Here is a 56,585-nt window from a genome sequence, read left to right as displayed (position 1 = left end):
CTGGGGAGCTGGCGGAGTGGTGTGTGTTCGGACGTCGATCACTCCCTCGATAAATCGATGACTTGTTCGAATGTGGGTCGCTGACCGGGGCTGATGAGGTTAGAGTAATCGAACGAGCGTACGATGGACGTATCGGGTGTATGGCCGAAAAGGGGTGGAGTGATGGAGGTGCGGCATGGAGGGTTTCGCCCACGTGCACGTCGCGTCCGGTTACTCCCTGCGCTACGGCGCCTCCCATCCCGAGCAGCTCGCCCGGCGGGCGGCCGAGCGAGGCATGTCCGCGCTCGCGCTCACCGACCGGGACACGGTCACCGGCGCCGTGCGGTTCGCACGGGCATGCGCGAAGGAAGGGGTCCGGCCCCTCTTCGGCGTCGACCTGGCGGTGGAAGCTCTTGCGCCTCCGCCGCCCGCCCAGCGGCGCCGCACCCCGGTGCGTGGCGGTGCGCATGTAGTCGAGCCGCCGCTGCGATTCGTGCTGCTCGCGCAGAACCGGGCGGGATGGGCGCGGCTGTGCCGCATCACCTCGGCCGCCCATGTCGGCGCCCTGTCCGGCACGCCGCCGGTGGTGCCGTGGGAGGCGCTGCGCGAGTACGGCGGCCCGGGGTTGACCGTGCTGCTCGGGCCGCTCTCGGAGCCGGTGCGGGCGCTGTCGGTGGGCCGGGAGGACGTCGCGGTGAAGCTGCTGGCGCCGTGGCAGGAGATATTTGGCAGGGGAATCAGGCTGGAAGTTGCTGTGCATAAACGTTTCAGCATCGGGCCTGGATCGCTTCGGCTGGCTGCCCGGACCCTGGCGCTGGCCGATCGCACCCGAACCACCGCCGTGCTCTCCAACGCTGTCCGCTACGCCGATCCCGAACAACATCGACTCGCTGATGTCCTGGACGCCGCGAGGCTGCTGCGACCGATCGACTGGCGTCGCCTGGACAGCGGGCAGCGCTGGCTCAAGGACGAGCGGGGGATGGCGGCCGTCGCACGGATGGTCGCCGAGTGCGCCGGAGCGGATGTTCGGCGGGCACGGCGCCTGATGGCGGACACCGCCGCCACGGCGGCCGCATGCACAGTCGATCCCGCGGCCGACCTCGGGCTCGGCGCCCGGCACTTCCCGGAACCGGCGCTCTTCGGCGCCGGCCCCGGAGCGAGCGGGGCCGCACAGTTGCTGCGCCGGCAGTGCGAGGAGGGGCTGGCCCGGCGCGGCCTGGACCGTGACAGGGCGGCGCTCGACCGGCTGGACGAAGAGCTCAAGGTGATCTCCGAGCTGAACTACGACTCGTACTTCCTCGCCGTCGGCCAGGTCGTCGCCGACATCCGGGCCAAGGGCATCCGGGTCGCCGCCCGCGGCTCCGGCGCCGGATCGATGGTCTGCCACGCGCTGGGCATCGCCACCGCCAACCCGCTCGACCACCGCCTGCTGTTCGAACGCTTCCTCAGCGTGCGCCGGGCCTCGCTGCCCGACATCGACATCGACGTGGAGTCCGCCCGACGGCTGGAGTGCTACGACACGATCTTCGAACGGTTCGGCAAGGAGCGGGTGGCGGTCACCGCGATGCCCGAGACCTACCGGGCGCGCCGGGCCCTGAGGGACACCGGTCTTGCGCTGGGGATCGCGCCGGCGGAGGTCGACCGGATCGCCAAGAGCTTCCCGCATCTGAGGGCCGCCGACATCACCGGCGCGCTCGCCGAACTGCCCGAGCTACGGCAACTGGCGGGCGAGGCGGGCCGGTACGGGCCGCTGTGGGAGCTCGCTGAGGGCCTCGACTCCCTGGTCCACGGCATGGCCATGCATCCCTGCGGCGTGGTCATCAGCGACGCCACCCTCCTGGACCGGCTGCCGGTGCAGCCCACCCCGCAGGGCGACTACCCCATGGCCATGGCGGCGAAAGAGGAGATCGAGGCGCTGGGCAACATCAAACTCGACGTCCTGGGCGTGCGGATGCAGTCCGCGATGGCACACGCCGTCACCGAGATCGAACGCACCACCGGCAACCACTTCGACCTCGACAACCCTGAGCAGGTGCCGCTCGACGACGTTTTCGCGTTCAAGCTCATCCAGGAGAGCCGGACCCTGGGTTTGTTTCAACTCGAGTCGCCTGGCCAGCAAGATCTTTTGTCCCGACTGCAGCCACGCGATCCGCAGGACGTCATCGCCGACATCAGTCTCTTCCGGCCGGGTCCGGTCGCGGGCGGCATGCCCGAGCGGTACATCGCCGCCCGCCACGGCGGCAGACCGACGTACGCCCACCCGGATCTGGAGCCGGTCCTCGCTGACACCTACGGCGTGACCATCTGGCACGAGCAGATCATCGAGACCCTGTCGGTGATGACCGGCTGCGACCGAGCTTTCGCGGAGATCACCCGGCGAGCGCTTGGCGAGAAGGATCAACTGCCCAGGATCAAGGCCTGGTTCCACAAGTCGGCAGGCGCGCGTGGCTACAGCGTGGCCGTGCGGGACGAGGTCTGGAAGACCGTCGAGGCTTTCGGCGCGTACGGCTTCTGCCGCGCGCACGCGGTCGCTTTCGCCGTACCGGCGCTGCAGAGTGCCTGGCTCAAGGCGCACTACCCGGCGTTCCTGCTGGCGGGGCTTCTCGAACACGATCCCGGGATGTGGCCCAAGCGGGTCCTCGTCTCCGACGCCCGCCGGGGCGGCGTGCAGGTGCTGCCCGTCGACGTCAACAACTCCCGGGTGCGGCACACCGTGGAGAAGGCCGACGGGGAGCAGTGGGGTGTGCGGCTGGCGTTGTCCGCGGTGCACGGCATCAGTGAGGACGAGTGCGCGCGGATCGAGGAGAGCCAGCCGTACGGATCGCTGTCGGACTTCTGGCAGCGGGCCCGTCCCAGCAGGCCGGTCGCCGAGCGTCTGGCGGAGATCGGCGCCCTGAACTGCCTGCACGACGGCCGGCTCACCCGGCGTGATCTGCTGCTCCAGATCGCGGAGTTGCACCGGCAGTCCCGGACCGGGTCAGCGCACGAGGGGCAACTGCCCATCGTCGCGGGCGCGATCGGCGGGGCGGAGCCGAGCGGGCTGCCGGAGATGACCGGGCGAGAGGCGCTGAGCGCCGAGCTGAGCACCCTTGGCATCGATGTCTCCAAGCATCTGATGGAGCACCATCACCGGCTGCTGCGCGAGATCGGCGCCACCGATGCGGCGCATCTGGCCGGGATGCGGGCCGGTCAGCAGGTACTCGTCGCGGGTGTGCGGGCATCGACCCAGACGCCGCCGATCGCGAGCGGCAAGCGGATCATCTTCGTCACGCTGGAGGACGGGTCCGGCCTGGTAGACCTGGCCTTCTTCGAGGACTCCCACCCGGCCTGCGCGCACACCGTCTTCCACAGCGGGCTGCTGCTGGTGCGCGGCACGGTCCAGGTGCGCGGCACCCGCCGTACCGTCGTCGGCTCCATGGCCTGGGACCTGGACGAGATCGCCGCCGCCCGCCGGGACAACGGCCCCGAGGCCGCGCTCGCCCTCCTCGGCGAGAGCCGTCCGCATCCGACTCCCGCCCAGCCGCAGCGCACCCTGGTCGACGGCACCGCGGGCGCACGGCTGCATCCGTACGCCGACCTCCAGCCGGCCGGCACCCGTTCCGCTGACCTGAAGAAGTTCGGCCACCGAAGCCCGGGGAGCGCGGGATGAGCGGGATGAGTACACGTCAGCGGCACATCGCCCACCTCCATCTGCACGCGGGGCTGACCGAGGATCAGTACGGCGAAATAGTCGAACTGATGTCTGGTGTCACTCCTCACGTCCAAGCTGTCCCGCCCAACGCCGTCCAGCTGGACCTGACTTCGGCGCTCAGATACTTCGACCTTCCCGCCTACGACGTCGTGCAACTGGCGAAGCTCAGGCTGAAGGCCCTCTACGGCATCGACAGCAGCGCAGGGCTCGCGGGCAATCGCATGCTGGCGGCCATGGCGGCCGACGCGTCCGCGCCGGGCGAGACCACCTGGGTCCCCGCCAATCGTGTGGCCGACTGGCTGTACCCGCGGCCCGTCACCGCGCTGCCCGGAGTCGGGCGCACCATGACGGAAACGCTGCACAGATACGGCCTGCACACCATCGGCCAGATCACCGACCTGCCTTCGGTCGCCTTGCAGCGGCTCCTCGGCGCCGGCCAGGCACGGATGCTGACCGAACGCGCCCGCGGCCACGACCCCCGCCCGGTCACCCCTTCGGAGCCGGCAGCGCATCTGATCGCCGACCGCGTGCTGGAGCGGGACTGCCTCGACCCCGCACAGCACCACCGCGCAGTTCTGGGACTTGCCGACCAGATCGGCCAACGCCTGCGAGGCGAAAGCCAGATTGCGAGCCGACTCACCCTCACGGTGCGGTACGCCGACCGCAGCTCCACCACACGTACCCGCACCCTGCCGGAACCCACCAATCACTCGCCCGCCCTCGCCACGACTGTGCTGAGCCTGCTGGCAGGTCTCGGATTGCAGCGAGCGAGAGTACGCGCCTTCGTGATCCGCGCAGACGACCTGCTGCCAACGGGCAGGGCCTATCGCCAGCTCTCCTTGGACCCCGGCGATGCCCGCGCCCGCGCGGCTGAAGCCGCCGCAGACCGCGCCCGTCGGCGCTTCGGACCGGAGGCTGTACGTCCAGCCGCTCTGGCGAACTGACCGCTTGCACCTCCGTCCGGGCTGGCCCTTCGGTCAGATTGGGCCGTTCGAGGTTCCGAGAGGCGGCCGCATATGACCTGTCAGACAGTGGATCGCGTCGACACCTCAGGGATTGGACGCTCATGGACCGCGTTCCACCCATCGCCAACCACACGGTCTGGTGGGCGACCTGCAGACCGCCGCCCTGGTGTCCTACGAGGGCGTGGTGAACTGGTTCTGCTCGCCGCGGTTCGACTCGCCGAGTGTCTTCGCCTCGCTGCTCGATCACGACCGCGGCGGGTATTTCCGGCTTGCACTGGACCTTGAAGGAGCCGACGGCCCACTCGCCGGCGCTGACCAGGGCGGCGTACGACATGTACGAGGCTCTCGGTCTCCAGCGCCCCCGCGTCCGCGCCCTCGCCCTGCGCGCCGAGGGCCTCGACCCCGCCGAGCGGGCCTCCTGCCGGCTCACCTTCGACCCGCTCGACGAGAAGGCCCGCCGCATCGAGGAGGTCGCGGACCGCGCGCGGGCGAAGTTCGGGCCGTATGCGGTGATGCCGGGGTCGCTGGCCGCTTGACTCCCCTGGTGCGGGCGTCAGTTGGCCCAGGGCGGCGTGATGCGTGTGCCGTCGGCCAGCTCCGCCGTCAGGCCGATGGAGGTGGTGACCCAGGTGACGGCGGTCCGCCCGGCCGGGTTCTCGACGGTCAGGGTCGCGCCCGGGTTGATGATCAGGGTGTCGCCCGCCGTGATCCGGTCCGTGCGATCGTCGAGCGTGACCAGCAACTCGCCGTCGAGCAGATGGAGGATCTCCTCCCGGTTGACGGTGTGCGCCGGCGCCTTGGTCCCGGCCGGGATCTCGCCGCGCCAGGCGCACAGCTCTTTGCTGCCGGTGCCGGGGGTGGCGTACGAGACGAAACGGGCGCCGTGGATTTCGTGGGCGACGGCTTCGGCCGCGCGGATCACGGGCATGGGTGCCTCCTTGGAGTAGATGGTCAATCAGCTTGACCATACGGTTATGGTCAAGCTGGTTGACCAATACGTCAAGGGTGTTTCAATGCCTGCGTGCAGAACTCCGAAGCCATGGCCCTGTCCGCCGCCCTGCTCGCTGTCGCCGGTGAGCTCACGCAACGCATCAATGACGGCGTGGTCGCCCGCGGGTTCGAAGGGCTGCGGCCCGCGCACGGATTCGCGTTCGCGCGGCTCGCTCCGGACGGTGCGACGGCCACCGACCTCGCCGCCCATCTCGGCGTGACCAAGCAGGCGGCGAGTCAGCTGGTCGACGAGATCGTGCGCAAGGGGTACGCAGAACGCCGGCCGCATCCCGGTGACGCGCGCGCCCGGCTGGTCGTGCTGACCGAGCGGGGGTGGGCCTGCACCCGTGCGGCCGAGGAGGCGGCCGCGGATGCCGTCCGGGCGTGGGTCGGCGTGCTCGGTGAGGGTGAAGTGCAGGCACTGCTCCGGCAGTTGGTGCGCATCGCGCCCCATGGCCCCATCAGGCCCACTTGGTGAGGGTTCACCAGTGGATGTAACCGGCCACCAGTTATCACTGGAAGTTTTTACTGACGCGTAACTTCACACGTCTGCTACTCGCCCGTAACTTGACGGGTGAACAGCATCCTCGTGATCCGGATCACAGGGCGTAATGCCGTCGCAACTCCCTTGAGCCGCAAGGAGATCACACGATGCTGCCCTGGAAACGAGTGCTCAGACCGCTGGCCGCGCTGCTGCTGACCGCCGCAGTCGCCGTCGTCCCCGCCACCACGGCCCAGGCGGCCGAAGCGGCGGCGACCACGCGCAGTGGCTGGAACGACTACTCCTGCAAGCCCTCCGCCGCCCATCCCCGCCCCGTCGTCCTCGTGCACGGCACCTTCGCGAACTCCGTGGACAACTGGCTGGGCCTCGCGCCCTACCTGAAGCACCGCGGCTACTGCGTCTTCTCCCTCGACTACGGCCAGCTGCCCGGCGTGCCGTTCTTCCACGCCCTCGGACCGATCGACAAGTCGGCGGAGCAACTGTCCGCCTATGTCGACAAGGTGCTCGCCGCCACCGGTGCCGCCGAGGCCGACCTCGTCGGCCACTCACAGGGCGGCATGATGCCCCGCTACTACGTCAAGTTCCTCGGCGGTGCCACCAAGGTGAACGCCCTCGTCGGCATCGCGCCCAACAACCATGGCACCACCCTCGGAGGGCTCGCCAACCTGCTGCCGTACTTCCCCGGCGCGGAGGACCTGCTCAGCACCGCCACTCCCGCCCTGGCCCAGCAGATGGCCGGATCCGCCTTCATGGCCAAGCTCAACGAGGGCGGTGACACCGTCCCTGGCGTCCGCTACACGGTCATCGCCACCAAGTACGACGAGGTGGTCACGCCGTACCGGACCCAGTTCCTGAACGGCCCCGACGTGAAGAACGTCCTGATCCAGGACCGGTGCGCGGTCGACCTGTCCGAGCATGCGCTCCTCGGGCTGACCGACCGGATCGCCTTCCACGAGGTGGTCAACGCGCTCGACCCGGCCCGCGCCACGCCCACCACCTGTGCGTCCGTGATCGGCTGAGCACGCCGCCGGGGCCTGACCGGCCTGAGCCGCCGGTCAGGCCCCGGAGTTGTGGGGCGGTGGCGCCGCGGGTCAGCGGCCGTGGCGAGCGCCGGCCGCGCGGCGGCGCACCGACGCGAACAGGACCGCGGAGCCGAGCGCGAGGGTCGCCGCACCGCCCATCGCGAGATACGCCGTGCTGCTGTCCCCGCCGGTCTCGGCGAGGTTCTCGGTGGCACCGGCGGCCTTCGGCCGGTTGGCCGGCGCGGACTGCTGGTCCGCGGCCGCCGCGGCCGGCTCCGCCGACGTACTGGCGTCCTGGTCACCGTGGCCGTTGTGCTCGATCGTCGACTTGTCGGCACCGTCCTCGATCTGCTCCTCGGAGGGCGCGGAGGCGCTCGGGGCGGGCGCGGCCTCGCCGGTGCTGTCGCTGCCGCCGCCCGAGGTGTCGGTGCTGCCGCCACCGTCGCCACTGCCCGAACCGCCTCCGCTCGCGCCGCCGAAGGCGACGTCCGAGCAGGAGTAGAACGCCTCCGGGCTGTCCGAGCGCTGCCAGACCGCGTAGAGCAACTGCTTGCCGGAGCGCTGCGGGAGGGTGCCGGAGAAGGTGTAGAAGCCGCCCGAGGCCGCCGGGTCGGTGGACGTCGCCACCGGGTTCGCCAGGTCCAGGTCGTCCCAGGCCAACGGCTTCGACGGGTCGTACCCCTGCTTCGTGATGTAGACCTTGAAGGTGCCCTTGTGCGGTGCGGTCACGCGGTACTTGAACGTGTACGACCCGCTGCTCACGCTCGTCGTCGGCCAGTCGGCGCGGGCCAGGTCGAGGCCCTTGAACGCCTCGCTGTTCGCGCTGCACAGCTTGCCGTCCGGGATCAGCTCCTGGTGCCGGCCGTCCGCGTTGCCGATGCGTATGCCGTTCCAGTCGTAGAGGGCCTGCGTACCGCCCGCCGCGACCGCCGCCTTGCACGCGTCGGACTTCGGGCTCTCCGGGCCCTCCGCGTAACACTGCGAGACCCGGCTGACCGGGTCGCCCATCGAGCCGTGCGCCGACGCGGGCGCGGTGGCGAGGGCGGTGAGGGCGAGCGGGGTCAGGCCCAGGGCGGCGACGGTTGCGGCCTTGCGGCGTGCGGGCATGGGGGATCTCCTCGGAACCGGAACTGATGAGTGCCGGATCAAAGAAACCGTGAAAACGCCTGTCGCAGGGGGTTCGAGGCGATCTTTAGGGTCGCCTTAAGGGAGTGCTCAGGCGGAGATCAGGTAGGTACGGTTCCTGGCATGACCGATGAGCAGATCCGGCCCGCCGTCGCCGCCGACGTGCCGGCCGTCAAAGCCGTCACCGATGCCGCCTACCACCACTACATCGAGCGGATCGGCAGGGTCCCGCAGCCCATGGAGAGGGACCACGCGGCGAACGTGGCCGAGGGGAAGGTGTACGTCACGGAGGAACCCGGCACGGGGCGCGTCGTCGGGCTCGTCGTGGTCGAGGCGTACGAGGACCACCTGTACCTCGACAACATCGCCGTCCACCCCGACGCCCAAGGGCAGGGCGTGGGGCGACGGCTGCTGCACTTCGTGGACGCACACGCGCGTGCGCTGGGTCTGCCCGAGGTCAGGCTCTACACGAACGCGCTGATGTGGGAGAACCAGAAGATCTACCCGAAGTACGGCTACGAGGTCATCGAGCGTCGCGTGGACGGGCCGTACGACCGCGTCCACTACCGCAAGCGGCTCGACTGACGTGTCTCATGGGGCCGAAGGGGCGTTTCAGCCGTCCGGCCACCAGGTGCGTGCGATGTCCTTGCGGACCTCGGGTCGTCCCGAGGGGCGCTCGTCGGCCTCCTCACGGATCCGGCGGGCGTCCGTCGTCCTCTTCAGGGGCTTCTGCACGGTCACACGGCGCATGGCTGCCTCCTTCAGGGGCCACCGAGTTCCTCGTTCATGTGGAGGTAGACCCTTGCGGGGAGAGTTCCTCATCGCCGCTGGTCCTGTCAGTGGCCGCTGTCACGATTCGACTGTCAGTGGCGGGTGTCACTCTTGGCCGCATGACCGACATGACGAACGGTGAACAGGCCGTCACAGGGCAGGCCGTGGACTGGGACGCGGCCGCCGCCTCCTTCGACGACGAGCCGGACCACGGCCTGCGCGACCCCGAGGTGCGCCGGGCCTGGGCTTCCCGGCTGCGCTCCTGGTTGCCCGAGCGCGCGTCCGACGTCCTCGACCTCGGCTGCGGCACCGGCAGCCTGTCGCTCCTCGCCGCCGAACAGGGACACCGGGTCACGGGAGTGGACCGGTCCCCGGCGATGGTGGACCTCGCCCGCGCCAAGCTGGCCGGGCGTGACGCGGTGTTCCTCGCCGGTGACGCGGCGGCGCCGCCGGTGGGGGAGGAGCGGTTCGACGTCGTGCTCGTACGGCACCTCCTGTCGGCGCTGCCCGACCCGGGCCGGGTCCTGCGGCACTGGCGCGGGCTGCTGCGCCCCGGAGGACGTTTCGTGCTGGTCGAGGGCGTGTGGGGGACGGTCACCCCCGCCGGCATACCGGCGGACCGGCTCACCGGGCTGCTCGCCCCGCTCGTCGGGCAGGTGCGCGTGGAGCGCCTGTCGGACGACGAGCTGCTGTGGGGGAAGGCCGTGGACGACGAGCGGTACGCCGTGGTGGCGACGGCCTAAGCCAGCAGGGACTCCAGACCGCCCTCGACGGTGGCGAACGCCTCCAGCTCGTCCAGGGCCGCCACGGCCGCCGCTGCCGCCTCGGGATCCGTCTCCGCCAGACCGCTCTCGGCGAACTCGTCCTCGTCCAGGCGGCGTACGTCCGTGCCGTCCGCGGAGCGCCACAGGTCCAGGTCGAGGTCCTCGACGACCAGCTCGGTGCCGGACAGGGTGGCCGGGCGGGTGACGTCGCAGTACCAGCCCTTGAGGGCACCCGAAGCGTCCCGGACCTCCTTCACGGCGTACCAGCGGTCGCGCCAGTAGTACTCCGTGAAGACGTCGCCCGGCTCGAAGCGGACGAAGCCGAAGTCGCGGACCCCGTCACCGGACCAGGGGGCCCGGACGGCGATCCGGGTGCCGTCGTCGGCGACCAGCTCGGCCGCGTAACGGATCTTCGTACGGCCGCCCTTGACGAGGACCACGTCCAGCGGGCGTCCCTGCTCAGCCGAGTTCGCGGACATGACGCACCTCCGTCGCGCAGACCTCGTAGCCGAACCACTTGTTGATCGCGAGCATCGGGCCGTTGCCGGCGTCGTTGCCCGTGAACGCCTCCGTGTACCCGGCGGCGCGGGCGCGATGCAGCGAGTCGTTCTTGGCCAGCTTGGCCAGGCCGCGGCCGCGGAAGGCGCGGGCGCTGCCGGTCATGGCGGTGCCGTAGCGGGTGGCGCCGTCCGTGCGGGCGGCGCTGAAGGCGGCGGGGCGGCCGTCGACGAGGACCACCGAGGTCAGCTCGTGGCTGTTCAGCGGGTGCCGCCAGGTCTCCTCCAGCCAGGCCTCGTAGTCCGTGAACTCGGCGTCGACGTCACCGGGTTCGTCCAGCGTCGCCTCCGCGTCCAGTTCGAACAGCGGGCGGGGATCGTCCGCGAAGTCGGCGGCCGTGCGCAGTTCGACACCGGGCGGGAGCGCCTGCAGCGGCGGCAGCGTGCCGTTCGCCAGGTCGAGGCGAAGGAAGTGCGCGGAGCGGCTCGCGCGATAGCCGTGCCGTTCCGCGAAGGCGCGGTTGTCCGGCTCGTCGAGCACCCAGGCGTACAGGGTGGTCGCGCCCACGGCGGCCAGGTGTTCCTCGGCGGTGCGGAGCAGGAGCGCGCCGGCGCCGCGGCGGGTGCGCTCCGGGTGCACGTACACGTTGACGAAGCCCTGCCCGGGCTCCGGGCTGTCGTGGGCGATGCCGACCTGGGCCGTACCGATGATCTCGCCGTTCTCCTCGGCGAGGAGAGGCCGGGCATGCGCGTCGGGGTGGGCACGGGTGGCGCCATGGACGACGGCCTCCGGCGTGACCACGAGATACGGGAGAGCGCGGTGCCAGACACCGACGAATCCCTCGACATCGGCTCGGACTTCAGGACGCAGATCGCGGACGGAGACGGTCATGGGGCCGCACGCTACGCGGGCGATGTGCCGGGGTGCCTCTCATTTTCCGGCGGGTACGGGACAATCGGCTTGTGACATTGAAGATCCACATCGACGACAGTGCCGCACCGTACGAGCAGGTGCGGGCGCAGATCTCGGAGCAGGCGCGCGCGGGGGTGCTGCCGGTGGGGTACCGGCTGCCGACCGTGCGGGGGCTGGCGGAGTCGTTGGGCCTGGCGGCCAACACGGTCGCCAAGGCGTACCGCGCGCTGGAGAGCGACGGGGTGATCGAGACGCGCGGGCGCAACGGCACGTTCGTGGCCGCGGCGGGCTCCGCGGCGGAACGGGAGCTTGCGTCGGCCGCCCAGACGTACGTCGAGCGTGCTCGTCGGCTGGGTCTGGCGGAGGCGGATGCGCTGGCCGCGGTGCGGGATGCCCTGCGGGCGGCCTACGGAGGCTGAGCGCTCTGCCGGACGTGCCGAGTCGGGTGGGGTGGTCGGCCGCGGCGCCGTCGTGACCGGTCGCGCCCACACGGCGGAGCCGCACATCGAACATCGCCCCGCGCCCCTTCCGGGGCACCTCCGCACCGGAGTGAACCACGCCTGACCGGCTTGTTCAGCTGTTCAGCGACGTGCCGCGAACTCCGGCGTACGCGTCACCGTCAGCCCCGCCCGCGTCGCCGCCCGACCGAAGACCACCGCGTCCGCCACCGCCGCCCCGCCGGGGTCGTTGTTGAAGTAGGCGTACATGTCCTCGGCGTCGGACCAGGTGGTCGCGATGCGGTCGACCCAGGTCTCCAGGGAGCGCCGGCCGTAGCGGGGCCAAGGATGGGCGCGGCCCTCGTGGAAACGGACGTAGCCCCAGTCGGCGGTGCGCCACAGGGGCGTCACCGGGCGGGCCCGGACATCGGCCCAGCACAGGGCGGCACCGCGGGACTCCAGCACCTTGCGGGTGCCGGCCACCCACCAGGACGCGTGGCGGGGCTCGACCGCGATCCGCGTCCCGGACGGGAAGCAGGCCAGGCAGGCGTCGAGGAGGCCGGGGTCGGCGCGCAGGGTCGGCGGGAGTTGGAGGAGGACCGGTCCCAGGCGGTCACCCAGGCCCGCCGCATGGGACATCAGACGGTGGACCGGCTCCTCGGGATCCTTGAGACGCTTGATGTGGGTGAGGTAGCGACTCGCCTTCACCGCGACCACGAAGTCCCCCGGCACCCGGTCACGCCAGACCTCGAAGTTCTCCCGTGTGGGCAGCCGGTAGAAGGCGTTGTTGATCTCCACCGTGGCGAAGTGCCGCGTGTACTCCTCCAGCCACAGCCGCATGGGCACATCGGCGGGGTAGAGGTCACCCCGCCAGTCCCGGTACTGCCACCCCGACGTCCCGAGGAACAGGGTCATACGACCATGAAAGCACCGGAGGGCTAGAGGTACAGCCCCGCGTCCGCCCCGTCCCGCGGGTCCGGCAGCGACGTCGGGGATGTGCCCCGCTTCAGCGCGTACAGCTCCGCCAGTGTGGCGCCCTCGCGGCCGACGCCCTCCTCCGTGCCGAGCCAGGTGGTCGCCTCACCGCGCGTCAGCGGACCCACCTCGATGCGGGCCAGACAGCGGCCGGGGCGGACGACGGCAGGGTGGAGGCGCTCCAGGTCCTCGTTGGTGGTGACGCCGACCAGGACGTTGCGGCCCTGGCCGAGCAGGCCGTCGGTCAGGTTCAGCAGCCGCGACAGCGCCTGGCCCGCCGTGTGCTTCGCCTCGCCGCGGATCAGCTCGTCGCAGTCCTCCAGGAGCAGCAGCCGCCAGCGGCCCTTGCCCGTCGAGTCCTCCTCGCCGATCGCGATGTCCATCAGATAGCCGACGTCACTGAAGAGCCGCTCCGGGTCCAGGACACAGTCCACCTGGCACCAGTCGCGCCAGGAGCGGGCCAGCGTCCGCAGTGCCGACGTCTTGCCCGTGCCCGGCGGGCCGTGCAGCAGGAGCAGCCGGCCCGCGATGTCCTCCGGTGTCGTCTTCATCAGGCGGTCCATCGCGTCCGCCACCGGCTCGGTGTAGTTGGCCCGCACCTCGTCCCACGTGCCCGCGGAGATCTGCCGGGTGGTGCGGTGCGGGCCGCGCCTGGGGGAGACGTACCAAAAGCCCATGGTGACGTTCTCCGGCTGCGGTTCGGGCTCGTCCGCCGCTCCGTCCGTCGCCTCGCCCAGGACGCGCTCCGCCAGTTCCTCGCTGGTCGCCGTCACCGTGACGTCCGCGCCCCGGTTCCAGCGCGAGATCAGCACGGTCCAGCCGTCGCCCTCCGCCAGCGTCGCGCTGCGGTCGTCGTCGCGGGCGGTGCGCAGCACCCGGGCGCCCGGCGGCAGGAGCGTCACCCCGGACCGTACGCGGTCGATGTTCGCCGCGTGCGAGTACGGCTGCTCGCCCGTCGCGAAGCGGCCGAGGAACAGCGCGTCGACGACGTCGGACGGCGAGTCGCTGTCGTCGACGTTGAGCCGGATCGGCAGAGCGTCGTGTGGGTTCGCAGACATGCGGCCATGATCCGTCACGCGGGGGGCCCGTGCACCCGGTTTCCGTGCCACACCCCGCCAACGGACGATGCCTGCCACCCGCCCCGACGTGTGCAGGCGCCCCGGTGCATCCCGTCCGCGCTGTTACAGGACCGTGCACTGCCGAAACCTGCCCGCGCGGCTGCCGCCGCCGTTACCGTTGTCCTTGATGGGACGTCATGGGTGGAATTCGGGGGCAGGGCGGTGGCGGCTCACCGCGCTGCTCGGGGTGAGCGCGGCGGCTCTGGCACTGGTGGTGACCCTCCTCAACACACTGCCGGGCAACGGTGTGAACACCGACGGCACCTCACGCGACGGCGACAAGGTGCACGGCAATCCGACGGCCACGCCGGACGCCGGGAATCCGGAGGTGGGCTGGGGGTTCACGCACACCCAGTACAGCGCCGACGAGGGCGACTCCGCCGCCGTCAAGCGCGTCGAGGGACGGCTCGCGGACGCCGGGGGACTGCCGCAGATCCAGCACATCATGGGCTGGGGCTCCGACAACCCCGAGCCGGTCGAGGGGCGTTACGACTTCGAGGCGATGGACCGCCGTGTCGACTTCATCCGCGCCTCCGGCAGCACCCCCGTCGTCACCCTGTGCTGCGCCCCCGACTGGATGAAGGGTGGCAAGGCCGGCGTCGACAACACGAACTGGAGCCAGGCCGCCCTGGAGACGCCGCCCGAGCCCGAGCACTTCGAGGACTTCGCCGCGCTCGCCGTGACCGTCGCCAAGCGCTATCCGGACGTGCGGCACTTCATCGTGTGGAACGAGTTCAAGGGCTTCTGGAACGACGCCGAGGCCCGCTGGGACTACGAGGGCTACACCCGGCTCTACAACCTGGTCTTCAAGGCGCTGAAGAAGGTCAACCCCGACATCATGGTCGGCGGGCCGTACCTCGTGATGGACAGCGTCGACCCGCGTGCGCAGGAGGCCTCGAAGGAGCTGAAGGGCTCCTGGGGTGCCATGGACCAGCGCACGATCGACGCCTTCCAGTACTGGAACCGGCACAGGACCGGCGCCGACTTCGTCGTCGTGGACGGCTCCAGCTACACCCGGGACGACGAGCTGCTGCCCGACGAGTTCACGGCCACCGACAAGTTCACGGCCGTCAGCCAGTGGGTGCGGCGGCAGACCGGCGATCTGCCGCTGTGGTGGGCCGAGTACTACGTCGAGCCCGCCGACGGCAACGACGACCGCAAGGGCTGGTCCGAGGCCCGCCGGGTCGCCGTACAGGCCACCGGGATGATCGCGCTGGCCAAGGGCGGCGCCTCCTCCGCCTTCTACTGGAACCCGCAGGAGGAGCGGGGCACCGAATGCGCCGGCTGCCTGTGGACGCCGACCGACACCGAGGGCGGCGGCGAGAAGCTGGCCATGTACGACCTGGTCGCCCGCTTCGCCAAGGAGTTCCGGCCGGGCACCGAGTACCGGAAGGTGTCCGTGGACAAGCCCGACGTGCGGGTCCTGGCCACGGACAAGGCGGTCCTCGTCGTGAACACCCTCGACCGGCAGACCAGCGCGAAGATCGACGGCGAGAAGGTCGAGCTGCAGGCGTACGAGGTCAAGTGGCTCAAGCGCTGAGCCACTTGACCGTCACCGTCCTCACTTGATCGTCAGGAAGCGCTGCACCAGCGAGGCCAGCAGCACCGCCAGCAGGGGCAGCGAGAACCAGAAGCTGCTCTGCAGCCACCGCAGTTGCCGCACGCTGGGCGCCATCGCCACCCGGACGAGCTCGCGGGCCATCAGCAGCACGATCAGCGCGAGCGCCGCGAGCCCCCCGACCACCGACCACGGCGTCCAGGTCACCTGCGGCCCGATCGGACCGGGATCGGCCTTCGGGATCTCGCCGGCCGGCTGCTTGCGCAGCGCGTACATCGTCACGTCGGCGTTGGCGAAGACCTTCTTCAGCTCCTGACGCTTGTCCAGGTTCTGGATCAGCCGCGGCTCCCAGGTCGCCGAATAGCCCACGTCCATCCGCAGATAGGTGACCTGACCCCGGTTGATCATCAGATACGAGTTCGGGCCCGCGTCCTTGAGCGCCTTGACCAGCCCCGACACCAGCACCGGGTCGGTCGGCGCCAGCGTCGGCAGGTACTCCACCTTCTCCATGTCCCGCGAGCCCCACGGCATGGACGGTGTCACCACGTTGACCGGGTCGTTGCTCAGCCACAGCAGCCGCGCCGTCGGATCGTCATGGGCGTACACGTACTCCATGGCGGCGACCTCGCCGGGCCGGATCCGCTCGAACGGCTCGTTGCCCCAGCGGGCCACCAGGAAGCCGCCCATGAGCACCAGGCCCGCCATGAGCGCGGCCAGCGGCGCGAGGCTCACCCGGTCCTTGTCGCGCTCCTTCGTGGTGATGCCGGTGCGCGGGAACAGGGCGAGTCCGGCCAGCAGGGCCGCGCCGGGCAGGGCGAACATGAAGACGCGCAGCGCCATCTCACCGCCGTACGACTGCATGCCGAAGCCCAGGAACGGCACGAAGGTCAGGACGAGCAGCGAGCGCTCCCGGTAGTGGTGGAAGCGCCGCCGCCACCAGCCCCAGCAGGCGAAGGCCATCACACCGCCGGCCAGCAGCACGCGCGTGTAGAGGACGAGCTTGTGCGTCGAACTGCCGCCCTCGATGCGGCCCGACACCGACGACGACACATTGGAGCCGACGCCGCCGACCCCGCCGAAGAGCTCGTCGAAGTGGCCGGACCAGTACGGCTCGGCCATGAAGCCGATCCAGACCGTCACCATGACGCCGAACAGGATCGGCAGGCCGCGCAGTTCGGACTTGCCGATCAGGACGAGTGCCGTCAGCACGCCCAGCATCACGAACGGCGTGAGCTGGTGGGCCGGGACGCTCGCCGCGAACAGGCCGATCAGGACCATCAGCAGCACGGCCCGCCGGCGCCGGTCCGTCGGCTCCACCTCGACCTCGCCGGGCCGCCGCTTCGTCCAGATCACGCGTGGCGCGCGGAACCAGACCAGCAGGATCGCCGCGAAGACCAGATACAGCAGATACGTGAAGCCCTGCGGCGAGAAGTAGTCCTGGCCCACCCAACCGCTGAGCACGAAGATCCAGACACCGGTCCACTTGGCACGCCAGCTCGCCCGCATCGAGCGCACGAGCAGGAACATCGGGACCAGGTACAGCAGTTGCACCGCCAGCGGCCACCAGCGGATGACCTCGCTGAGATCGCTCACCCCGCAGGCCTTCGCGGCGAACGCGGCCACCGCGAAGAAGCCCGGCCAACTCCAGCGCGCGTCCAGGTCGGGCACCGCCGACCCGGTGCGGTCGATGTAGTCGAGGAAGCCGAGGTGCTGCCAGGCCGTCGCGAACCGCGGCTCGGTCTCGATCAGGGCGGGCAGGGCGTGCAGCGACACGACCGTCGCGAGCAGCGTGATCAGCAGCAGCGCCCGATGCTCGCGGCCCAGCCACAGCAGCGAGGCGAACACCACCGTCAGCAGCGCGGCCCCGACCAGGGTGGGGAGCGGCAGCACGGAGATCAGCCCGAGCCCGCCCATCGCGTCCAGGTCGGTCTCGCCGAGCCGCAGCGCGGGCACCCAGTACAGCAGCAGCGCGGCGATCAGCAGACAGCCGAGGACGACCCCGAGGCGGGTGGGCAGCAGCCGTTCACGCCAGGTGAGTGCGGGCACGGGCGCCGCGGGCTGTCGTACGGCCTCTTCGTGCATGGGCGGCTCTTCCCGTACGGCAGCCTCCTCGCGCTCCTGAGGCGCGGCCTCGTCGAACGGGGCGTCCACGTCCACCTCGGCCGGCCCCAGCGACGCCTCCGAGCCGGGCTCCCGCTCCTCGACCGGCAGTCCCACTTCCGGTGTGCGTGCCCAGGCCGGGCGGTGGTCCGGGCGTACCGGCGGGGTGCCCGTGGGCGGTGTACCGGGACCGGGGCGGACATCGGGCCGGCGTTCCAGGTGGTCGAGGTCGACGTGGATGCCGAGGGCGAGCGTGTCGGTGTCGAGCGCCCAGGCGGGCCCCCGCTTGCGCGCCCCCTCGGCCACCTCGCGCGCCCCCAGGTCGGCGAGATCACCGTCGGGGGCCGCACCCGCGGGAACCTCGGCCGAGGTCGCCCGCACCGTCTTGAACAGCTTGGGTGCGGCGATCGCGACGATCACCGCCAGGGCCACGATCTCGGCGACGCCGGCGCCGGTCAGGCCCATGCGGGGGAGCAGCAGCAGCGTCAGACCGAGCACCAGGGCGCACAGCAGGCCCTGCAGCCAGGCCAGTCCGGCGGTGCGGCTCTGCGCGCGCAGGACCGCGAAGTACGTCTCCATCACGACCCGCAGCAGCGCACCCGCCGCGAACCAGCGCAGCAGCGGCGTGGCCGCGTCCGCGTAGCCCTGGCCGAAGACGCCCAGGATCCAGGGCGCCCCGAAGAACAGGATCGCGGCGACCGGCACCATGATCCGCGCCATGCGCTTCAACGCGGCCCGGGTGTTGGCGGCCAGCCGCCCCGGGTCGTGCGAGCTCTCGACCGTGAGGGAGGCGCCCATGTTGATGGCGAGCAGATTGACCGTGCCGCCGATGGTGGCCGTGATGTAGAAGTACGCGTTGTCCTCGGCGGAGACCTGCGCGGCCACGATCACGGGGATCAGATAGACCACGGCGAGGGAGAACAGGGAGCCGGTGTAGTCGCCGGCCAGGAACTTCCCGATCTCCTTCAGGGACGGGGGACTGGTGTGTTCCTCGGTGGCCTTCACATGGCGTGGCACCAGGCGCCGGAACACCAGCCAGCCCAGCGGCAGTACGGACACCGCGATCGCCGCGACCCACGACACGAAGACACCGGCGGTCGGGATCGCCACCGCGAAGGCCACCAGCAGACCCAGCTTCACCGCGGAGAACACGGTGTTGCCGACCGGCACCCACACCGCGCTGCGCAGCCCGGTCAGCACGCCGTCCTGCAGCGTGAGCAGATTCCAGGCGATGACGGCCAAGACGAAGAACAGCCCGTTGACCGGCCCGCTCAGGAACCGGTACGACGGCCCCCACAGGTCCAGCGTCAGCAGGAAGACCCCCGCGGCCAGGGCCACGACCACGCAACTGCCCGCGTACGTCCGGAAGATCAGGCGAACGCTCGTACGTCCCGCGACCGGAATGAAGCGGGCCAGCGCGCCCGTCAGGGTCACCGCGGTCAGACCCGCGAGGAACTTCATCGCGGCGATCGCGGCGGACCCCTGGCCGACCGCGGACTCGGAGTAGTAGCGGGCGGCGGCCAGCCAGAAGCCGAGCCCCAGCACCGCGGAGACACCGGTGTTGATCATCAGGGCGTAGGCGTTGCGGAACAGCTGACTGCCCCCGGAGGACCCGCCCATGCCGGGCAGGCGAAGGCGGCGCCCCGACTGCTCGGGCGCCGGCGCGTCGGTCGATGCGGGCTCGGTCGTGGTCGTCGTGTCAGACACGGGAACGGATGGCCTTCCGGCGGACCTGTCGGGCTCTGCGGACGACGGCGTACCCCTTGGTGAGGGCACGGTCCCTGGCGAAGGTACGGGCGATCGCACGGCCCTCGACCATCCGCCCGAACTCCTCGATTCCGGTGGTGCGGCGCACGGTCAGACGGGTGAGCGCGTACGGCCCCTGCCGGCGCCGCGCGAGGCCGTTGTTGACGGCGAGCGCCTGGGCGTACCCAGTCTCGCGCACCGCCTCGCGCACCCGGCGGCTGGAGTAGCCGTACGGGTAGGCGAACGAGGCCGGGACGCTGCCCAGCCGGTCCGAGATGATCTCCTTGCACAGGATCAGCTCGGAGCGCAGCCTGTCGTCCGGGAGCTGGTCGAGCTGGGGGTGCGTGTGGCTGTGGCCGCCGATCTCGACGTCCGCCTCGGCGAGTTCGCGTACCTGGTCCCAGTCGAGCATGGTGTCCAGGCCGCCGCCCATGTCGTGCGGGCCCTTCAGCCAGCCCGTGGAGACGAACACCGTGGCCGCGAAGCCGTGCTTGGCGAGCACGGGCAGGGCGTGCCGGTGCACGCCCTCGTAGCCGTCGTCGAAGGTGATCAGCACCGGCCGCTCGGGCAAGGGCTTGCCCGAGCGCCAGCGTGCGGCGAGATCGGCGGTCCTGACGGGTGTGAGGCCCAGATCGCCGATCAGCGCCATCTGCTCCGCGAACGCCTCCGGCGCCACCGACAGATCGCGGGTGGCGTCGTTCGGCGAGGTGGAGACGGCGTGGTACATCAGGATCGGCACACGCGTGTCGGTCATCTGCTGCCCCCCTCGACGCCGGCTGCCCCCTTGCTGCCGGCTCCCGCTTCGGTCCCCGCCACCGAGTACGTAACGCCGCCCCGGCGGACCCGGACACTCCCCACCACGTACCCACCGGCGGCCGTGAGCACCCCGGCGACGATCGCGCCGGCGCGCCCCGCACCGCCCGGCCGGGCGAGCAGGGCGTCCCGCAGTCCGCGCGCGACCCCGGCCGGCAGGACCCGGGTGGCGTACCGGCGCTCCGACTCAAGTCCCTTGTCGGCGCCGACACTTCGGGCCACCAGCGCCTTCGACAGACCCTCGGCGTAGGTACGGGTACGGAAGTACCGGAAGTGCTCGCGCACTGCGGGCACCCGGTGGTGGATCACCGCGCGGTCGTCGATCAGCAGGACCGCCTCGGGCCGGGCCCGGGTGAGCCGGATGCACAGCTCCGTCTCCTCGCAGCCCAGCGGCAGCCGGTCGCCGTCGCGTCCGATGCCGCTGGCGAAGCCGCCCGCGAAGTCGAACGCCGTACGCCGGAAGGAGGCGTTGCCGCCGAGGACGTTGCGCACCTTCACGCGCCCGCGCGGCAGGCCCCGGTAGGTGCAGCCGACCACCCAGTCGAACTCGTCCGGGAACCAGGCCGGCCGACGCCCCGACGCCCAGATCGGCTCGGTGCGCCCGCCGACGGCCATGACGTGCGGGTCGGCGTACCCGGCCGCGAAGTGCTTCAGCCAGTCCCGCTCGGCCACCGCGTCGTCGTCGAGGAACGCGATGACCTCGCCGTACGAGGCGGCGATGCCGGTGTTGCGGCCCGCGGACAGGCCGCGGGGGCCCGCGTTGGCGAACACCCGCACATCGGTCGCTTCCTTGTACTCCTTGGTCAGCCGGTCCAGGAGCGCCTCGTTGTGGTCGACGACCAGCAGCGTCTCCAGGGCCGGATACGACTGCGCCCGCACCGAGGAGACCGCCGCGAGGATGTCCTCCCAGCGGTCCTCGGTGTACACGCAGATCACGACGGAGATGTCGGGACCGCTCAAGACGCCTCTCCCCGGACCGAGTGAACCGGGTGAGCCGGCTGGACCGACGGCACCGAGCCGAGCGTCGGGGAGTGCGCCGCGGCGGTGCGGCGGCGCAGCGCACGCCGGTTGGAGCGCTCCTTGAGGATCACCTTGAGCACCCGCAGCCCGTCCCGCACGGCCCGCAGATTGCTCGTGCCGTGGATGCGGAGGTACTCGTGGCTCGGTATCTCCTGCACCTTCAGGCCCGCCTTGACGACCCGGATGTTCATCAGGGTCTCCACCTCGAAGCCGGTGCAGTCGAGGTCGATCTTGTCGAGGCAGTGCCGCCAGAACGCGTTGTATCCGTAGCAGAGATCGGTGTAGCGGGCGCCGAACTTGCGGTTGACGACCGTGCACAGCGCCCAGTTGCCGAGCTTGCGGATCGGCGTCATGTCGTCCGTGCCGCCGCCGTTGGCGAAGCGGGACCCCTTGGCGAAGTCCGCGCCCGAGACCAGGGCGGAGACGTAACTGACGATCTCCTGGCCGTCGGCCGAGCCGTCCGCGTCGACCATCACGATGATGTCGCCGGTGGCCGCCTCGAACCCGGTGATCAGGGCATCCCCCTTGCCCTTGCCGCGCTGTCGCACGACCTTGACGTCAGGCCACAGCTCGCGGGCCACTTCGACGGTGTTGTCGGTGGAGTTGCCGTCGACCAGGACCACTTCGTGTATCCAGTCCGGCAGTGTCTTGAAGACGTACGGAAGGTTCTCCGCCTCGTTCATGGCCGGGATCACCACGCTGACCGGTGGAGCGATGGCCAGGTGTGTGGAGATCGGCCGGTACTTGCCGACTGTGGACGGACCTTGGTCCGTGACCGCCGGGCGCAGAAAAGAGCTCATGAGTCTGGTCCCTCTCGTCCGGTGGACCGCCCGCCCCTGGGCGGCCCGGCATTGTGTCCGGTTCGAAAGGGGGGTTCCTCACCTACGGCACGACCAGATCGATCTCCGTGCACGCATGGTGAGCTGGCATTTCTGGCCGACCACCGATAATCGGCAGCCGGTCGCACGGCACGACTCGGTCACCAGTGCGGACACCTTCACCGAGCACCCCCCTACCGCGCCTCGCGCCGGAACCCGTCGCGGTCTTGAGCCCTCCCCTAGCCGCTTGATGACAGTCCGATGCGAGTGAGATGTACGACGGTATTGATGATTGAGACTGTATGGCAAGAGCTGGAACGAGCTCTCACGTTTTCGTACTTTTGACCGTAACCGGCCGAGTTGCCTTGACCGTCACCGGCGTCCCGAGCGGATCCTCCCCATGCTCTTCAGCAGCCGGTCGGCCGGTTCGAACAGCTCCGGCCGGGTCTGCACGGTGTTGCGCAGCGCCCGGACCGGGGCACGGCGTGCCCGGTGTCCGAACGCGACCGGGTGACGCCGGGTCACCCACCCCTCCGACACCATCAGCTCGCGTGTCTTCAGGGAGTCCTTGTACTCCTTCTGGCCCCGGCCGAGGTCGAGATACGCGATGCCGTCGGCGGCGGCCTCCTCGGCCATGCGCAGATGCAGGACCAGCCCCGGGGAGTACTTCGAGAACGCCGGGTCGTACGCCGGGAACCAGCAGGCCAGCACCCGCTCGGTGCGCAGTCCGAAGTGCGCAGCGATCGGCTTGCCGCCCGCGTACAGCACCGACAGGATCCCCGCGAACGGCTCGGAACGGGTGTGGAACAGCTGCTCCACCAGCCCGGTGATCCACTCGTGCGCGAACCGGTCGCTGCGCCCGGTCCTGCGGTACTGCGCGGACTTCCAGGCCATCAGCGTGCGCAGGGCCGCCGGATCGCGCTCGTCGTGCACATAGCGCACGCCGTCGTGATCCCGGCCGAGCTTGCGCTCCTTGGCGAGCGTCGACTTCGTGAACTTCGGTGACCGCTCACGCAGTTGACTCATATACGCCTCGTACCCCTGGTCGATGTCCATGACCGGGGACGGGAAGGTGCCGGACGCCACCTCCTCGAACGCCGCCTGGCCCTCCACCAGGTGGTCGAACTCCCATACGGCGAGCCCGCAGGCCTTCAGCAGCTCCCGCGCGTCCCAGGTGAACCCGGGCCGGTGCACCACCCCCTGCGCGTCCGAGACGCCGAGCCCGATGGCACGGCCGACTCCGGCCGCGGTCCGCTGGAACGGGAAGAACGCCGCCGGGTCGCCGCCCTCCCGTACGACCGCGATCCGCACCCCGCGCCGGCAGCGGCCGACCGCGAGGGCGAACTCGGGCGACAGGAAGGGGTTGGCCAGCTCCGGCGAACCCTGAAGATGGGCCTTGGACTGCATCGATGTCCACGCCGCCCGGTCGGCGGAGCTGAGCTCGCCGGGGCGGTACACGCTGATGTCCACGTCAGTCAGTCCGCCTTCGCGTCGTACGGCCGCGCAGCCGCCGCACCAGTACCAGCAGGAGAATGAGGGCGCTGATCGCGGTCACGGCCACGATCCCGCCGCGGACCGACCACCGGTGCACGGCCAGCATGCCCTGGGCCACCAGCATGTTGACGACGACCGCGCCCGCGACCGCGGCCACGGTCCTGCCGAAGGGTTCCAGTCCGCGCAGCGCCGCGGCGATCGCCACGGCCGGTGCCGCGAGCAGGAAGAACAGCGTGAACGGGCCGCGCAGCGGTGACTGCGAGCCGACGAGCGCGAGAACCGCGCCGAATCCCCCCACAGCCGTCGCGGCGCCCGCGAGCAGCGGTTTCAGGTCCCTCCCCGGTCCTGACCGCTCCCGCTCGGCGTCCTGAGACGCACCTGTCTTGCTACGTAAGGTCTGCATTGGCGACTTTGCCCCCCGAAGCGCCGGATGCCGGGCTTCAATGTCGCTCAGCTCCGTGGGGGCCGTCAAGACGTTCCCCGGAGACGGCGGGCGTCTCCGGGGAACGGTTGGTTCTGGTCGTACGGGTGTGCTGTTACGGGACGAGCTTCAGCAGCCGGTTGGGCGAGCCGGTGCCGGGGCCGGTGACCACGTTGGTGGTTGCGCCGCCCGTGAGGGCCGAGGCGACCGTGGCAGGGGTGGCCGAGGTGTGGTTCGCCAGGTAGACCGCCGCGGCGCCCGCGACGTGCGGGGTCGCCATCGACGTACCGGAGATGGTGTTCGTCGCGGTGTCGCTGGTGTACCAGCCGGCCGTGATGGAGGAGCCGGGGGCGAAGATGTCCAGCACCGAGCCGTAGTTGGAGTAGCTCGCCCGGGCGTCCGAGCTGGTGGTGGCGCCGACGGTGATCGCCTCGGTCACGCGGGCCGGGGAGTACGAGGAGGCGTTGGCGTTGCTGTTGCCGGCCGCGACGGCGTAGGTCACTCCGCTGGCGATGGAGTTGCGCACGGCCGTGTCCAGCGTGGCGGAGGCTCCGCCGCCGAGCGACAGGTTGGCGACCGAGGGACCGGAGTGGTTGTTGGTCACCCAGTCGATGCCCGCGATGACGCCCGCGGTGGTGCCGGAACCCGCGTTGTCGAGCACGCGCACCGCCACGATCTTCGCCTTCTTGGCGACGCCGTAGGTCGAGCCCGCGATGGTGGTGGCCACATGGGTGCCGTGGCCGTTGCCGTCGGAGGCGGTGGTGTCGCCGTCGACGGCGTCGTAGCCGTAGCTGGCACGGCCGCTGATCTGCTGGTGGGTGATGCGCACGCCGGTGTCGATGACGTACGCCGTCACGCCGCTGCCCGCGCTGTCCGGGTAGGTGTAGGTGCCGGAGAGCGGAAGCGCGGACTGGTCGATGCGGTCCAGGCCCCAGGGGGCGCTGGTCTGCGTGGTGTCGGCCAGCCGGACGCGCTGGTTCTGCTCGACGGACGCCACGGCCGGGTCGGCGGCGAGTTGTCTGGCCTCGGTTGCGGAGAGGGCGGCGGTGTAGCCGTTCAGTGCCTTGGTGAACGTCTTGCTCACCGAGCCGCCGTACTCCTTCACCAGGTCCTTGCCGGCGACCGAGGAGGCCTTGATGCCGGCGCTCTTCTTCAGCGTGACGATGTAGCTGTCCTTGATCGCCGTGGGGGAGCCGGCGGCCAGGACGTTCCCCTCGGCCGGGGCGGCCTGGGCGGGGAGGGAGGTGAGCCCGCCGACGAGGGCGGCGGTCGCCAGGCCGGTTATCGCGGCGAACCGGAGCTTGTTGCTACGCAGTTGTGCCATTACGAGGGAGTCCTCCTCAAGGCGGTGCGCTGGTGGTGCGCGCACATGTGGGGGGTGCGTGCGCGGTCGCACGCACGGCCCTGGAACGGTGCGTTCCTGTTCCGGGGTCGAGGTAAAGGCTCTGCGGTCCCGCGACGACCGACAAGGGGGTTGACGATCTGTCAACAATCCTGTCATGCACACGAAATATCTTGGCATGGACACTTCCCGTCAACACGCGTAGTTGGTACGACGGTTATGGCAGAGATCCTGCTATAGGGAGGTTCCATGAGACGTTCCCGACTTTCCGTATACGTCGCCTCACTCCTCCTCGCCGTCGGCACAGCCCTTACCGGGGCCGCGACGGCGCAGGCCGCCGACAGTGCCGCAGCAGGCGGCTTTGTGGCCCTCGGCGACTCCTACTCCTCGGGCCTCGGCGCGGGCAGCTACATCGGCTCCAGCGGCGACTGCAAGCGCAGCACGAAGGCGTACCCGTACCTCTGGGCCGCCGCGAACTCACCCTCGTCATTCGACTTCACGGCATGCTCGGGCGCTCAAACGGGTGATGTCACGGCCAGTCAGCTCGGCCCGCTCAGCTCCGCCACCGCACTCGTGTCCATCTCCATCGGCGGCAACGACGCCGGCTTCGCGGACATCATGACGACCTGTGTGCTCCAGGGCGACAGCGCCTGCGTCTCACGCATCAACACCGCGAAGGCGTTCGTCGACTCGACGCTGCCCGGCAGGCTCGACAACGTCTACACGGCCATCCGGACCAAGGCCCCGTCCGCCCATGTGGTCGTGCTCGGCTACCCCCGCTTCTACAAGCTGGGCGCGTCGGGGTGCATCGGCCTGTCCGAGACCAAGCGCAAGGCGCTCAACGGCGCCGCCGACTACATCAACGCCGCCACCGAGAAGCGTGCCCTGGACCACGGGTTCACCTTCGGCGACGTACGGCCCACCTTCACCGGGCACGAGCTGTGCTCCGGCAGTTCGTGGATGCACTCCGTGAACTGGCTCAACATCCCGGAGTCGTACCACCCGACGGCCGCGGGCCAGTCGGGTGGTTATCTGCCGGTTCTGAACGCCGCGGCCTGAACCTAGGAGCCGGGCGACCCGGTGGGCGTAGGCGAGACCCCGTCCGTCGGGGTCTCCGTCTCACAGGTCACCGAGAACGGCACCGAGTTGGACTTCGTCTCCACCGGGTCGCGCACCTCGACACTGATCTCGTTCTCGAACGTCCCGCTGTCGTCGTACGTCGTCACGAAGGCCCTGTCCTGCTTGGTCCGCCCCCCGCCCTCCGGGAAGGACAGGGTCTTCCAGCCCTGGTCCATGACCTCGCCGTCCTGCGACACCCAGCGATAGCTGACCTGCGCCGGCAGCCGCCCCACCGTGAACGTCGCCGTGAAGGCGGGCGCCTGGCCGTCCGGCGGCGGACAGGACCCGGAGTACTCGGTGTTGGCGCCCGCCAGCGTCACCTTCACGGACTGCGGGGCGGGAGTCGTACGGCTGCTGCTCGGACCGGGCGTCGGACTCCGGCCCTCGTCGGTCGCGCCCTCGTCGTCCGTCTCGGTCGGCGAAGTCCCCCCGCCCGTCTGGGTGGTGGTCTCCTGGCCGCCCGCGTCGCCGCCGTTGCCGTCCCCACGGTTGAGGAGGGCGTACGTCAGCCCTGCCACGGCCAGTGCGACGGCGGCGATGCCCGCGATCAGCACCACGGCGGCGCGACGGTTGCGCTCGGGCCGGACGGGAGCGGTGTCCCGGCCGGGCCCGGCAGCTGCCGTGGGCCGAGTGGGTCCGGGAGGCGGCACCGGGGCCGTGGGGCCGGTCCGCGGCGGAGTCCGGTGGGCCGCGACGGTCGGCGTGTAGGGAGTCGCCGGTACGGCGTCCGCGCGCGGTGTCCCTCCCGCACCGATGATCCGCAGGTCCTGTTCGGCCCGGTCGGCCGGCAGCCGCTCCGCCGGGTCCTTGCGCAGCAGGCCCTCGATGACGGGGGCGAGCGGCCCGGCCCGGCGGGGCGGGGGCAGTTCCTCGTCGACGATCGCGCGCAGCGTGCTGAGCGGGGTGGTCTGGCGGAACGGGGAGTTGCCCTCCACGGCCGCGTACAGGAGCACGCCGAGGGACCACAGGTCCGACTCCGGGCCGGGCGTGCGGCCCAGCGCCCGCTCCGGGGCGAGGAACTCGGGGGAGCCGATGACCTCGCCGGTCATCGTCAGCGCGGAGCTGCCCTCGACCATGGCGATTCCGAAGTCGGTCAGGACGACCCGGCCGTCGTTCGACAGCAGCACGTTCGCCGGTTTCACGTCCCGGTGCAGCACCCCGGCCTCGTGCGCGGCCCGCAGCGCGGACAGCACCTCGGCGCCGATGTGCGCGGCGCGCTGGGGGCTCAGCGGGCCCTCGGCGTCCAGCAGCTCGGCCAGCGAGATGCCGCGGACCAGCTCCATCACGATCCAGGGCTGGCCGTCCTGCGTGGCCACGTCGTACACCGTGACGACATTGCTGTTGGCGACCCGCGCCGCCGCCCACGCCTCGCGCTCCAGCCGGGCGTACATCCGCTCGACCTCCGGGCCCGGCAGCCCGTGCGGCGCGCGCACCTCCTTGACCGCGACCTCGCGGTGCAGCAACTCGTCGCGGGCCCGCCACACGGTGCCCATGCCGCCCTCGCCGAGCGGGGACAGAAGGCGGTAGCGGCCCGCGATCAGACGTTCACTGCCCGGTTCTTCGGACACGGGCGTCCCCCATTCGCATCCGAGCGAAATCTGCACTCCGCGTGATTTCTCCACAAAAGTAGCTCAGCCGAGTGCGGATGCCGCCCCCTGGAGAACCAATCCGGTCCCGATCAGCACGACGAGCACCGCGGATCCCAGTGGAGCGGTCCTGCGGACGAAGACCGTCAGGGGGTGCGCCATCCAGCGGGGCTGCCTGTCCAGCACCCGCGTCACTCCCGTACCCAGCCTCACGACGGCGAACCCGGCCGCGGTGAGGGTGAGTGCGAGCCCGAGGCCGTACGCGACGACGAGCAGCAGCCCGAACCACGCCTTCCCGAGCGCCGCCGCGCCGACGAGCACGACGACCGCGGAGGGGCTGGGCACGAGCCCGCCGGCGAATCCGAGCAGGATCGTGCCGCGCAGGGTGGGGGCGGTGGAGTGGGTGTGGGTGAAACCGCCGTGGGTGTGGGTGAGGAGGCCGCGGGTGCGGGGGTGACCGTGCGTGTGTCCGTGGTCGTGTCCGTGCTGGTGGGTGGCGCCGGCGGGGGCGTGCGCATGGGTGTGTCCGTGCGCCGGGGTGGGCTTCGGTGTCGCGGGGTGGGCGTGGGCGGCGACCAGGACCGGTTGGCGCTCGTGGGTGTGGTCGGCCTCGTGGGTGTGCTCGTGTCCGTCGGTGTGGTCGTGCGGGTGGGTGTGGTCGTCGTGCCCGTGCCCGTGCCCGTGGGGGTGGTCATGGTCATGGTCGTGCGCGTGTTCGTGCCCGTGTGTGTGGAGGCGGCCGTGGCCGCGGAAGTGCCAGGCCCGGCGTACGAGTGTCGCGCCCGCCGCGATCACCAGGGCGCCGCTCGCGATGCCCAGCCAGGTGATGACCGAGGGTGCCGCCGCCGAGCCGGCGGTGACCAGGAGGCCGAGGGCGACCACGCCCAGGGTGTGCGTGACCGTCACCGAGGCGGCCAGCGGCAGGACGTCCTTCATGCGGGCCCGGCCGCCGCGGGCCGCCGCCACCGCCGCCATCAGGGTCTTGCCGTGGCCCGGCGCGAGCGCGTGCATCGCGCCGAGGAAGACCGCGAGGAGCAGGGCGAGGGCGGCGAAGCCGACGGTCAGGTCGTGGCGGGAGACCAGGCCGTCCAGGGCACGCGTCCAGCGGTCGGCGCCGCGCGGCAGGACGGAGGACCCGGGGGCGTTCTGTTCCGCCTCGGCGAGGGCCGGTCCGCCGGGGCGCACCCGCAGGGACGCGGTCCTGGTGTCCGCCGGAGAGGAGAGCAACTCCTCCGGATACCGGGTCAGTTCGCGGGAGATCGACTCCTTCGGCACGTCCGAGGCGGTGAGCGTCATACGGTCGCCGCGTGCCGTGATCTCCCGCCAGCCGGGGCCGGACTCCGCGCCCGCGCCGCGGAAGCCGAGGTCGAGCGTGGCGTCGCCGGCGTTCTCGGGCAGCGGCGCCGTCAGCCGGCACTCGACGCGGAGGGTGTCGAGCCCCGCCTGACCGGGCCGCACGCGCGCGTGGCTGCTGTTCAGCGCCAGTTCGACCGTACGGCCGTCCACGGTGACCTCGCTGCCCCGCACGGCGTCCTCGCACCGCTGCCGGGCCCATGCCGTCATGCCCGCCTTCTCGATGTCCGGCCCGGCCTGGGTCGCAGGGATCTCGGCGAGGTCCTCGACGTGATGGACGCGCAGTTCGCCGGGGGTGGCGACGAGGCCGTCGTAGCGGTTGACGGTGAAGTTGCCGAGGGGGTGCGCGCTCGCGGGAGGGGAGGAGAACAGCGCGAGCGCGCAGGCCGCCGTGAGGACGGCGGCGCAGGAGGCGAGCGGACGACGGAGGGTCACTTGGCCGCCTCCGGGTTCTTGAGGGCCGTACGGGCTTCCTCGGCGCCCAGCGGCGAGAAGCCGGGGTTCAGCTTCAGAGCGGCCCGGAGGTGCTCACGGGCGTTCTCGGCGTTGCCCGTGGCGTGCTCGATGATCCCGCGGTGGTACAGGAACGCGGCGTTGCGGTAGCCGGTGGCCGTGGCCCTGCGGGCGTAGGGCAGGGCTTCCTCGTCCTTGCCGTTGACGTGCAGTGCCCAGGCGAGGGCGTCCGCGGTGTGCACGGTGTGGCGGCGGTTCCACTCGGCCCGGGCGGCGCGCAGGGCGGACGCCTTGTCACCGTGGTCGGCCGCCGCGAGGGCGGTGTCGAGGTCGGCGTTGACGCCGTTGGCGCGGGCGAGGGCCGTCCAGGCGTCGACGAGGGCGTACTGGTCGTCGGCCTCGGTCCGGTCTCCGGCCGCCTCGTACAGCTCGCCGAGTTCGACGAGCGGGCCCGGGAGCGGGTACCGGGACACGACGTCCTTCAGCCCCTTGATCGCGCCGGCCCTGTCACCGCTCGCGGCCTGTGCGCGGGCGCGTCCTTCGAGCGCGGGGACGTAGTTCTCGTCGGCGGCGAGGGCGCGGGCGTAGTGGGTGAGGGCGGAGTCGTGGTCGCCCTGGCTCCAGGCGAGTTGGCCGAGCTGGGTGGCGACGAAGGCGATGTCGCCGGGGGCCACCGCGGAGGAGAGCGCCTGCTGCAGCACGCGCTCGGCCGTGGTCACGTCGCCGCGCAGTTCGTGCACGTACGCGTACCGCGTGAAGACCGGGACGCCCGGGCGGCGGTCGTCGGCGGTGTTGGCCGCCTTGGCGGCGTCGGAGTAGCGGCCGAGCTCGACGAGGGCGTCGATGCGGGTGCACAGGGCGCGTTCGCTGTAGGGGTTGATCCTCAGAGCGCGGTCGGCGTACTTCAGCGCGTCCTCGAAGTCGTGGCGCGCGGCGGCGAGGGCGGCCCGGCCGGCCAGGGCCTGGTCGTTGTCGGGGTCCAGCTCCAGTGAGCGCTTGAAGGCCTGCTCGGCCTGGGGGTAGCGGGAGGGGTCGCCCTTCGTGCGGGCCTGCTCGACGTAGGCGAGGCCCAGGGTGGCCCAGCTGCCGAAGTCCTTCGGCTGGTCGCGCAGGTGGGCCTGGAGGGAGGAGATGCCGGCGTCGAGGTCGCCGGTGGCGAGGAGGCCCGGCGACACCGCGGCCGCCGCCGGGGCGAGGCTCTGGCCTGCGTCGTCGTGTGCGGCGCCGAGGGCGATGGAGCCGGCGGTGAGTGCCACGGCCAGCAGGGTGGCGCAGCCGGCGAGGTGGAGCGTGCGGCTGCGGCGTGCGGCCGCGGCGGCGCGACGCAGTGCGGCTGTGCGGGTCTCGCCCCCGCCAGGAGGCTCCGCCCCCTGGACCCCCGTAGGCCTGAACGGCCCCGTCCTCAAACGCCGGACGGGCTGGAAGGCCTGCCGTGCCCGCCGCACGGCGGCCACGCGCTGCTCCTGGTTCTCCGGCGCGCTGTCGTTCGTACGCGGGGCCATGCCCTCTCCTCAATTGGCTTTTCAACGACGTCCGTTGTCACGTGCGGCGGCGCGGCCCGCGCCGTGGGGGATGAATACTGCGCGGGCCGCGCCAGTTGAGGGCCGGTCGGCGAACTGCCGTTCCCGGCTTTCCGGGGAGTGCCTAGTACGCCCGGTCCCGCATACGCCGCCACCACATCAGCGCCGCGCCGATCAGCAGGATGCCCAACGCTCCGGCGCCCGCTGATCCGGCGATCAGCTTCATGTCGGTGCCGCCGGAGGCCCCCGCCGGCTGCAGCGCGTCGCCGAGCTGGCTGCGGACGTCCGTCTCGCCGTCCGTGCCCTTGGCGAGCGGGCCGCGGGAACCCTCGGTCGGGAGGGCGACGTACGGGAAGGCCTTCTCGAAGTCCTTGTCGTTCTTGTCGACGGCGTCGCCCAGGTCGTTCTTGGCGCCGAGCAGTTCACCCTCGACGACCTGGAGCGAGGCGTCGATCACGTCGTCGGTGAGGCGACGGCCGTTCGGGAAGCCGGCGTTGTCGCCGTCGAGGACACCGAGCCGCTTGGGTTCGGCGGTCGGCTTGATCGAGGTGTTCAGGCGCAGCATCTCCGAAGGCGTGACATGCGGGGGCTGGTTGAGGCCCTTCACGCCCTTGAGGAAGACGTCGACGAGGTCGTTGCGCGGCTCGTCGGGCGCCGGGATCTTGTAGATCGCCTCGATGAGCTTCGGCAGCTCCGGGTTGGTGACGTTCTTCAGGAACTGGGCGTCCTCCCAGGGCGCGGACGCGTTGAACTTGTCCTTGTCCTTGATGGGGTTGACGACCTCGTTGACCAGCGGGCTGCCCAGGCGCGAGACCTGCTCGAAGTGGCCCTGCGCGTTCTTGCGCTGGGTCGTCGACCAGATGCCGACGATCGGCTGGTCCGCCGACTCGGCGATCATGTGGCTCGGGACCTGCAGGGCGATGGAGTTGACGTTGTAGCCCTTGAGCGTGTCGTTGCCGACCTCGGAGAGGTTCCCGCCGTACAGCAGGTCGAAGACGCGCAGGTCCAGGAAGAACGGGTCGTCGGCCTGCCCGGCGAACGAAGTGGCGTCGCCCGCGAGCTTGTGCACGGCCTGGTCGCGCAGCTTGGCGTAGTCCGGCATCGACGCCTTGCCGACGTTCGACGGCGCCACCGGTACGTCGTTGGCGACCTTCGTCTTCGACACCAGGTGCTGGTCCTTGAGCTTCAGCAGCTCGACGTCGTACGTCTGCGTGATGTTGAGGTCGGGGTCGTCCAGACTCTCGACCGGACCCGTGTTGTACAGGAACGTCTTCTTGTTCTTGACGTGCGTCTTGAAGGTGAAGCGGTACAGCAGCTCGCCCTGCGCGTCACCGTTGTTGTCGATGTGGATGTCGTACTGGGCGTCCTCGGCGAACGTGAAGAAGTTCGGCCCGCCGGCGGGCTCCTCGAACGGTATCCAGTTCGCGACGATCGTCGTCGTGTCCGGCTTGTCCGGGCTGACGAACGCGTACACGTCCGTGTTGTCGTACTGCGGAGTCCCCGAGATCAGCGGGGCCTCGCGGTGGCTGGAGGCGGAGGCCGCCCCCGGTACCAGCGCGGTCACGCCGGCGGCTGCGAGCCCCCCGGCGGCCAGCGCACCGCACACGAGGGTCGCGAGGCCCTTGCGTCCCGCACCGCTCCTGGAATTAGGTGTCATGCTGTCCGTCCTCAGTGCCAACTTGCCTGACGCACCGGGATTCGGAGCCGGGGGCGGGCCGGATTGGTCGATCTCGAAAACAAATTTTTCGGCTGTTCGACCCGCTTTTTCGGTCCGTTGATCCGTAACCCCATCCGGAGGTGTGTTCGTTGCGAATACCTCGTGGGACGAGACGGCCGAGATGCGGTCTGGCTGGAGGGGGAGACGAGTTGGAGGCGGACGAGCTGCTGGTGCTCGTGGCGGGCGGGGACCAGAAGGCGTTCGAGGAGCTGTACGGGCTGGTCTCCGGGCCGGTGTTCGGGCTCGTACGGCGGGTCGTGCGCGACCCCGCCCAGTCGGAGGAGGTGGCGCAGGAGGTGCTGCTCGAACTGTGGCGGTCCGCCGCGAAGTTCGACCCGGGCCGGGGCAGTGCCCTGTCGTGGATCCTCACCCTCGCCCACCGCCGCGCCGTCGACCGGGTGCGCAGCGCCCGCGCGGCCGGTGAGCGCGAGCAGCGCGAGGCACTGCGCGCGAACCACCCCGCGTTCGACCATGTCGCCGAGGAGGTCGAGGCAGGCCTCGAACGCGAGTGGGTGCGGCGCTGCCTGGAACGGCTCACGGCACTGCAACGTCAGTCCGTCACCCTCGCCTACTACGACGGCTACACATACCGTGAAGTGGCCGAGCGGCTCTCCCTGCCGCTCGGCACGGTCAAGACCCGGATGCGCGACGGACTCACCCAGCTGCGCAAGTGCCTGGGAGGTGTCGCGTGAGCTTCGTCGACCGACTGCTCCGGCGCGAGGACCTGCACTCCCTCGCCGCCCCCTACGCCCTCGACGCCCTGGAACCCGGCGAGCGGTACCGCTTCGAGAAGCACCTGAGGAACTGCGCCCTCTGCGCCGCCGAGGTGCGCACACTGTCCGAGGACGCCGTGCGCCTCGCCTGGTCGACGGCCGCCGCGCCGCCCGCCGCGATGCGCGACCGGGTGCTGGCCGCCGTACGGACGACTCCGCAGGAGTCCGCCGGGCGGGAAGCGGGCCGGGAGCCGGCCCGCACGCGAGCCGGCCAGCTGCCGCCGCATGTGTGGGGGAACCAGCCGCCGCCGCGCACCCGTGCGACCAGGACGCGCCCCTTGCTGGCGCCGTTCGCCACCCTCACGGCCGCCGCGGCGCTCGTCGTCGCGTCCCTCTTCGCCGTCCAGGCGACCAAGACGCAGGAGCAGCTGGACGCGCAGCGTGCGCGGGCAAGTGAGATCGCTAACGTTCTCGCCGCACCCGACGCCCGGGCGACCTCCGGCGAGGACGCTGAGGGGCGGACGATCGGAGTGGTCGCCTCCGCATCGGAGGGGCGCGCGATCGTCACTCTGAGCGGCTATGGCGATCTGCCGAGCGGGCGGGTGCACCAGCTCTGGCAGATGCGCCCCGATGTGCAACCACGCTCCCTCGGGCTCTTCGACGGCGACACGCCCTTGCTGGCGTCCGGTCTCGACAAGTCGGCGACGTCACTGGCTGTGACGGTGGAGCCGGACGGAGGGTCTCCGCAGCCCACCAGCCAGCCCGTTGTCCAACTCGCCCTGAAATCGGTTGGATTCGGAGAGTAATCACGGACGAGTCGTCAACACCCTTACGGGGAAGGTGAATCCTGTGACCGCGATACACGAGTGCCTCATCGGGGCGATAGGGTTAACCTGCCCGGGCCGGGTGGACTCGTACGGGTGGGGAGTGACATGGATCAGATAACAGTGCGCAGCAGGGCCAGGGTCCCTGCGATCACCTGCGGGAGCGGTGCGACCAGTTCGCGCCTCGACCGCCATCTCTCGGTGCTGGCGGGTCCCGCCGTGCCGCAGACGGAGGCGGCCGAAGCGACCTCGCTGATGCTTGAGCTGACCAGTCGTGACACCACGCACGCACGCAGCGACCGGGGTGCGCGGGTCCGCCGCGTCTCGCTCTTCGCCCCGCTGCGTCGACTGCGTCGTTCGCTGTTCGGCGGGCGCTGACTCGCACCGGCGTTCCCCGGACGACCTTGGTAAGCCCGCGCTCGGCAACCGCTCCGACCCGGTGTCGCGCTGTCGCCGCCGTCATCCCCACGGCATGCAGCGGCGCCTCGGAGCGCTACCCCGGCGCGGGCCCAACCCCGAACTCCACCCACCCCGCTCCTCGGCCCACGTCCGCCCCACGTAACACCTCGGTCTCGTACGGACGTTGACGGGCCACCCTGCACAAACCGACGGCCGCGCCGGCGCCCCACCGGGCCGCCGACGCGGTCGTCGCGTCATTCAGTCGCCTGACGTCACCTCTCCCCGCGCGCACACCGGCGTACCGCGAGCGGTGCGAACACCGCTATGAGCACCGCACACCAGGCCAGCGACCCGGCGACCGGATGCGCGACCGGCCAGGCGGCACCGTCCGGCACCGGGGCGTTGCCGAAGAGGTCCCGCAGGGCCGTGGTGACCGCGCTGATCGGGTTCCACTCGGCGAGGGTGCGCAGCCAGCCCGGCAGGCCGTCGGTCGGGATGTACGCGTTGGACAGCAGCGGCAGGATGAAGGTCGCACCGCCCAGCTGACCGGCGGCCTCCTCGTTCCGGGTCAGCAGCCCCAGGAAGATCCCAACCCACGTCGTCGCGAACCGGAACAGCAGCAACAGCCCCACCGCGCCCGCCGCTTCGAGGGCGGACCCCTCGATCCGCCAGCCCACCGCGAGCCCGACCAGCAGGAACGGCACCGTCCCGGCGGCCGTCACCAGCAGATCTGCGGCCGCCTGGCCGAGCGGCACGGCGGCCCGGCTCACCGGCAGCGTCCGCAGGCGGTCCATCACGCCGCGGTGGGTGTCCTGGGCGGCCTGGAACATGCCGGTCATGAGCCCGTTGGCCGCGGTCGCCACCAGCAGGCCCGGCACCAGGAAGGTCCGGTACTCGGCGCCGGGCATGGCCAGCGCGCTGCCGAGGACGTAGCCGAAGAACAGCAGCATGGTGATCGGCATGGTCTGGGTCAGGATCAGCAGACCCGGGTTGTTGCGGAGCCGCCGCAGCTGCCGGCCCAGCATCGCGCCGCCGTCGTACGCCAGGGTGCTCATGCCGCACGCTCCTCTTCCCGGGTTTCCTGGGTGAGTTGCAGGAACACGTCGTCGAGGCTCGGCGGTTTGAGGCTCGCGTCCAGCAACGGCACGCCCGCCGCGTCGAGTTCGCGCACCAGACGGGGGAGCGTGAGGGTGGCGTCCCGGGTGACGGCGGCGACGGACCGCCGTTCGTGGTCGAACGACGGCTCGGCTCCCGTGAGTTGGTCCAGGACGGCCGCTGCCTTCACCATGACGTCCGCGTCGGCGACGACGACCTCGACATGTGCGCCGATGGCCGACTTGAACTGCGCCGGCGAGCCCGAGTGCGCGACCCGCCCCCGGTCCACCAGGGCGATGTCGTCGGCGAGTTGGTCGGCCTCCTCCAGATACTGCGTGGTCAGCAGCACGGTGGTGCCCTCGGCGGTCAGCTCCCGCACCGCGTCCCAGATCCGGTTGCGGCTGGCGGGGTCGAGACCGGTCGTGGGTTCGTCCAGGAACAGCACGTCGGGGCGGCGCACCAGGCTCGCCGCCAGGTCGAGGCGGCGCCGCATCCCGCCCGAGTACGTGGACGCCGGGCGGTCGGCCGCGTCGGCGAGCCCGAAGCGGTCCAGGAGCTCGTCGGCCCGCTCGGCCGGCCCGCGCACCCGGTGCAGCCGGGCGAACAGCCGGAGGTTCTGGCGGCCGGTGAGGTCGCCGTCGACCGAGGCGTCCTGGCCGGTGACGCCGATGCTGCGGCGGACGGCCGCCGGATCGCGCAGCAGGTCGTGCCCGGCGACCCGGGCCGACCCGGCGTCCGGGCGCAGCAGCGTGGTGAGGAGCCGTACGGCCGTCGTCTTGCCCGCCCCGTTCGGGCCGAGGAGGCCGCAGACGGTGCCCTGCGTGACGGCCAGATCGAGTCCGCGCAGGGCGTGGACCTCACCGAATCGCTTCTCCAGGCCTTCACTAAGTACAGCGTACGTAGAAGTCATGGGTCGACCATAGCGCACTACGTACACTGTACGTAACTAGGATGGTGGCCGAGGTGATGATCGATGGCGGGCAAGGCGGCCGAACCACAGGTGATCTGGGCGCGTCCGGAGCGGACCGGGCGTGGACCCAGGCCCGCGTTCACGCGGGCGGACATCGCGGCTGCGGCGGTGCGGATCGCCGATACCGGTGGGCTGGATGCCGTGTCCATGCGGCATGTCGCGGCCGAGCTGGGCTGCGGGACGATGTCGCTGTACAACTACGTCCCCCGTAAGGAGGACCTGTACGAGCTGATGATCGACGCGATCGGTGCCGAGCACGACATCCGGGAGCCCTCGGGCGACTGGCGTGCCGACATGATCCGCAACGCGCAGGAGACCCGGGCGATCATGCACCGCCACACCTGGGTGCCGCGTCTGATGTCAGGGGTGTACGGCTTCAGCCCCAACACCCTGCGCTACCTGGAGCACTGCCTGGCCTGTCTGGAACCGCTTGACGTCGCGTACAGCGTGAAGATGGAACTGGTCGCGCTGCTCAACGGCGTCGTGACGACGTACACCGCGAACGAGCTCGCCACCGCCGAGCGCACCCGTGCCATGCCCTGGTCCGAGGAGGAGGAGAACGCGGTCCGCATCGCCTACCTCGGCAGCCAGGTCGCCACCGGCAGGTATCCGCGCCTCGCCGCGGCCTTCATGGCGGACAGCGGGCCGATCGATCTGGAGGCGGTGTTCACAAGCGCGCTCGAACGGGTGCTGGACGCATTCGACCCCGACCCGCGTTAGATCAGCGCGAGTTGCCCCTCCGGTCCCTCCTCGTGCCCGTCCAGCACCGACGCCGGTCTGCGGGCCGGCCCGGGGACCGGCAGGACCCCGGCCCTGTGGAGGTCGGTTGCCGTGATGGCGGAGGTCAACTCCTCGTGGAACGGCGGGAGTTCTGCCAGCAAGGCCAGGACCGTGATCAGTTCCAGCAGCTCCGACGTCCACCCCTGCGGCCAGGTCGCCGGGCGGATCGCCGCCAGTGCGCCGGGCTCGGGCTCCATGACCCGGGCGGTGAACCACTGCTCCAGAACCCTCGCGCCGGCCAGCTCGAAGTCCCAGGCCTCCGGCGGCACGGGGGAGACGCGGCCCTCGTCGAGGTGCAGCGTCTCCTCGTCGCGGTCGTAGTGCAGGGTCAGGGGGCGGGCCGGCAGCGGGGCGCGGACGTAGGGGCGACGGCCGCCGGGTAGCTTCGGGCGGTCGCCGTCGCGGCGCATCAGCCACAGCATGCGGTGGCCCGACTCCACGCCGCGCGCCCAGAGTTCGGGGTCCTGCGTGAGCGGGACGGTGAGGTCGGGGCGGGCGGCGGCGAGGATCCAGGCGAGCACGTCCGACGGCGCGGGGGAGTGGCCCAGCCGGGAGGCGAGGTGGCGCAGCAGGCCCGGCGCCAGGTTGGGTTCCACGCCTCCGGGGCGGCGGTACAGCGGGCGGACGCGGCCCGGGCGCAGCAGCGGCAGCAGTGAGGTCGCCAGCAGCGGGGAGTCGGGGGTCTCCAGCACGAAGACCTGCCGCTCGTCCGCCACCCGCCACAGTTCGGGGCGGGCCGCGTCGATCAGACGGTGGTCGGGGATCAGCCACTGCTCGTCGAACGGGGCGTGCAGCACCCGTACCGGCTCCGGGCAGGGGCCCGAGGCGCGGATCAGCTTCTCCGTGCCGGTGGAGTGGCCGGGCAGCTGTCCGACCGCCGAGTGCAGGGTGCGGGAGCGCGTCGGCTCCAGCAGGGCGTCCCGGTCCGGGCCCTCGGCCTTCACGAAGGCGTCCCAGCGGGCCTTCAGGGACGCCGCGTCGGGACCCGTCGGCCACCCCCGGCCGAGCCGCGGCGGTGCGACGGACCACGGCATGAGGTCCGCCAGCGGCGGAGCGTCGTCGTGCGTCACGCTGGGCATCGTACGACCTGGCTGGGACACATGGGTCAGGTGGCGTCCAGGGTCACCGTGAAGGAGAAGCGGTCGCCGCGGTAGTGGATGACCGCGGCGTCGAGGACACGCCCCTGCGCGTCGTACGTCACGCCCGTGTAGTGCAGGATCGGGCTCAGCAGCGGGACTTGCAGCAGCCGCGCCGTCTCCGGGTCGGCCAGCCGGGCCTCCACCGTGTCCGTGATGCGGCTGATGTCCGCCCCGACGACGTCCCTCAGCACCTTGGTCATCGGCCAGCGGACGAGGTCGTCCAGGTCGATGCGCGCGGCCAGTTCGGGGCGGACGTAGTTGCGGGCGTGGTTGGTCGGCTCGCCCGACTTCTCCTCACTGCGCAGACGGTGGTACGTCGCCACCTCCTCGACACCCGGGAAGAACTCGGCGACTTCGGCGGGCACGGGTGCCGTGCCGTGGTCCAGCAGCTCCGTGACCATGCCGGACTGCTGGGCCACGATCGCGTCCACCGAGCCGAGCAGCCGCACGGGGGCACCCGGGAGGGCGTCCGGCTCGATGAAGGTGCCGCGTCTGCGGTGGCGCGTGATCAGGCCCTCGTCCTCCAGCTCCTTCAGCGCCTGCCGCATGGTCAGCACGCTCACGCCGTAGTGCTCCGCCAACTGCTCCTCGGTGGGCAGGCGCAGCGGGTCCTGCGGCCGGCGGCCCAGTATCGAGGCGCGCAGTGACTGCGACACCTGGTACCAGAGCGGCAGTTTGCGGTTCAGGACGATGGAGTCCGGGGCGAAGGAGGTCACGGGTCATCCGTACCGGTCGGGGATCTTTACTGCAAGGGGCGGAAGTGCCGCTCCATGCCGTGCCACACGTCGTCGTAGCGCTCCTGCAGGTGCTCGGCGCCGACCGCGTGCGGGGTCAGGGTGACCGGCCAGCGCGTCTCGAACATGAAGGCCAGACCGTCGTCGATCTTCTGCGGCTTCAGCTCGGCCGCGCTCGCCCGGTCGAACGTCTCCCGGTCCGGCCCGTGCGCCGACATCATGTTGTGCAGCGACCCGCCGCCCGGCACGAAGCCCTCGGCCTTCGCGTCGTAGGCGCCCTCGATGAGGCCCATGTACTCGCTCATCACGTTCCGGTGGAAGTACGGCGGCCGGAAGGTGTCCTCGCCGACCAGCCAGCGCGGCGCGAACACGACGAAGTCGACGCCCGCGAGGCCCGGTGTGTCCGACGGGGACGTCAGCACCGTGAAGATCGACGGGTCGGGGTGGTCGTAGGAGATGGTGCCGATCACATTGAAACGGCGCAGGTCATAGATGTACGGCAGATGGTTGCCGTGCCAGGCGACCACGTCGAGCGGGGAGTGGTCGTACGTGGCCGTCCAGAGGTTGCCGCAGAACTTGTTCACCACCTCCACCGGGCCCTCGACGTCCTCGTACGCGGCCACCGGCGCCTTGAAGTCCCGTGCGTTCGCGAGGCCGTTGGCGCCGATCGGGCCGAGGTCGGGGAGGTGGAAGGGCGCCCCGTAGTTCTCGCACACATAGCCGCGGGCTGAGGCATCCAGCAGCTCCACACGGAAGCGCACCCCACGCGGAATCAGTGCCACATGCCCCGGCTCCGCATGCAGCAGCCCGAACTCCGTGCGCAGCAGCAGCCCGCCCTGCTCCGGCACGATCAGCAGCTCGCCGTCGGCGTCGCTGAAGACGCGGTCCATCGAGGAGGTGGCGTGATACAGGTGCACGGCCATGCCGGTGCGCTGGGTGGCGTCGCCGTTGCCGCCCAGGGTCCACAGGCCGGCCAGGAAGTCGGTGCCGGGGACGGGCTCGGGCAGCGGGTTCCAGCGCAGCCGGTTCGGGTCCGGCGCGGACTGGGTGAAGGGTGCCGTGCGGATCGCGGCGTTGTCGGTGCGTGTGAACGCCGGGTGGGCGGCCGACGGGCGGATGCGGTACAGCCACGAGCGGCGGTTGTGGGCCCTCGGCTCCGTGAACGCCGAACCGCTCAGCTGCTCCGCGTACAGCCCCAGCGGGGCCCGCTGGGGTGAGTTCCGGCCCTCGGGAAGAGCGCCGGGCACCGCCTCCGAGCTGTGCTCGTTGCCGAAACCGGAGAGGTAGGTCAGCCCTTCCGCGGTCTTCCGCGCTCCCTCACGCTCGAACGCGCTCGCGCGGGAGGTACCCCCATCGCTCATGATCGCTCCCTCGAGATCTGATTCCTATGCTTCACCGTAGGATTGCGATTTCATCCGCGCAAGTGATCCGCCGGACCTCCTCTGTGGAGGCGACGGGAAACGGACGGGAACCCGACTCCAGGCGGAGGGGAACCCGACTCCAGGGGGATCCGGCTGTCGGACCGGTGTTCTAGTCTCCCGGGCATGTCATGGACACGGACCCTGCTCGCCGCGCTCGCCGTCTGTGTCCTGCTGCTGACCGGGTCCGCGGGCTGTGGCTCCGGCGACGCGCGGCAACAGGACGCGGACGGAGTCTCGCCCGCGCCGGTGGGCAAGGTCCTCGACGACACCGACGACCAGGGGCGGCACTTTCGCGAGGTGGGCAAGGGCGACGCCCCCGAGGTCGGCATCGAGGTGCAGCCGGACCCGGACGGCGGCGACCGGGGCTGGGACGTACGGCTGACGGTCCGCAACTTCCGCTTCTCGCCCGCCGGTGCGCCGGCGCGGGCGGTCGCCGGTCGCGGGCTCGCGCACCTATACGTCGACGACCGCCTCGTCGCCAGGCTGCGCGGCCCCGACCACCGGCTCGCGGCGGAACTCGTCCCGCGCGGCACGCACCAGGTCACCGTCCGGCTGTACGCGGACGACGGCACGGTGTGGGCCGTGGACGACGGCCCCGTCGAGAGCACGGCCGACATCACGGCATCGGAGGCGGAGACGGCCCTGGCGCCGGTGCCGACGTCGACAGCGTCCGCCGCGGCACTGAGCGCGCCGGGTACCCGCTTCCGTACAGGGGGTCGAGGTTCACCGGACCGAGGCGGAAAGGCATCATGAAGACCGTGCCCCACCCAGACACGCTTCGCCGGGCGCCTGTGCAGCGGCGCAGCGCCGAACGGCTCACCAGGATCCTGGACGCCTGCGCCGACCTCCTCGACGAGGTCGGCTACGACGACCTGAGCACTCGGGCCGTCGCCCAGCGCGCCGGTGTCCCCATCGGCTCGGTCTACCGGTTCTTCGGCAACAAGCGCCAGATGGCCGACGCCCTGGCCCAGCGCAACCTGGAGCGCTACGCCGCTCGTGTCACCGAGCGCCTCAAGGAGGCCGGTGACGGGGGCTGGCGTGCGGCGATGGACGCCGTGCTCGACGAGTACATCGCCATGAAGCGCACCGCGCCCGGCTTCTCCCTCGTCGACTTCGGCAACCAGATCCCCGTCGGCACCCGCGGCGAGCCCAATCACCGCGTCGCCGACGCCCTCACCGACCTGCTCTCCGGCTACCTCGGCCGCGAACCCGACGAGGACCTCCGCCGCACCTTCCTCATCGCCGTCGAAACCGCCGACACCCTGGTCCACCTCTCGTTCCGAGTGGCCCCGGAGGGCGACGAACGGATCATCGAGGAGGCGCGGGAGATGCTGCGGGCGTATCTGGCGCGGGTGCTGGACTGACGGCCTCGCCCCCGTGTCGCGCCGGCAGCCCTGTCGGGAGCAGGACCGACTCTCCGACGGGCTGACGCGGCCACCGGAACGGGACGACCGGCCGTCCGGCGGGCCGACGGCTCGCGAATTTCCGACCTCACCCCCGGAGAGGACTCCCCTCCGTGCATACCGGTCGGTATGCTAAACCTCACCCGCGCGCCACCGCCGTCGCCACCCCGGGAGGACCCGTGTCCCGCACCGCACTGCGCATCTGCCCCCTGTGCGAGGCCACCTGCGGCCTGACGCTCACCATCGAGGGGACCGCGGTCACCGGTGCCCGCGGTGACCGCGACGACGTGTTCAGCCAGGGGTTCATCTGCCCCAAGGGCGCCTCCTTCGGGGCCGTCGACGGTGACCCCGACCGGCTGCGCACCCCGCTCGTGCGCAAGGACGGGGAACTGCGCGAGGCCACCTGGGAGGAGGCCTTCGACGCGGTCGCCGCCGGTGTCCGGGCGGTCGTCGAGCGGTACGGGCCGAACTCGGTGGGCGTCGTGCTCGGCAACCCCAACGTGCACACCGTGGCCGGCGCGCTCTACCCGCCGGTCCTGCTCGCCGGCCTGCGCACCCGCAGCATCTTCACCGCCTCCACGGTCGACCAGATGCCCAAGCACGTCTCCAGCGGCCTGCTCTACGGCGACGCCCTCGCGATCCCCGTGCCGGACCTGGACCACACCGACCATCTGCTCCTCATCGGCGCCAACCCCCTCGAGTCCAACGGCAGCCTGTGCACCGCCCCCGACTTCCCGGGCAAGCTGAAGGCGCTCAAGGCCCGCGGCGGCACCCTCACCGTCATCGACCCGCGCCGCACCCGCACCGCCAAGCTCGCCGACCGGCACATCGCGATCCGGCCCGGCACCGACGCGCTGCTCCTCGCGGCGATGGCGTCCGTCCTCTTCGAGGAAGGGCTCGTGGCTCCCGGTGCGTCGGCACCGCACCTCCAGGGACTTTACGAACTTCCCGACGCCGTACGGGACTTCACCCCCGAAGCCGTGGCTGACGCCTGCGACGTGGACGCCGGCACCATCCGCGTCCTCGCCCGCGAGCTGGCCGCGGCCCCCACCGCCGCCGTCTACGGCCGCATCGGCAGCTGCACCGTCCCGCACGGCACCCTGGCCAGCTGGCTCGTCGACGTCCTCAACATCCTCACCGGCAACCTCGACCGCCCCGGCGGCGCCCTCTTCCCGCAGGCGGCCACCGACAAGACGCCCCGCCCCGCAGGACCCGGACACGGCTTCGCGCTCGGGCGCTGGCAGTCGCGGGTGAGCCGGCATCCCGAGGCCAAGGGGGAGCTGCCGCTGTCCGCTCTGGCCGAGGAGATCGACACGGCCACCGAGGAGGGCGAGCCGGTCCGGGCGCTCATCGCGGTCGCCGCCAACCCGGTCCTGTCGTCCCCCGACGGCGACCGCCTCGACAGGGCCCTCGACTCGCTCGACTTCATGGTCAGCGTCGACCCGTACCTCAACGAGACCTCGCGCCACGCCCACGTCCTGCTCCCGCCGCCCCCGCCCTCGCAGAGCCCGCACCACGACTTCGCCTTCAACACCCTCGCCGTCCGCAACCAGGTCCGCTACACCCGCCCCGCCGTCCCGCTGGAGCCGGGCCGGATGGCGGAGGCGGAGATCCTGGCCCGGCTGATCCTGGCCGCGACCGGCATGCACGGCACCGACCCGGCCGCGGTCGACACGCTGGTCATCGACCAGACCCTCGGCAAGGCCGTCAAGGAGCCGCACTCTCCGGTCCACGGCCGCGATCCGAAGGAACTCGCCGCGCACCTCACGGGCGTGAACGGCCCCGAGCGGCGCCTCGACATGATGCTGCGCCTCGGCCCGTACGGCGACGGCTTCGGCGTACGACCGGACGGCCTCACCCTGGAGAAGCTGCTCGCGCATCCGCACGGCATCGACCTCGGCCCGCTGCAGCCCCGGCTGCCGCAGCCGCTGAAGACCGTCAGCGGCAAGGTGGAGCTGCTGCCGCGGCCCATCGCCGACGACCTGCCCCGCCTGCGGGCGGCCCTGCGCGAGCGCACCGACGGGCTCGTCCTGGTCGGCCGCCGCCATCTGCGCTCCAACAACAGCTGGATGCACAACGTGCCCGCCCTCACCGGCGGCGCCAACCGCTGCACCCTGCACATCCATCCCGAGGACGCCGAGCGGCTGGAGCTGCGGGACGGGGCACCCGTCCGCGTGAAGGGCGCCGGCGGGGAGGTGGTGACGCAGGCCGAGGTCACCGACACGGTCCGGCCCGGTGTCGTCAGCCTGCCGCACGGCTGGGGCCACAACCGCCCCGGCACCCGGCTGAACCATGCGCTGAAGGACCCCGGCGTCAACGTCAACCAGCTCCTCGACGGCAGCCTGCTCGACCCGCTCTCGGGCAACGCGGTCCTCAACGGCGTACCCGTGCTGCTTTTCCCGGGGGACCTGCGCGAAACAGGCCACCGTGGCAGCGCTGTGAGCAGTGCAAAGCTGTGACCAGCAGTTTTGCGCTTATTGCTCGCATGTCAACGTCTTGTTAACGCCGCTTGACGGGACCTAACGTCAACGCACCGCCGGCCCTGGTGGGTCGTTCAAGGGCGAACGTTAGGTATCCACTCATGCTGACCATCCTTGGCTTCGCCATGATCGCGACCTTCCTGGTCCTGATCATGATGAAGAAGATGTCGCCGATCGCGGCGCTCGTGCTGATTCCGGCACTGTTCTGCGTCTTCGTCGGGAAGGGCGCCAAGCTCGGTGACTACGTCCTCGACGGCGTCACCGACCTCGCCCCCACCGCGGCGATGCTCATGTTCGCGATCGTCTACTTCGGTGTGATGATCGATGTCGGCCTCTTCGACCCGATCGTTCGGGGAATTCTGAAGTTCTGCAAGGCCGACCCGATGCGGATCGTGGTCGGCACGGCGATCCTCGCCGCGATCGTCTCGCTCGACGGCGACGGCTCGACCACCTTCATGATCACCGTCTCGGCGATGTACCCGCTGTACAAGCGCCTGAAGATGAGCCTGGTCGTGATGACCGGTGTCGCCGCGATGGCCAACGGCGTGATGAACACGCTGCCGTGGGGCGGTCCGACCGCCCGCGCCGCCACCGCGCTCAAGCTCGACGCCAGCGACATCTTCGTCCCGATGATCCCGGCCCTCGCCGTCGGCCTGGTGGCCGTCTTCGTCCTCTCGTACTTCCTCGGCCTGCGCGAGCGCAAGCGCCTGGGTGTGCTGACACTGGATCAGGTTCTGGTCGAGGAGAAGGCTGAGGAGAAGGAGACCGAGACGGTTCTCGTCGGCGCCGGTTCCGGTTCCGGTGCTTCCGGCACGGGCAAGGCCACCGGCGGTGCCGGCTCCGGCACGGACGCCGAGGACGACGACGAGGACGGCGACGCGGAGCGCTTCCAGGTCCTCGACCCGAACCGGCCCACGCTGCGTCCCAAGCTGTACTGGTTCAACGCGCTGCTCACGGGCGCCCTGCTGACCGCCATGATCATGGAGTGGCTGCCGATCCCGGTGCTGTTCCTGCTCGGCGCCGCGCTCGCCCTGACGGTCAACTTCCCGCACATCCCGGACCAGAAGGCCCGCCTCGCCGCCCACGCCGACAACGTCCTCAACGTCTCCGGCATGGTCTTCGCCGCCGCCGTCTTCACCGGCGTCCTCCAGGGCACCGGCATGGTGGACCACATGGCCAAGTGGATGGTGGACGTCATCCCCGAGGGCATGGGCCCGCACATGGCCCTGGTCACCGGTGTCCTGAGCCTCCCGCTCACCTACTTCATGTCGAACGACGGCTTCTACTTCGGCGTCCTGCCGGTCCTCGCCGAGGCCGGCGCGGCGCACGGCGTCACCCCGCTGGAGATGGCCCGCGCCTCCCTGGTCGGCCAGCCGCTGCACATGTCGAGCCCGCTCGTCCCGGCCGTGTACGTCCTGGTCGGCATGGCCAAGGTGGAGTTCGGCGACCACACCAAGTTCGTGGTGAAGTGGGCGGCGCTCACCTGCCTCATCATCCTCGCGGCGGGAATCCTCTTCGGAATCATCTGATCCCGCGAGCAAGCACCCTTCCGGGGCTCCCTCGGCTCCGGTAAGCCCGGCCTCTCCTGGAGGAACACGATCATGGCGCCCGGTGGGAACCGCGGCTGGCTGCTCCGCCTCGTCATCGCCTTCAGCTTCGCGCAGGGGGCGGTGTCGATGGCCCGGCCCGCCGTCTCCTACCGGGCCCTCGCGCTGGGCGCCGACGAGCGGGCGATCGGCGTGATCGCGGGCGTGTACGCCCTGCTGCCGCTCTTCGTCGCCGTCCCCCTGGGCCGCCGCACCGACCACGGCCGGTGTGCGCCGCTGCTGCCCGTCGGCGTCGTCCTGATATCCGGCGGCTGCGCCATGAGCGGCCTCGCGGACTCCCTGTGGGCGATGGCGATCTGGAGCGGGGTCATGGGCCTCGGTCACCTCTGCTTCGTCATCGGCGCCCAGTCGCTCGTGGCCCGCCAGTCCGCCCCGCACGAACAGGACCGCAACTTCGGCCACTTCACGATCGGCGCCTCGCTCGGCCAGCTGATCGGCCCGATCGCCGCGGGCGCGCTGATCGGCGGCCGGGACATGGCGGGGACCAGCGCACTCGCCCTGCTGGTGGCGGGCGCGGGCGGCGCGGTCGCGCTGACCTCGCTGTGGCGCATAGAGAGCCGTACGACGGCCGGGTCCGGCAAGGACCGGGGCGAGCGCGTCCCCGTCCGGCGCATCCTGCGCGCCCGGGGTGTGCCCGCCGGCATTTTCATCAGCCTCGCCGTGCTGTCCGCGACCGACATCCTCACCGCCTACCTCCCGGTGGTCGGCGAGCACCGGGGCATCGCTCCGTCCGTGATCGGCCTCCTGCTCAGCCTGCGCGCGGCCGCCACCATCGCCTGCCGCCTGGTCCTGACGCCCCTGCTGCGACTCCTCGGCCGGACCCTGCTGCTGACCGTGACCTGTCTGCTGGCGGCCCTGCTGTGCGCCGGGATCGCGCTGCCGGTGCCGGTGTGGGCGCTGGCCCTGATCCTGGCGGTGCTGGGCTTCTGCCTCGGCGTCGGACAGCCGCTGTCCATGACGACGGTCGTCCAGGCGTCCCCCGACGGTGCCCGCTCCACGGCCCTCGCCCTGCGGCTGACCGGCAACCGCCTCGGGCAGGTCGCCACGCCCGCGTCGGCGGGCCTGATCGCGGGCCTCGCGGGCGTGGCGGCGCCGTTCGTGATGCTGGGGGCGCTGTTGCTGCTGTCGGCGGGGGTCGCATTGCGGGCGCGGACAAGGCCGGTGGGGGAGTCGGAGGACGCCGGCGAGCGGGGCGGAGCCAGACCGGCATTGGGGCGAAAGAGTGGTATCTGACGGGTTGTAGGGCGGTGCTCCCCCGATTCGTCGCGCGCATGTGAAAGAGAGTCAGGCAAAGGGCTATTTGTACGAAAATCGTCTGACTCGGAGGACTAGCATGCCCACCACGCCTCTTCCACGCCGCGCCGGACTGCGTATCGCCGCCGTCACGGCGCTCACCGCCGCACTCACGCCGCTCACGGGGCTGCCGACGGCGGGCGCCCAGGAGAATGCCACCATCAAGATCCACACGGCGCCGTGGGACGGGGTCGCGCGCACGCCGTACGGAGACGCGATCGACGAGCCGCGGGTCTGCCGGTTCTACCTCGACGCGCTCAACTTCGAAGAGGTGACGAGCGCCACCTACCGCATCGCGGCCGAACCCCCGGTCGGCGGAGGTGCCGGGCTCACCGGGACCATCAACCTGGCGAACGGCGCCGGCCACTCCGCGGACCTGACGCTGCCCGACGGGCAGTACCGGCTCTACTGGACATACCCGGGCGCCACGGCCCCCGAGCGGGAGAAGAGCTTCACCGTCGACTGCCGGTCCTCGATGTCGACGCCCTCGCCCGGCCCGCAGGGCGGTCCGCCGGCCGGCGGTGGCGGGATCGCTCGCGACGAGGCGTTCACCACGGTCGCCGGAGCCGGCGTCGTCGGCCTGGCCGCGGTGGGCGGGGTGATGTGGTTCCGGCTCCGTCGTCGTACGCATGGCGCGTAGGAGGCGACGCAGGCCCTGGTACCGGAGGCGCGCCTACCGTCTGACGAGGACGGCCGTACTGGCCGCCGCGCTGGTGGTGGTCGGCGTCCGGTGCGACCACGAGCGGCCCGGAGTGGATACGGCCGCTCCGGGCTCCCCCGAGGCCTCCGAGGTCCGATCCGCCGGCACCGCTTCCGGTGCCGGCGGGGCGGGCGCCGACTCCCGCCCCGGCGCCACGGACACGGGCGCCGCCGCCCGCGAGGCGTCGCCCCGGCAACCCGCTCCCTCCGAAACGCAGACCCCGCCCGAAAGCGCGGCCAACAGCCCCTCCCCGCCACCCCCGAGCCCCGCCGACAAGGAGAAGGCGGCCAAACGCCCGGCCGCGCCCCGCCCCCTGCCCCGCTCCCGTGCGACCCGCCTCGTCATCCCCTACATCGGCGTCGACGCCACCCTCATCGACCTGCGCCTCGACAGCGAGCGGCGACTGCCCGCACCCCCCGAGGACGAGCCCGAGGTGGCCGGCTGGTACGCCGACGGGCCGTCACCCGGTGAGCAGGGCACCGCCATCGCGGTGGGTCATCTCGACACCAACACCGGCCCCGCCGTCTTCGGCGGGCTCGGCGAACTGAAGCGCGGCAAACGCATCGAGGTCCGGCGTGCCGACGGCCGCTCCGCCGTCTACAAGGTGGACGCCATCAAGTCGTACGAGAAGGACAAGTTCCCCAACCGGGAGGTGTACGGCGTCCGGAGCCGTCCCGAGCTGCGGCTGATCACCTGCGGCGGCAACTACGACCGCCGGACCGGCTATTCGGGCAACGTCGTCGTCTTCGCCCATCTCGTCGCGACCCGTGAGCCGAGAGCGGCCGCCGACAAGCGCTGAATCTGGTCGTCCGCTTTCTCATCTGGCGGACCGCGACGCCCGATTCCGCCCAGTCCCTTCCCCCGGCCGCACACATTCCGTTAACTTCCGTGACTCATACGCCCCGTACGACCCGCACGAGGCGTTCTACCGCGGAGCAAATGAGCCCCCGGGGGCAGCCGTCATGACACGCGCCATATCCCTGCACCAGGTGAGCAAGTCGTACACGCGAGGCGTCCGGGTCGTGGACCGGCTTTCGCTGGACATCGAGCCCGGCGAATTCCTCGTCCTCCTCGGGCCCTCCGGCTGCGGCAAGTCCACCGTGCTGAGGATGATCGCCGGGCTGGAGGAGATCGACGAGGGCGAGCTGCGGCTGGACGGCGAGTGGTCCAACGACCTGCTGCCCGCCGACCGGCACATGGCGATGGTCTTCCAGAACTTCGCCCTCTATCCGAGCATGACGAGCCGCGACAACATCGGCTTCCCGCTGCGCATCGAGTCGCCCGGCGAGGATCCCCGCGCACGGGTGGACGCCACCGCGCGCATGCTGGGCATCGAGGACCTCCTCGACCGCTTCCCCGCCCAGCTCTCCGGCGGTGAACGCCAGCGCGTCGCCATGGGCCGGGCCATCGCCCGCCACCCCACCGCCTTCCTGATGGACGAGCCGCTGTCCAACCTCGACGCCAAGCTGCGCAACCATCTGCGCGCCGAAATCTCCGCTCTCACCCGGAACCTGGGCGTCACCACGGTGTACGTCACCCACGACCAGGCCGAGGCGATGTCGCTCGGCGACCGGGTGGCCGTCCTGCGCGGCGGCGTCCTCCAGCAGGTCGGCACCCCGCGTTCGGTGTACGCCCTGCCCCGCAACGTCTTCGTCGCCGCCTTTATCGGCACCCCGCGCATCAACCTCCTGCGCGGCCTCGTACGCGCCCCGCTGGACGGCGCGATGACCATCAGCCTCGGCAAGCAGTACCTCCGGCTGCCCGAACCGCTGTCCCTGGACCACCAGTTGCTCCGCGTCCAGCAGGGCCGCGAGGTGATCGTGGGCCTGCGCTCGGAGGCGGTGCGGATCGCCTCGCCCGCCACCGCCCGACCCGGCGAGGTGCACATCACCGGCCTCGTCGAGCACGTGGAGTTCCAGGGGCACGAGGTCCTCGTCCACTTCAACACCGGCTCCCAGCCGGCCGTCGTGCCGGACCTGGAGGCGCCGCGCGCCGCCCCGCCGGTCCGGCGGCGCCGCCGTGAGGCCGGCACGGTGCTGGAGCGGCTCCGCAGCAAGGCGGGCGCGTTGCGCGCCGGTCCGGTGGTGACGCTGGAACATCCGGCCGACGCCGCCGCCGGCCTGGCGCCGCCCGAGGGCCGGCTGCCCGGCGATCTCATCGTGCGCACCACGCCCGACATCGACCTCCGGCACGGCATGCAGGTCCCGCTCCTCGTCGACATCGCCCACCTGTTCGTCTTCGACCAGCACGGCGACCGCATCTGCCCGGCCCCGGCGCGACTGCCGGATCTGGATGAATGAGATATCTCGGGCATAGGTAGCCATGGGTGCATGAATATGCAACTCACCCGGACCAGGACCGCCTTGGTGGTGTCCGGTCTGCTGCTGGCCGTCGGCGCGCCCACCGCTTACGCCACTCTCGACGACGGAACCGCCTCGGCGCCGTCGCGGGGTGAGCCGTACGTGCAGACGCAGCTCTTCTTCGGCACCGCGCGCCCCGACGGCGGCCCGGCCGTCACCGACCGGCAGTTCATGGCGTTCGTCGACAAGGAGGTCACGCCGGACTTCCCGGACGGCCTGACCGTGCAGAGCGGGCGCGGGCAGTGGCGGGGCGCGAGCGGGGTGATCGAGAAGGAGCGCTCGTACGAGCTGATCCTGCTGTACCCGGCGGGGCGGGCGGCCGCGAACGACGGGAAGATCGAGGAGATCCGTCGGGTCTACGCGAAGCAGTTCGGCCAGGAGGCCGTGGCTAGGGTGGACGACAGGGCCAGAGTGGACTTCTGAAGCCGGGGGAGCCTGGCGCCCGAAAACTATCGCCGCTAGTTTATGAGTGGCACGACGACACGGCCCAGCCCGGGAGGACGCACCATGAAGGCGCACGACGGCATGTACATCGACGGCGAGTGGCGCCCCGCCACCGGCCCGGACACCATCGACGTCGTGAACCCGGCCGACGAGCAGGTCATCGGCCAGGTGCCGGCCGGCACGGCCGCCGACGTCGACAGCGCCGTACGGGCCGCCCGTGCCGCCCTCCCGGCCTGGGCCGCCACCCCGCCCGCGGAACGGGCCGCCCGGCTGACCGCGCTCCGGGACGCACTGGAGGCCCGCAAGGACGAGATCGCCGAGACGGTCACCGCGGAGCTCGGCTCGCCGCTGAAGCTCTCGCAGACCGTGCACGCGGGCGTGCCGATCGCGGTCGCGGGCGGCTACGCCGAACTCGCGGCGACGTATGCCTTCGAGGAGAAGGTCGGCAACTCCACCGTCCACCACGAGCCCATCGGCGTGGTCGGCGCGATCACGCCCTGGAACTACCCGCTCCACCAGATCGTCGCCAAGGTCGCCCCGGCGCTGGCCGCCGGCTGCACGGTCGTGCTGAAGCCCGCCGAGGACACGCCGCTGGTCGCCCAGCTCTTCGCCGAGGCGGTGCACGAGGCCGGCGTCCCCGCGGGCGTCTTCAATCTGGTCACCGGCCTCGGCCCGGTCGCGGGCCAGGCACTCGCCGAGCACCCGGGCGTCGACCTGGTCTCCTTCACCGGCTCCACGGCCGTCGGCCGGCAGATCGCGGCGGTCGCCGGCGCGGCGATCAAGAAGGTCGCCCTGGAGCTCGGCGGCAAGTCGGCCAACGTCATCCTGCCGAGCGCCGACCTGGCCAAGGCGGTCAACGTCGGCGTCGCCAACGTCATGTCCAACTCCGGGCAGACGTGCAGCGCCTGGACGCGGATGCTGGTGCACCGGGACCAGTACGACGAGGCCGTCCAGCTGGCCACGGCCGCCGCCGCGAAGTACGGCGAGCGGATCGGCCCGGTGGTGAACGCCAAGCAGCAGGAGCGGGTGCGCGGTTACATCGCCAAGGGTGTGGCGGAGGGCGCGCGGCTGGTCGCCGGCGGCCCCGAATCGCCGCGCGAGCAGGGCTACTTCGTCTCCCCGACCGTCTTCGCCGACGTGACCCCGCAGATGACGATCGCCCAGGAGGAGATCTTCGGCCCGGTCCTGTCCGTCCTGCGCTACGAGGACGAGGAGGACGCCCTGCGCATCGCCAACGGCACCGTCTACGGCCTCGCCGGCGCGGTCTGGGCGGGGGACGAGGCGGAGGCGGTGGCCTTCGCCCGCCGTATGGACACCGGACAGGTCGACATCAACGGCGGCCGCTTCAACCCGCTCGCCCCCTTCGGCGGCTACAAGCAGTCCGGCGTCGGCCGCGAGCTCGGCTCGCACGGTCTCGCCGAGTACCTCCAGACCAAGTCCCTGCAGTTCTGAGGAGCGTTCACGTGGTACGCGCAGCCGTCCTGCCCGAAGTGGGCGCCCCGCTGAAGATCACGGACATCGAGCTTCCCGACCCCGGCCCCGGCCAGGTCCGCGTCCGTCTCGCCGCCGCCGGGGTGTGCCACTCGGACCTGTCCCTGTCCAACGGCACCATGCGGGTGCCGGTCCCCGCCGTCCTCGGCCACGAGGGCGCCGGCACGGTCATCGCCGTCGGCGAGGGCGTCACCCATGTCGCGCCAGGCGCCGAGGTCGTCCTCAACTGGGCCCCGTCCTGCGGCAGCTGTCACGCCTGCTCGCTCGGCGAGGTCTGGCTGTGCGCCAACGCCCTCAACGGCGCCGCCGACGTGTACGCCCGCACCGCCGACGGGACCGACCTGCACCCCGGTCTGAACGTCGCCGCGTTCGCCGAGGAGACGGTCGTGCCGGCGGGCTGCGTCCTGCCGCTCCCGGCCGGCATCCCCCTCACCGACGCCGCCCTCCTCGGCTGCGCGGTCCTCACCGGCTACGGCGCCGTCCACCACTCGGCGCGGGTCCAGCCCGGCGAGACGGTCGCGGTGTACGGCGTCGGGGGAGTGGGGCTCGCGGCACTGCAGGCGGCCCGTATCGCGGGTGCCGGACGCATCGTCGCGGTCGACGTCTCCCCGGCGAAGGAGGATCTGGCGCGCGCGGCCGGAGCCACCGACTACGTGGTCGCCTCCGAGAACACCGCCCGCGAGATCCGGGGGCTGACGGACAAGCAGGGCGTGGACGTGGCCGTCGAGTGCGTGGGCCGCGCGGCCACGATCCGCACGGCCTGGGACTCCACCCGCCGCGGCGGCCGCACCACGGTCGTCGGCATCGGCGGCAAGGACCAGCAGGTCACCTTCAACGCCCTGGAGATCTTCCACTGGGGCCGGACCCTCTCCGGCTGCGTCTACGGCGACTCCGACCCGGCGCGGGACGTGCCGGTCCTTGCCGAGCTCGTAAACGCGGGCCGCCTGGACCTGGGCGCGCTCGTGACGGAACGGATCGGCCTGGAGGGCATCCCGGCGGCCTTCGAGAACATGCTCGCGGGGAGGGGCGGCAGGGCGCTGGTGGTGTTCTAGCCCTGCTTTCCACGCGCCCCGGCCTCCACGTGAGGCCGGGGCCGCAGGCATGCCCGGGCCCGCTCTGTGTGCCATGTGCAGGTAAAAACTCCTGCTGTACGACCGTTGACGTACATACCGTCCGGTCAGTACGTTCCCCGGAACCTGAGCCATCCCCCGTTCCGTCCCCAGCACCCATCGGAGTGTGCACGCATGGACACGGCACCTTCCGCCCAGCCGCTCACCCCTACCGCGCCCGCCGCCGGCAACCGCCGCCGCGTCGCCACCGCCGCCGCTCTCGCGTCAGCCGTGGAGTGGTACGACTACTTCGTCTTCGGCATCGCTGCCGCTCTCGTTCTCGGCGACCTGTACTTCCCGGCCGGCAGCCCCACCGCCGGGGTGCTCGCGTCCTTCGCGACCTTCGCCGTCGGCTTCCTGGCACGGCCCATCGGCGGCGTCGTCGCGGGCCAGCTGGGCGACAAGCGCGGCCGCAAGCCGATGCTGGTCCTCGCGCTCACCCTCATGGGCATCGCCACCACCGGCATCGGCCTGCTCCCGACCTACGACACGATCGGCGTCGCCGCCCCGATCCTGCTGGTCCTCTTCCGCGTGCTGCAGGGCATCGCCGTCGGCGCCCAGTGGGGCGGCGCGATGCTGATGGCCACCGAGTACGCCCCCGAGGGCAAGCGCGGCATCTACGGCAGCTTCGTCCAGCTCGGCGTCCCCATCGGCGTGGTGACCGCCAACACCGTATTCCTGCTGGCCGGCGCGTTCACCACCGACTCCGAGTTCGCGGCCTGGGCCTGGCGTGTGCCGTTCCTCGTCGGCCTGTTCGTCCTCGTGCTCGCCTGGTACATCCACACGCGCGTCGAGGAGACCCCCGAATTCCGGGACGCGGAGAAGAAGCTGGCCGAGAAGGAGAAGGGCGAGCAGTCGTCCCCGCTGCGGACGATCCTGCGCGACCACCTCGGTACGGTGCTGCTCGCCGGAGGCTCCTTCGCCGTGAACACGGCGACCTTCTACATCATCATCACCGGCGTGCTCGACTACACGACCCGCGAACTCGGTATGAAGAAGAGCGCCGTCCTCACCGTCTCGCTCTGCATCAGCCTCACCCAGCTGGTGCTGATCCCGGCCGCCGCCGCGCTCTCCGACAAGTTCGGCCGCATCCGTATCTACGCGATCGGCGCGGCCGGCATCGCGCTGTGGGCCATACCACTGTTCCTGCTGATCGACACCGGCTCACTGCTGTGGCTGGCCGTCGGCACGTTCGTCGCCAGCTGCTTCCTCAGCATCATGTACGGCCCCCAGGCGGCTCTGTTCGCCGAGCTGTTCACGCCCGAGATGCGCTACACGGGCGCCTCCCTCGGCTACCAGATCGCGGCCGTGCTCGGTGGTGGCCTCGCGCCCTTCATCATGGTGCTGCTGCTGGAGACCACGGGCACGTCGATGGCGGTCTCGGGCTACATCATCGGACTGTCGGTGATCGCCCTGCTGTCCATCAAGGTCCTTGCGGACAGGGCGCGTTCACGCTGACTCACGGGTCTGCTCGGGTTGTGGCACACCGGCCACGACCCGGGCGGCCCGAGCGCGGGAGCGCGACACGGCGACCCCGGCCAGACACAGCGCCCCGCCCGCCAGGGTGAGCAGCCCCGGCACCTCGCCCAGCGTCAGCCAGGACATCAGCACGACCAGCGCGGGCACCGCGTACGTGGTCGCGCCCATCCGGCCGGCGGTCGTACGGGCCAGGGCGTACGCCCAGGTCGTGAAGGCCAGCGCCAGCGAGAAGACGCCCAGGTAGACCATGTTGAGCGTGGCCGACAGCGAGGCGTCGGCCAGATCGCCGATCAGCTGCCCGGCGAACGGCAGGCAGAGCACCGCCCCGACCAGGCACCCGAACGTCGTCACCTGGAGGGCGCTCGCATGGCCGAGCGCCGGCTTCTGCGCCACGGCACCGCCCGCGTAGCCGATCGCGGCGAGCAGGCACAGCACCACGCCGAGCAGCGAGGAGCCACCTCCACCCGACATCGACAGCCCCACGGTCACCGCGCCCGCGAACGACACCGCCATTCCGGCCAGCAGCCGCGGCGGCATCGGATCGCCGAGCACCCGGGCGGCCAGCAGGGCTATCAGGATGGGCCCGATGTTCACCACGAGAGCCGCCGTACCGGCGTCCACCTGCTGCTCGCCCCAGTTCAGCACGACGCTGTAGAAGCCGAACCACAGCAGGCCCGATATCGCGATGCCGGGCCAGGCCGCCCGCGGCGGCAGCCCCTCCCGCCGGACCAGGCAGATGCCCCCCAGCACCAGCGCGCCGACAAGCAGCCGCCCCAACGCGAGCGCACCGGGCGAGTACTCGGCCCCCGCGCTCCGAATGGACACGAAGGCCGAGGCCCACAACACGACGGTCACGGTGGCCGCACCGGCAGCGAGAAGCTCGGGACGGCGGGCGGGGCGGGCGGAGGAGGCGCTCATCATGCTCCCGAGGCTAGGAGGAAAGGCAGGGCAAGGGCTCGCGGATTTCGGACGGGGCGATGGGGACGGTGCGGGGGCGGGGACGGCGCGGGGGCGGCGCCCGTCAAACCGGCGCCTGCGCAGCCATCGAGGCGCGGCGGGCGGTGCCTGTCATTCCGGCGTCCACTCGTCCAACCAAGGGGCGCGGGGAACTGCGCGACCAGCCCCCACGCACCCGCACCCGGCGTCTGCGCAGCCACCGAGGCACAAGGGCGGCCCCCGTCAATCCGGCGTCCACTCGTCCAACCAAGGGGCGCGGGGAACTGCGCGACCAGCCCCCACACACCCGCACCCGGCGTCTGCGCAGCCACCGAGGCACAAGGGCGGCCCCCGTCAATCCGGCGTCCACTCGTCCAACCAAGGGGCGCGGGGAACTGC

Annotated in this window: 49 protein-coding genes and 2 pseudogenes; 27 read left to right on the top strand and 24 right to left on the bottom strand. The window is 71.3% G+C overall.

From position 1 onward, the window contains the following. Window positions 1-175 precede the first annotated feature (175 nt). The 4 genes and pseudogenes from ACWGDB_RS32855 to ACWGDB_RS32840 form a co-directional block, all read left to right on the top strand. Window positions 176-3,628, top strand: a complete 3,453-nt coding sequence (locus ACWGDB_RS32855) for a DNA polymerase III subunit alpha (RefSeq protein WP_453825783.1) — start codon at window positions 176-178, stop codon at window positions 3,626-3,628. Window positions 3,629-3,633: 5 nt separating this feature from the next. Next, the gene (locus ACWGDB_RS32850) at window positions 3,634-4,614 is read left to right on the top strand and encodes a DNA polymerase Y family protein (protein ID WP_453825790.1); all 981 of its coding nucleotides are present in this window, start codon (window positions 3,634-3,636) and stop codon (window positions 4,612-4,614) included. 122 nt (window positions 4,615-4,736) lie between these two features. Next, a pseudogene (locus ACWGDB_RS32845) lies at window positions 4,737-4,915 on the top strand (trehalase-like domain-containing protein); the annotation flags it as partial. Next, window positions 4,914-5,171, top strand: a pseudogene (locus ACWGDB_RS32840) (hypothetical protein); the annotation flags it as partial. The pseudogenes ACWGDB_RS32845 and ACWGDB_RS32840, both read left to right, overlap by 2 nt. A 17-nt stretch (window positions 5,172-5,188) precedes the next feature. Here ACWGDB_RS32840 and ACWGDB_RS32835 read toward each other — a convergent pair. Next, window positions 5,189-5,563, bottom strand: coding sequence for a cupin domain-containing protein (locus ACWGDB_RS32835; RefSeq protein ID WP_453825782.1), 375 nt, complete (start codon window positions 5,561-5,563; stop codon window positions 5,189-5,191). Window positions 5,564-5,656: 93 nt separating this feature from the next. Between ACWGDB_RS32835 and ACWGDB_RS32830 the strand changes: the two genes are divergently transcribed. After that, the gene (locus ACWGDB_RS32830) at window positions 5,657-6,103 is read left to right on the top strand and encodes a MarR family winged helix-turn-helix transcriptional regulator (RefSeq protein WP_453825781.1); all 447 of its coding nucleotides are present in this window, start codon (window positions 5,657-5,659) and stop codon (window positions 6,101-6,103) included. Window positions 6,104-6,276: 173 nt separating this feature from the next. Beyond that, window positions 6,277-7,146, top strand: a complete 870-nt coding sequence (locus tag ACWGDB_RS32825; RefSeq protein WP_453825780.1) for an esterase/lipase family protein — start codon at window positions 6,277-6,279, stop codon at window positions 7,144-7,146. Between the two features lie 72 nt (window positions 7,147-7,218). On the opposite strand, the gene ACWGDB_RS32820 is transcribed toward ACWGDB_RS32825, so the two are convergent. Next, window positions 7,219-8,256 carry a lytic polysaccharide monooxygenase gene (locus ACWGDB_RS32820; protein WP_453825779.1) on the bottom strand — a complete coding sequence of 346 codons (1,038 nt, stop codon included), beginning with the start codon at window positions 8,254-8,256 and terminating at the stop codon, window positions 7,219-7,221. A gap of 141 nt (window positions 8,257-8,397) precedes the next feature. On the opposite strand from ACWGDB_RS32820, the gene ACWGDB_RS32815 reads away from it, so the two are divergent. Continuing rightward, the gene (locus ACWGDB_RS32815) at window positions 8,398-8,859 is read left to right on the top strand and encodes a GNAT family N-acetyltransferase (protein WP_453825778.1); all 462 of its coding nucleotides are present in this window, start codon (window positions 8,398-8,400) and stop codon (window positions 8,857-8,859) included. 27 nt (window positions 8,860-8,886) lie between these two features. Here the strand turns inward: ACWGDB_RS32815 and ACWGDB_RS32810 are convergent, their stop codons facing one another. Next, the gene (locus tag ACWGDB_RS32810) at window positions 8,887-9,024 is read right to left on the bottom strand and encodes a hypothetical protein (RefSeq protein ID WP_328882644.1); all 138 of its coding nucleotides are present in this window, start codon (window positions 9,022-9,024) and stop codon (window positions 8,887-8,889) included. Window positions 9,025-9,173: 149 nt separating this feature from the next. Here ACWGDB_RS32810 and ACWGDB_RS32805 point away from each other — a divergent pair, with 149 nt between their 5' ends. After that, entirely contained in the window at window positions 9,174-9,788 is a 615-nt protein-coding gene (locus ACWGDB_RS32805; RefSeq protein WP_453825789.1) for a class I SAM-dependent methyltransferase, read from the top strand. Here the strand turns inward: ACWGDB_RS32805 and ACWGDB_RS32800 are convergent. Together ACWGDB_RS32800 and ACWGDB_RS32795 are read right to left on the bottom strand one after the other, a co-directional pair. Next, a complete protein-coding gene (locus ACWGDB_RS32800) occupies window positions 9,785-10,288 on the bottom strand; it encodes a DUF402 domain-containing protein (RefSeq protein ID WP_453825777.1) in 504 nt (167 codons plus the stop codon). The genes ACWGDB_RS32805 and ACWGDB_RS32800 overlap by 4 nt on opposite strands. Next, the gene (locus ACWGDB_RS32795) at window positions 10,269-11,198 is read right to left on the bottom strand and encodes a GNAT family N-acetyltransferase (RefSeq protein ID WP_453825776.1); all 930 of its coding nucleotides are present in this window, start codon (window positions 11,196-11,198) and stop codon (window positions 10,269-10,271) included. Before ACWGDB_RS32795 ends, ACWGDB_RS32800 begins: the two co-directional genes overlap by 20 nt. A gap of 71 nt (window positions 11,199-11,269) precedes the next feature. Between ACWGDB_RS32795 and ACWGDB_RS32790 the strand changes: the two genes are divergently transcribed. Beyond that, complete coding sequence (locus ACWGDB_RS32790; RefSeq protein ID WP_383607583.1) at window positions 11,270-11,638, top strand: GntR family transcriptional regulator; 369 nt, start codon at window positions 11,270-11,272, stop codon at window positions 11,636-11,638. Window positions 11,639-11,800: 162 nt separating this feature from the next. Here ACWGDB_RS32790 and ACWGDB_RS32785 read toward each other — a convergent pair whose 3' ends face one another. After that, window positions 11,801-12,571 carry a DUF72 domain-containing protein gene (locus tag ACWGDB_RS32785; protein WP_453825775.1) on the bottom strand — a complete coding sequence of 257 codons (771 nt, stop codon included), beginning with the start codon at window positions 12,569-12,571 and terminating at the stop codon, window positions 11,801-11,803. 23 nt (window positions 12,572-12,594) lie between these two features. Then, window positions 12,595-13,689, bottom strand: a complete 1,095-nt coding sequence (locus ACWGDB_RS32780; RefSeq protein WP_453825774.1) for a DUF5925 domain-containing protein — start codon at window positions 13,687-13,689, stop codon at window positions 12,595-12,597. A 187-nt stretch (window positions 13,690-13,876) separates the two neighbouring features. Between ACWGDB_RS32780 and ACWGDB_RS32775 the strand changes: the two genes are divergently transcribed. Further along, complete coding sequence (locus tag ACWGDB_RS32775) at window positions 13,877-15,289, top strand: GH39 family glycosyl hydrolase (RefSeq protein ID WP_453825773.1); 1,413 nt, start codon at window positions 13,877-13,879, stop codon at window positions 15,287-15,289. Window positions 15,290-15,310: 21 nt separating this feature from the next. On the opposite strand, the gene ACWGDB_RS32770 is transcribed toward ACWGDB_RS32775, so the two are convergent. From ACWGDB_RS32770 to ACWGDB_RS32740, 7 genes are all read right to left on the bottom strand, one after another. Further along, entirely contained in the window at window positions 15,311-19,114 is a 3,804-nt protein-coding gene (locus ACWGDB_RS32770) for a lipopolysaccharide biosynthesis protein (RefSeq protein WP_453825772.1), read from the bottom strand. Continuing rightward, window positions 19,107-19,907, bottom strand: a complete 801-nt coding sequence (locus ACWGDB_RS32765) for a polysaccharide deacetylase family protein (RefSeq protein WP_453825771.1) — start codon at window positions 19,905-19,907, stop codon at window positions 19,107-19,109. Before ACWGDB_RS32765 ends, ACWGDB_RS32770 begins: the two co-directional genes overlap by 8 nt. After that, window positions 19,904-20,926: a glycosyltransferase family 2 protein gene (locus tag ACWGDB_RS32760; RefSeq protein WP_453825770.1), complete on the bottom strand. Its 1,023-nt coding sequence runs from the start codon at window positions 20,924-20,926 to the stop codon at window positions 19,904-19,906. Before ACWGDB_RS32760 ends, ACWGDB_RS32765 begins: the two co-directional genes overlap by 4 nt. Beyond that, window positions 20,923-21,786, bottom strand: a complete 864-nt coding sequence (locus ACWGDB_RS32755; RefSeq protein WP_453825769.1) for a glycosyltransferase family 2 protein — start codon at window positions 21,784-21,786, stop codon at window positions 20,923-20,925. Before ACWGDB_RS32755 ends, ACWGDB_RS32760 begins: the two co-directional genes overlap by 4 nt. A gap of 390 nt (window positions 21,787-22,176) precedes the next feature. Further along, a complete protein-coding gene (locus tag ACWGDB_RS32750) occupies window positions 22,177-23,274 on the bottom strand; it encodes a GNAT family N-acetyltransferase (protein ID WP_453825768.1) in 1,098 nt (365 codons plus the stop codon). Window position 23,275: 1 nt separating this feature from the next. Further along, the gene (locus ACWGDB_RS32745; protein WP_453825767.1) at window positions 23,276-23,701 is read right to left on the bottom strand and encodes a hypothetical protein; all 426 of its coding nucleotides are present in this window, start codon (window positions 23,699-23,701) and stop codon (window positions 23,276-23,278) included. Between the two features lie 133 nt (window positions 23,702-23,834). Beyond that, window positions 23,835-25,043, bottom strand: coding sequence for a S8 family peptidase (locus tag ACWGDB_RS32740; protein ID WP_453825766.1), 1,209 nt, complete (start codon window positions 25,041-25,043; stop codon window positions 23,835-23,837). 267 nt (window positions 25,044-25,310) lie between these two features. On the opposite strand from ACWGDB_RS32740, the gene ACWGDB_RS32735 reads away from it, so the two are divergent. Then, window positions 25,311-26,120 carry an SGNH/GDSL hydrolase family protein gene (locus ACWGDB_RS32735; protein WP_453825765.1) on the top strand — a complete coding sequence of 270 codons (810 nt, stop codon included), beginning with the start codon at window positions 25,311-25,313 and terminating at the stop codon, window positions 26,118-26,120. 2 nt (window positions 26,121-26,122) lie between these two features. On the opposite strand, the gene ACWGDB_RS32730 is transcribed toward ACWGDB_RS32735, so the two are convergent. From ACWGDB_RS32730 to ACWGDB_RS32715, 4 genes are all read right to left on the bottom strand, one after another. Next, a complete protein-coding gene (locus tag ACWGDB_RS32730; protein WP_453825764.1) occupies window positions 26,123-27,748 on the bottom strand; it encodes a protein kinase domain-containing protein in 1,626 nt (541 codons plus the stop codon). A 63-nt stretch (window positions 27,749-27,811) separates the two neighbouring features. Continuing rightward, window positions 27,812-29,554: an urease accessory protein UreH domain-containing protein gene (locus tag ACWGDB_RS32725; RefSeq protein ID WP_453825763.1), complete on the bottom strand. Its 1,743-nt coding sequence runs from the start codon at window positions 29,552-29,554 to the stop codon at window positions 27,812-27,814. After that, complete coding sequence (locus ACWGDB_RS32720) at window positions 29,551-31,074, bottom strand: tetratricopeptide repeat protein (protein ID WP_453825762.1); 1,524 nt, start codon at window positions 31,072-31,074, stop codon at window positions 29,551-29,553. Before ACWGDB_RS32720 ends, ACWGDB_RS32725 begins: the two co-directional genes overlap by 4 nt. 142 nt (window positions 31,075-31,216) lie before the next feature. Further along, complete coding sequence (locus ACWGDB_RS32715) at window positions 31,217-32,749, bottom strand: DUF4331 domain-containing protein (protein ID WP_453825761.1); 1,533 nt, start codon at window positions 32,747-32,749, stop codon at window positions 31,217-31,219. 209 nt (window positions 32,750-32,958) lie between these two features. Here ACWGDB_RS32715 and ACWGDB_RS32710 point away from each other — a divergent pair, with 209 nt between their 5' ends. The 3 genes from ACWGDB_RS32710 (at window position 32,959) to ACWGDB_RS32700 (ending at window position 34,724) form a co-directional block, all read left to right on the top strand. Further along, a complete protein-coding gene (locus ACWGDB_RS32710; protein WP_190073442.1) occupies window positions 32,959-33,501 on the top strand; it encodes a sigma-70 family RNA polymerase sigma factor in 543 nt (180 codons plus the stop codon). Then, window positions 33,498-34,328, top strand: coding sequence for an anti-sigma factor (locus ACWGDB_RS32705; protein ID WP_453825760.1), 831 nt, complete (start codon window positions 33,498-33,500; stop codon window positions 34,326-34,328). The genes ACWGDB_RS32710 and ACWGDB_RS32705 overlap by 4 nt, the downstream gene beginning before the upstream one ends. 126 nt (window positions 34,329-34,454) lie before the next feature. After that, the gene (locus ACWGDB_RS32700) at window positions 34,455-34,724 is read left to right on the top strand and encodes a hypothetical protein (RefSeq protein ID WP_383607601.1); all 270 of its coding nucleotides are present in this window, start codon (window positions 34,455-34,457) and stop codon (window positions 34,722-34,724) included. A gap of 293 nt (window positions 34,725-35,017) precedes the next feature. Here the strand turns inward: ACWGDB_RS32700 and ACWGDB_RS32695 are convergent, their stop codons facing one another. Then, complete coding sequence (locus ACWGDB_RS32695; RefSeq protein ID WP_453825759.1) at window positions 35,018-35,800, bottom strand: ABC transporter permease; 783 nt, start codon at window positions 35,798-35,800, stop codon at window positions 35,018-35,020. After that, complete coding sequence (locus ACWGDB_RS32690; protein WP_453825758.1) at window positions 35,797-36,750, bottom strand: ATP-binding cassette domain-containing protein; 954 nt, start codon at window positions 36,748-36,750, stop codon at window positions 35,797-35,799. Before ACWGDB_RS32690 ends, ACWGDB_RS32695 begins: the two co-directional genes overlap by 4 nt. A gap of 63 nt (window positions 36,751-36,813) precedes the next feature. Between ACWGDB_RS32690 and ACWGDB_RS32685 the strand changes: the two genes are divergently transcribed. Continuing rightward, the gene (locus ACWGDB_RS32685; protein WP_453825757.1) at window positions 36,814-37,530 is read left to right on the top strand and encodes a TetR/AcrR family transcriptional regulator; all 717 of its coding nucleotides are present in this window, start codon (window positions 36,814-36,816) and stop codon (window positions 37,528-37,530) included. On the opposite strand, the gene ACWGDB_RS32680 is transcribed toward ACWGDB_RS32685, so the two are convergent. From ACWGDB_RS32680 to hmgA, 3 genes are read right to left on the bottom strand one after another with little or no spacing between them, the layout of a single operon-like run. Further along, window positions 37,527-38,669 (bottom strand): type ISP restriction/modification enzyme, encoded by a 1,143-nt coding sequence (locus ACWGDB_RS32680; protein ID WP_453825756.1) that lies wholly within the window; start codon window positions 38,667-38,669, stop codon window positions 37,527-37,529. The two genes, ACWGDB_RS32685 and ACWGDB_RS32680, sit on opposite strands and share 4 nt — an antisense overlap. Window positions 38,670-38,695: 26 nt before the next feature. Continuing rightward, a complete protein-coding gene (locus ACWGDB_RS32675) occupies window positions 38,696-39,445 on the bottom strand; it encodes a GntR family transcriptional regulator (RefSeq protein WP_453825755.1) in 750 nt (249 codons plus the stop codon). Window positions 39,446-39,471: 26 nt separating this feature from the next. Then, window positions 39,472-40,824 carry a homogentisate 1,2-dioxygenase gene (gene hmgA, locus ACWGDB_RS32670; protein ID WP_453825754.1) on the bottom strand — a complete coding sequence of 451 codons (1,353 nt, stop codon included), beginning with the start codon at window positions 40,822-40,824 and terminating at the stop codon, window positions 39,472-39,474. Between the two features lie 183 nt (window positions 40,825-41,007). Here hmgA and ACWGDB_RS32665 point away from each other — a divergent pair, with 183 nt between their 5' ends. The 12 genes from ACWGDB_RS32665 (at window position 41,008) to ACWGDB_RS32610 (ending at window position 55,229) form a co-directional block, all read left to right on the top strand. After that, window positions 41,008-41,637 carry a hypothetical protein gene (locus ACWGDB_RS32665; RefSeq protein WP_453825753.1) on the top strand — a complete coding sequence of 210 codons (630 nt, stop codon included), beginning with the start codon at window positions 41,008-41,010 and terminating at the stop codon, window positions 41,635-41,637. Next, window positions 41,634-42,248: a TetR family transcriptional regulator gene (locus ACWGDB_RS32660; protein WP_383607609.1), complete on the top strand. Its 615-nt coding sequence runs from the start codon at window positions 41,634-41,636 to the stop codon at window positions 42,246-42,248. The genes ACWGDB_RS32665 and ACWGDB_RS32660 overlap by 4 nt, the downstream gene beginning before the upstream one ends. 218 nt (window positions 42,249-42,466) lie before the next feature. Then, entirely contained in the window at window positions 42,467-44,746 is a 2,280-nt protein-coding gene (locus ACWGDB_RS32655; protein WP_453825752.1) for a molybdopterin oxidoreductase family protein, read from the top strand. A gap of 122 nt (window positions 44,747-44,868) precedes the next feature. Further along, entirely contained in the window at window positions 44,869-46,296 is a 1,428-nt protein-coding gene (locus ACWGDB_RS32650) for a CitMHS family transporter (RefSeq protein ID WP_453825751.1), read from the top strand. A 72-nt stretch (window positions 46,297-46,368) separates the two neighbouring features. After that, on the top strand, window positions 46,369-47,607 hold the full coding sequence (locus tag ACWGDB_RS32645) for an MFS transporter (RefSeq protein ID WP_453825750.1): 1,239 nt from the start codon (window positions 46,369-46,371) through the stop codon (window positions 47,605-47,607). Between the two features lie 100 nt (window positions 47,608-47,707). After that, the gene (locus ACWGDB_RS32640) at window positions 47,708-48,307 is read left to right on the top strand and encodes a hypothetical protein (protein WP_427841803.1); all 600 of its coding nucleotides are present in this window, start codon (window positions 47,708-47,710) and stop codon (window positions 48,305-48,307) included. Further along, window positions 48,297-49,166 (top strand): class F sortase, encoded by an 870-nt coding sequence (locus ACWGDB_RS32635; RefSeq protein ID WP_453825749.1) that lies wholly within the window; start codon window positions 48,297-48,299, stop codon window positions 49,164-49,166. Before ACWGDB_RS32640 ends, ACWGDB_RS32635 begins: the two co-directional genes overlap by 11 nt. 163 nt (window positions 49,167-49,329) lie before the next feature. Further along, a complete protein-coding gene (locus tag ACWGDB_RS32630) occupies window positions 49,330-50,667 on the top strand; it encodes an ABC transporter ATP-binding protein (protein ID WP_453825748.1) in 1,338 nt (445 codons plus the stop codon). Between the two features lie 30 nt (window positions 50,668-50,697). Continuing rightward, window positions 50,698-51,150, top strand: coding sequence for a DUF3574 domain-containing protein (locus ACWGDB_RS32625; RefSeq protein WP_453825747.1), 453 nt, complete (start codon window positions 50,698-50,700; stop codon window positions 51,148-51,150). An 84-nt stretch (window positions 51,151-51,234) separates the two neighbouring features. Next, window positions 51,235-52,623 (top strand): aldehyde dehydrogenase family protein, encoded by a 1,389-nt coding sequence (locus ACWGDB_RS32620; RefSeq protein ID WP_453825746.1) that lies wholly within the window; start codon window positions 51,235-51,237, stop codon window positions 52,621-52,623. A gap of 11 nt (window positions 52,624-52,634) precedes the next feature. Beyond that, window positions 52,635-53,714: a Zn-dependent alcohol dehydrogenase gene (locus tag ACWGDB_RS32615; protein WP_453825745.1), complete on the top strand. Its 1,080-nt coding sequence runs from the start codon at window positions 52,635-52,637 to the stop codon at window positions 53,712-53,714. A 192-nt stretch (window positions 53,715-53,906) separates the two neighbouring features. Beyond that, window positions 53,907-55,229 (top strand): MFS transporter, encoded by a 1,323-nt coding sequence (locus ACWGDB_RS32610; RefSeq protein WP_453825744.1) that lies wholly within the window; start codon window positions 53,907-53,909, stop codon window positions 55,227-55,229. On the opposite strand, the gene ACWGDB_RS32605 is transcribed toward ACWGDB_RS32610, so the two are convergent. Beyond that, entirely contained in the window at window positions 55,221-56,171 is a 951-nt protein-coding gene (locus ACWGDB_RS32605) for a DMT family transporter (protein ID WP_453825743.1), read from the bottom strand. The two genes, ACWGDB_RS32610 and ACWGDB_RS32605, sit on opposite strands and share 9 nt — an antisense overlap. Window positions 56,172-56,585 lie beyond the last annotated feature (414 nt).

It is taken from the genome of Streptomyces sp. NPDC055013 (assembly GCF_053608645.1).
This window is presented reverse-complemented; position numbering and strand designations above follow the sequence as displayed.

Coding starts and splice junctions, on each gene's coding strand:
- ACWGDB_RS32820 (WP_453825779.1), bottom strand. CDS start 8,256: ATGCCCGCACGCCGCAAGGCCGCAACCGTCGCCGCCCTGGGCCTGACC.
- ACWGDB_RS32775 (WP_453825773.1), top strand. CDS start 13,877: ATGGGACGTCATGGGTGGAATTCGGGGGCAGGGCGGTGGCGGCTCACC.
- ACWGDB_RS32720 (WP_453825762.1), bottom strand. CDS start 31,074: ATGGCCCCGCGTACGAACGACAGCGCGCCGGAGAACCAGGAGCAGCGC.
- ACWGDB_RS32605 (WP_453825743.1), bottom strand. CDS start 56,171: ATGATGAGCGCCTCCTCCGCCCGCCCCGCCCGCCGTCCCGAGCTTCTC.
- ACWGDB_RS32785 (WP_453825775.1), bottom strand. CDS start 12,571: ATGACCCTGTTCCTCGGGACGTCGGGGTGGCAGTACCGGGACTGGCGG.
- ACWGDB_RS32780 (WP_453825774.1), bottom strand. CDS start 13,689: ATGTCTGCGAACCCACACGACGCTCTGCCGATCCGGCTCAACGTCGAC.
- ACWGDB_RS32650 (WP_453825751.1), top strand. CDS start 44,869: ATGCTGACCATCCTTGGCTTCGCCATGATCGCGACCTTCCTGGTCCTG.
- hmgA (WP_453825754.1), bottom strand. CDS start 40,824: ATGAGCGATGGGGGTACCTCCCGCGCGAGCGCGTTCGAGCGTGAGGGA.
- ACWGDB_RS32645 (WP_453825750.1), top strand. CDS start 46,369: ATGGCGCCCGGTGGGAACCGCGGCTGGCTGCTCCGCCTCGTCATCGCC.
- ACWGDB_RS32695 (WP_453825759.1), bottom strand. CDS start 35,800: ATGAGCACCCTGGCGTACGACGGCGGCGCGATGCTGGGCCGGCAGCTG.
- ACWGDB_RS32805 (WP_453825789.1), top strand. CDS start 9,174: ATGACGAACGGTGAACAGGCCGTCACAGGGCAGGCCGTGGACTGGGAC.
- ACWGDB_RS32690 (WP_453825758.1), bottom strand. CDS start 36,750: ATGACTTCTACGTACGCTGTACTTAGTGAAGGCCTGGAGAAGCGATTC.
- ACWGDB_RS32620 (WP_453825746.1), top strand. CDS start 51,235: ATGAAGGCGCACGACGGCATGTACATCGACGGCGAGTGGCGCCCCGCC.
- ACWGDB_RS32815 (WP_453825778.1), top strand. CDS start 8,398: ATGACCGATGAGCAGATCCGGCCCGCCGTCGCCGCCGACGTGCCGGCC.
- ACWGDB_RS32755 (WP_453825769.1), bottom strand. CDS start 21,786: ATGAGCTCTTTTCTGCGCCCGGCGGTCACGGACCAAGGTCCGTCCACA.
- ACWGDB_RS32680 (WP_453825756.1), bottom strand. CDS start 38,669: ATGCCCAGCGTGACGCACGACGACGCTCCGCCGCTGGCGGACCTCATG.
- ACWGDB_RS32610 (WP_453825744.1), top strand. CDS start 53,907: ATGGACACGGCACCTTCCGCCCAGCCGCTCACCCCTACCGCGCCCGCC.
- ACWGDB_RS32630 (WP_453825748.1), top strand. CDS start 49,330: ATGACACGCGCCATATCCCTGCACCAGGTGAGCAAGTCGTACACGCGA.
- ACWGDB_RS32700 (WP_383607601.1), top strand. CDS start 34,455: ATGGATCAGATAACAGTGCGCAGCAGGGCCAGGGTCCCTGCGATCACC.
- ACWGDB_RS32765 (WP_453825771.1), bottom strand. CDS start 19,907: ATGACCGACACGCGTGTGCCGATCCTGATGTACCACGCCGTCTCCACC.
- ACWGDB_RS32835 (WP_453825782.1), bottom strand. CDS start 5,563: ATGCCCGTGATCCGCGCGGCCGAAGCCGTCGCCCACGAAATCCACGGC.
- ACWGDB_RS32745 (WP_453825767.1), bottom strand. CDS start 23,701: ATGCAGACCTTACGTAGCAAGACAGGTGCGTCTCAGGACGCCGAGCGG.
- ACWGDB_RS32735 (WP_453825765.1), top strand. CDS start 25,311: ATGAGACGTTCCCGACTTTCCGTATACGTCGCCTCACTCCTCCTCGCC.
- ACWGDB_RS32855 (WP_453825783.1), top strand. CDS start 176: ATGGAGGGTTTCGCCCACGTGCACGTCGCGTCCGGTTACTCCCTGCGC.
- ACWGDB_RS32660 (WP_383607609.1), top strand. CDS start 41,634: ATGAAGACCGTGCCCCACCCAGACACGCTTCGCCGGGCGCCTGTGCAG.
- ACWGDB_RS32685 (WP_453825757.1), top strand. CDS start 36,814: ATGGCGGGCAAGGCGGCCGAACCACAGGTGATCTGGGCGCGTCCGGAG.
- ACWGDB_RS32665 (WP_453825753.1), top strand. CDS start 41,008: ATGTCATGGACACGGACCCTGCTCGCCGCGCTCGCCGTCTGTGTCCTG.
- ACWGDB_RS32740 (WP_453825766.1), bottom strand. CDS start 25,043: ATGGCACAACTGCGTAGCAACAAGCTCCGGTTCGCCGCGATAACCGGC.
- ACWGDB_RS32825 (WP_453825780.1), top strand. CDS start 6,277: ATGCTGCCCTGGAAACGAGTGCTCAGACCGCTGGCCGCGCTGCTGCTG.
- ACWGDB_RS32800 (WP_453825777.1), bottom strand. CDS start 10,288: ATGTCCGCGAACTCGGCTGAGCAGGGACGCCCGCTGGACGTGGTCCTC.
- ACWGDB_RS32810 (WP_328882644.1), bottom strand. CDS start 9,024: ATGCGCCGTGTGACCGTGCAGAAGCCCCTGAAGAGGACGACGGACGCC.
- ACWGDB_RS32635 (WP_453825749.1), top strand. CDS start 48,297: ATGGCGCGTAGGAGGCGACGCAGGCCCTGGTACCGGAGGCGCGCCTAC.
- ACWGDB_RS32715 (WP_453825761.1), bottom strand. CDS start 32,749: ATGACACCTAATTCCAGGAGCGGTGCGGGACGCAAGGGCCTCGCGACC.
- ACWGDB_RS32795 (WP_453825776.1), bottom strand. CDS start 11,198: ATGACCGTCTCCGTCCGCGATCTGCGTCCTGAAGTCCGAGCCGATGTC.
- ACWGDB_RS32625 (WP_453825747.1), top strand. CDS start 50,698: ATGAATATGCAACTCACCCGGACCAGGACCGCCTTGGTGGTGTCCGGT.
- ACWGDB_RS32850 (WP_453825790.1), top strand. CDS start 3,634: ATGAGTACACGTCAGCGGCACATCGCCCACCTCCATCTGCACGCGGGG.
- ACWGDB_RS32640 (WP_427841803.1), top strand. CDS start 47,708: ATGCCCACCACGCCTCTTCCACGCCGCGCCGGACTGCGTATCGCCGCC.